This is a genomic window from Oceanobacillus chungangensis (genome assembly GCF_003369565.1).
Classification (GTDB): Bacteria; Bacillota; Bacilli; order Bacillales; family Amphibacillaceae; genus Oceanobacillus; species Oceanobacillus chungangensis.
Window position 1 is genome coordinate 70158 of sequence record NZ_PIOD01000020.1, and the last position, 57474, is coordinate 127631.

54 protein-coding genes, 2 pseudogenes and 1 riboswitch (1 of these 57 cut by a window edge) are annotated in these 57474 nt (G+C 37.6%); of the genes and pseudogenes, 34 read left to right on the top strand and 22 right to left on the bottom strand.

All coding sequences use genetic code 11. From position 1 onward, the window contains the following. Positions 1-230, top strand: partial view of an RluA family pseudouridine synthase gene (locus CWR45_RS15220; protein WP_115750717.1) — the 3' end only. It extends 496 nt beyond the left edge of the window; the window shows 230 of its 726 coding nt (coding positions 497-726); its start codon lies off the left edge, out of view; it ends in the stop codon at positions 228-230. Between the two features lie 79 nt (positions 231-309). Here CWR45_RS15220 and CWR45_RS15225 read toward each other — a convergent pair whose 3' ends face one another. Then, a complete protein-coding gene (locus CWR45_RS15225) occupies positions 310-1158 on the bottom strand; it encodes a glycerophosphodiester phosphodiesterase (RefSeq protein WP_245975431.1) in 849 nt (282 codons plus the stop codon). Between the two features lie 388 nt (positions 1159-1546). Next, entirely contained in the window at positions 1547-2251 is a 705-nt protein-coding gene (locus CWR45_RS15230; RefSeq protein WP_342770188.1) for a MerR family transcriptional regulator, read from the bottom strand. Between the two features lie 359 nt (positions 2252-2610). On the opposite strand from CWR45_RS15230, the gene uvrA reads away from it, so the two are divergent. From uvrA to CWR45_RS15265, 7 genes are all read left to right on the top strand, one after another. Then, positions 2611-5091 (top strand): excinuclease ABC subunit UvrA, encoded by a 2481-nt coding sequence (uvrA, locus tag CWR45_RS15235; RefSeq protein ID WP_115750720.1) that lies wholly within the window; start codon positions 2611-2613, stop codon positions 5089-5091. Between the two features lie 134 nt (positions 5092-5225). Next, positions 5226-6971, top strand: a complete 1746-nt coding sequence (locus CWR45_RS15240; RefSeq protein ID WP_115750721.1) for an ABC transporter ATP-binding protein — start codon at positions 5226-5228, stop codon at positions 6969-6971. 192 nt (positions 6972-7163) lie between these two features. Then, complete coding sequence (gene aroD / locus CWR45_RS15245; RefSeq protein WP_115750722.1) at positions 7164-7952, top strand: type I 3-dehydroquinate dehydratase; 789 nt, start codon at positions 7164-7166, stop codon at positions 7950-7952. Positions 7953-8241: 289 nt separating this feature from the next. Continuing rightward, entirely contained in the window at positions 8242-9198 is a 957-nt protein-coding gene (locus tag CWR45_RS15250; RefSeq protein WP_115750723.1) for a metal ABC transporter solute-binding protein, Zn/Mn family, read from the top strand. A gap of 1 nt (position 9199) precedes the next feature. Continuing rightward, positions 9200-9961: a metal ABC transporter ATP-binding protein gene (locus tag CWR45_RS15255; protein WP_115750724.1), complete on the top strand. Its 762-nt coding sequence runs from the start codon at positions 9200-9202 to the stop codon at positions 9959-9961. Further along, positions 9939-10856, top strand: a complete 918-nt coding sequence (locus CWR45_RS15260) for a metal ABC transporter permease (RefSeq protein WP_115750725.1) — start codon at positions 9939-9941, stop codon at positions 10854-10856. The genes CWR45_RS15255 and CWR45_RS15260 overlap by 23 nt, the downstream gene beginning before the upstream one ends. A 1-nt stretch (position 10857) precedes the next feature. After that, positions 10858-11730, top strand: coding sequence for a metal ABC transporter permease (locus tag CWR45_RS15265; RefSeq protein ID WP_115750726.1), 873 nt, complete (start codon positions 10858-10860; stop codon positions 11728-11730). A 59-nt stretch (positions 11731-11789) separates the two neighbouring features. On the opposite strand, the gene CWR45_RS15270 is transcribed toward CWR45_RS15265, so the two are convergent. After that, positions 11790-13391 (bottom strand): catalase, encoded by a 1602-nt coding sequence (locus CWR45_RS15270; RefSeq protein ID WP_115750727.1) that lies wholly within the window; start codon positions 13389-13391, stop codon positions 11790-11792. Positions 13392-13567: 176 nt separating this feature from the next. On the opposite strand from CWR45_RS15270, the pseudogene CWR45_RS19900 reads away from it, so the two are divergent. Continuing rightward, positions 13568-13708, top strand: a pseudogene (locus CWR45_RS19900) (radical SAM/CxCxxxxC motif protein YfkAB); the annotation flags it as partial. Positions 13709-14035: 327 nt separating this feature from the next. Here the strand turns inward: CWR45_RS19900 and CWR45_RS20515 are convergent. From CWR45_RS20515 to CWR45_RS15280, 3 genes and pseudogenes are all read right to left on the bottom strand, one after another. Then, on the bottom strand, positions 14036-14122 hold the full coding sequence (locus CWR45_RS20515) for a putative holin-like toxin (RefSeq protein ID WP_425453636.1): 87 nt from the start codon (positions 14120-14122) through the stop codon (positions 14036-14038). Positions 14123-14247: 125 nt separating this feature from the next. Further along, positions 14248-14574, bottom strand: coding sequence for a CHY zinc finger protein (locus CWR45_RS15275; RefSeq protein ID WP_115750728.1), 327 nt, complete (start codon positions 14572-14574; stop codon positions 14248-14250). 57 nt (positions 14575-14631) lie between these two features. After that, positions 14632-15692, bottom strand: a pseudogene (locus CWR45_RS15280) (LLM class flavin-dependent oxidoreductase). Between the two features lie 434 nt (positions 15693-16126). Between CWR45_RS15280 and aac(6') the strand changes: the two are divergent. The 3 genes from aac(6') to CWR45_RS15295 all read left to right on the top strand — a co-directional run bounded on the left by aac(6') (position 16127) and on the right by CWR45_RS15295 (position 18891). Further along, a complete protein-coding gene (gene aac(6') / locus CWR45_RS15285; RefSeq protein ID WP_115750729.1) occupies positions 16127-16567 on the top strand; it encodes an aminoglycoside 6'-N-acetyltransferase in 441 nt (146 codons plus the stop codon). Positions 16568-16663: 96 nt separating this feature from the next. Beyond that, positions 16664-17764 carry a mechanosensitive ion channel family protein gene (locus CWR45_RS15290; protein ID WP_115750730.1) on the top strand — a complete coding sequence of 367 codons (1101 nt, stop codon included), beginning with the start codon at positions 16664-16666 and terminating at the stop codon, positions 17762-17764. A gap of 527 nt (positions 17765-18291) precedes the next feature. Next, positions 18292-18891 carry a lysophospholipid acyltransferase family protein gene (locus tag CWR45_RS15295; protein WP_115750731.1) on the top strand — a complete coding sequence of 200 codons (600 nt, stop codon included), beginning with the start codon at positions 18292-18294 and terminating at the stop codon, positions 18889-18891. A 55-nt stretch (positions 18892-18946) separates the two neighbouring features. Here CWR45_RS15295 and CWR45_RS15300 read toward each other — a convergent pair whose 3' ends face one another. After that, positions 18947-19429 (bottom strand): QueT transporter family protein, encoded by a 483-nt coding sequence (locus CWR45_RS15300; protein ID WP_115750732.1) that lies wholly within the window; start codon positions 19427-19429, stop codon positions 18947-18949. Between the two features lie 8 nt (positions 19430-19437). Then, a riboswitch (PreQ1 riboswitch) is annotated at positions 19438-19482 on the bottom strand. 472 nt (positions 19483-19954) lie between these two features. Here CWR45_RS15300 and CWR45_RS15305 point away from each other — a divergent pair. From CWR45_RS15305 to CWR45_RS19905, 4 genes are all read left to right on the top strand, one after another. Further along, positions 19955-20812, top strand: coding sequence for a VOC family protein (locus CWR45_RS15305; protein WP_115750733.1), 858 nt, complete (start codon positions 19955-19957; stop codon positions 20810-20812). Positions 20813-20887: 75 nt separating this feature from the next. After that, positions 20888-21964 (top strand): LLM class flavin-dependent oxidoreductase, encoded by a 1077-nt coding sequence (locus CWR45_RS15310; RefSeq protein WP_115750734.1) that lies wholly within the window; start codon positions 20888-20890, stop codon positions 21962-21964. A 182-nt stretch (positions 21965-22146) separates the two neighbouring features. Continuing rightward, complete coding sequence (locus CWR45_RS15315; RefSeq protein WP_115750735.1) at positions 22147-22416, top strand: hypothetical protein; 270 nt, start codon at positions 22147-22149, stop codon at positions 22414-22416. Between the two features lie 90 nt (positions 22417-22506). After that, on the top strand, positions 22507-22656 hold the full coding sequence (locus CWR45_RS19905) for a hypothetical protein (protein ID WP_170138880.1): 150 nt from the start codon (positions 22507-22509) through the stop codon (positions 22654-22656). 86 nt (positions 22657-22742) lie between these two features. Here the strand turns inward: CWR45_RS19905 and CWR45_RS15320 are convergent, their stop codons facing one another. The 4 genes from CWR45_RS15320 to CWR45_RS15335 form a co-directional block, all read right to left on the bottom strand. Next, a complete protein-coding gene (locus CWR45_RS15320; RefSeq protein ID WP_115750736.1) occupies positions 22743-23360 on the bottom strand; it encodes an alpha/beta hydrolase in 618 nt (205 codons plus the stop codon). Positions 23361-23421: 61 nt separating this feature from the next. After that, positions 23422-24030, bottom strand: a complete 609-nt coding sequence (locus CWR45_RS15325) for a flavin reductase family protein (protein WP_115750737.1) — start codon at positions 24028-24030, stop codon at positions 23422-23424. A gap of 44 nt (positions 24031-24074) precedes the next feature. Beyond that, the gene (locus CWR45_RS15330) at positions 24075-25013 is read right to left on the bottom strand and encodes a ring-cleaving dioxygenase (RefSeq protein ID WP_115750738.1); all 939 of its coding nucleotides are present in this window, start codon (positions 25011-25013) and stop codon (positions 24075-24077) included. Then, positions 25010-25444 carry a MarR family winged helix-turn-helix transcriptional regulator gene (locus CWR45_RS15335; protein WP_115750739.1) on the bottom strand — a complete coding sequence of 145 codons (435 nt, stop codon included), beginning with the start codon at positions 25442-25444 and terminating at the stop codon, positions 25010-25012. The genes CWR45_RS15330 and CWR45_RS15335 overlap by 4 nt, the downstream gene beginning before the upstream one ends. Before the next feature lie 187 nt (positions 25445-25631). Here CWR45_RS15335 and CWR45_RS15340 point away from each other — a divergent pair, with 187 nt between their 5' ends. From CWR45_RS15340 to CWR45_RS15365, 6 genes are all read left to right on the top strand, one after another. After that, positions 25632-26060 carry an Rrf2 family transcriptional regulator gene (locus CWR45_RS15340; protein WP_115750740.1) on the top strand — a complete coding sequence of 143 codons (429 nt, stop codon included), beginning with the start codon at positions 25632-25634 and terminating at the stop codon, positions 26058-26060. 70 nt (positions 26061-26130) lie between these two features. Next, entirely contained in the window at positions 26131-26772 is a 642-nt protein-coding gene (locus tag CWR45_RS15345) for an NAD(P)-dependent oxidoreductase (protein WP_115750741.1), read from the top strand. A gap of 312 nt (positions 26773-27084) precedes the next feature. Beyond that, complete coding sequence (locus CWR45_RS15350; protein WP_115750742.1) at positions 27085-27660, top strand: general stress protein; 576 nt, start codon at positions 27085-27087, stop codon at positions 27658-27660. Positions 27661-28200: 540 nt separating this feature from the next. Then, positions 28201-30534, top strand: a complete 2334-nt coding sequence (locus CWR45_RS15355) for a helix-turn-helix domain-containing protein (RefSeq protein ID WP_115750743.1) — start codon at positions 28201-28203, stop codon at positions 30532-30534. A gap of 580 nt (positions 30535-31114) precedes the next feature. Continuing rightward, the gene (locus CWR45_RS15360; RefSeq protein ID WP_115750744.1) at positions 31115-32494 is read left to right on the top strand and encodes an MFS transporter; all 1380 of its coding nucleotides are present in this window, start codon (positions 31115-31117) and stop codon (positions 32492-32494) included. Positions 32495-32625: 131 nt separating this feature from the next. After that, positions 32626-33819, top strand: coding sequence for an amidohydrolase (locus CWR45_RS15365; protein ID WP_115750745.1), 1194 nt, complete (start codon positions 32626-32628; stop codon positions 33817-33819). Between the two features lie 156 nt (positions 33820-33975). Here the strand turns inward: CWR45_RS15365 and CWR45_RS15370 are convergent, their stop codons facing one another. From CWR45_RS15370 to CWR45_RS15380, 4 genes are all read right to left on the bottom strand, one after another. Further along, positions 33976-34731, bottom strand: coding sequence for an ABC transporter permease (locus CWR45_RS15370; RefSeq protein ID WP_115750746.1), 756 nt, complete (start codon positions 34729-34731; stop codon positions 33976-33978). Then, complete coding sequence (locus CWR45_RS15375; protein ID WP_115750747.1) at positions 34728-35459, bottom strand: ABC transporter ATP-binding protein; 732 nt, start codon at positions 35457-35459, stop codon at positions 34728-34730. Before CWR45_RS15375 ends, CWR45_RS15370 begins: the two co-directional genes overlap by 4 nt. Positions 35460-35573: 114 nt before the next feature. Beyond that, entirely contained in the window at positions 35574-35696 is a 123-nt protein-coding gene (locus CWR45_RS20355) for a hypothetical protein (protein WP_281271866.1), read from the bottom strand. Positions 35697-35712: 16 nt separating this feature from the next. Further along, positions 35713-37281, bottom strand: a complete 1569-nt coding sequence (locus CWR45_RS15380; protein ID WP_115750748.1) for a Vga family ABC-F type ribosomal protection protein — start codon at positions 37279-37281, stop codon at positions 35713-35715. 969 nt (positions 37282-38250) lie between these two features. Here CWR45_RS15380 and CWR45_RS15385 point away from each other — a divergent pair. From CWR45_RS15385 to CWR45_RS15420, 8 genes are all read left to right on the top strand, one after another. Then, the gene (locus tag CWR45_RS15385; RefSeq protein WP_115750749.1) at positions 38251-39294 is read left to right on the top strand and encodes an ArsR/SmtB family transcription factor; all 1044 of its coding nucleotides are present in this window, start codon (positions 38251-38253) and stop codon (positions 39292-39294) included. Continuing rightward, complete coding sequence (locus tag CWR45_RS15390; RefSeq protein ID WP_211315976.1) at positions 39291-40526, top strand: MFS transporter; 1236 nt, start codon at positions 39291-39293, stop codon at positions 40524-40526. Before CWR45_RS15385 ends, CWR45_RS15390 begins: the two co-directional genes overlap by 4 nt. Positions 40527-40775: 249 nt before the next feature. Then, on the top strand, positions 40776-41108 hold the full coding sequence (locus CWR45_RS15395) for a PadR family transcriptional regulator (protein ID WP_115750750.1): 333 nt from the start codon (positions 40776-40778) through the stop codon (positions 41106-41108). After that, a complete protein-coding gene (locus CWR45_RS15400; protein WP_115750751.1) occupies positions 41105-41764 on the top strand; it encodes an HAAS signaling domain-containing protein in 660 nt (219 codons plus the stop codon). The genes CWR45_RS15395 and CWR45_RS15400 overlap by 4 nt, the downstream gene beginning before the upstream one ends. A gap of 194 nt (positions 41765-41958) precedes the next feature. Next, positions 41959-43440: a DUF4153 domain-containing protein gene (locus CWR45_RS15405; protein ID WP_115750752.1), complete on the top strand. Its 1482-nt coding sequence runs from the start codon at positions 41959-41961 to the stop codon at positions 43438-43440. 18 nt (positions 43441-43458) lie between these two features. Further along, positions 43459-44157, top strand: coding sequence for an undecaprenyl pyrophosphate synthase (locus CWR45_RS15410; RefSeq protein WP_115750753.1), 699 nt, complete (start codon positions 43459-43461; stop codon positions 44155-44157). A 376-nt stretch (positions 44158-44533) separates the two neighbouring features. After that, entirely contained in the window at positions 44534-45154 is a 621-nt protein-coding gene (locus tag CWR45_RS15415; protein WP_115750754.1) for a nitroreductase family protein, read from the top strand. Between the two features lie 365 nt (positions 45155-45519). Continuing rightward, positions 45520-46458: a ring-cleaving dioxygenase gene (locus CWR45_RS15420; RefSeq protein ID WP_115750755.1), complete on the top strand. Its 939-nt coding sequence runs from the start codon at positions 45520-45522 to the stop codon at positions 46456-46458. Positions 46459-46608: 150 nt separating this feature from the next. Here the strand turns inward: CWR45_RS15420 and CWR45_RS15425 are convergent, their stop codons facing one another. From CWR45_RS15425 to CWR45_RS15440, 4 genes are all read right to left on the bottom strand, one after another. After that, positions 46609-47172 carry a hypothetical protein gene (locus tag CWR45_RS15425; RefSeq protein ID WP_115750756.1) on the bottom strand — a complete coding sequence of 188 codons (564 nt, stop codon included), beginning with the start codon at positions 47170-47172 and terminating at the stop codon, positions 46609-46611. Positions 47173-47446: 274 nt separating this feature from the next. Further along, the gene (locus CWR45_RS15430; RefSeq protein WP_170138881.1) at positions 47447-48460 is read right to left on the bottom strand and encodes an NAD(P)/FAD-dependent oxidoreductase; all 1014 of its coding nucleotides are present in this window, start codon (positions 48458-48460) and stop codon (positions 47447-47449) included. 12 nt (positions 48461-48472) lie between these two features. After that, complete coding sequence (locus CWR45_RS15435) at positions 48473-49495, bottom strand: FecCD family ABC transporter permease (protein ID WP_115750757.1); 1023 nt, start codon at positions 49493-49495, stop codon at positions 48473-48475. Beyond that, the gene (locus tag CWR45_RS15440; RefSeq protein ID WP_115750758.1) at positions 49492-50508 is read right to left on the bottom strand and encodes a FecCD family ABC transporter permease; all 1017 of its coding nucleotides are present in this window, start codon (positions 50506-50508) and stop codon (positions 49492-49494) included. The genes CWR45_RS15435 and CWR45_RS15440 overlap by 4 nt, the downstream gene beginning before the upstream one ends. Positions 50509-50619: 111 nt before the next feature. Here CWR45_RS15440 and CWR45_RS15445 point away from each other — a divergent pair, with 111 nt between their 5' ends. Both CWR45_RS15445 and CWR45_RS15450 read left to right on the top strand, forming a co-directional pair. Then, positions 50620-51588: an ABC transporter substrate-binding protein gene (locus CWR45_RS15445; RefSeq protein WP_115750759.1), complete on the top strand. Its 969-nt coding sequence runs from the start codon at positions 50620-50622 to the stop codon at positions 51586-51588. A gap of 175 nt (positions 51589-51763) precedes the next feature. Beyond that, the gene (locus tag CWR45_RS15450; protein WP_115750760.1) at positions 51764-52588 is read left to right on the top strand and encodes an ABC transporter ATP-binding protein; all 825 of its coding nucleotides are present in this window, start codon (positions 51764-51766) and stop codon (positions 52586-52588) included. 22 nt (positions 52589-52610) lie between these two features. Here CWR45_RS15450 and CWR45_RS15455 read toward each other — a convergent pair whose 3' ends face one another. From CWR45_RS15455 to CWR45_RS15465, 3 genes are all read right to left on the bottom strand, one after another. Next, a complete protein-coding gene (locus CWR45_RS15455) occupies positions 52611-53147 on the bottom strand; it encodes a hypothetical protein (protein ID WP_115750761.1) in 537 nt (178 codons plus the stop codon). A 110-nt stretch (positions 53148-53257) separates the two neighbouring features. After that, positions 53258-53659: a DUF3021 domain-containing protein gene (locus CWR45_RS15460; RefSeq protein WP_115750762.1), complete on the bottom strand. Its 402-nt coding sequence runs from the start codon at positions 53657-53659 to the stop codon at positions 53258-53260. Then, positions 53656-54114: a LytTR family DNA-binding domain-containing protein gene (locus tag CWR45_RS15465; protein WP_115750763.1), complete on the bottom strand. Its 459-nt coding sequence runs from the start codon at positions 54112-54114 to the stop codon at positions 53656-53658. Before CWR45_RS15465 ends, CWR45_RS15460 begins: the two co-directional genes overlap by 4 nt. Before the next feature lie 618 nt (positions 54115-54732). Here CWR45_RS15465 and hflX point away from each other — a divergent pair. Next, positions 54733-56013, top strand: a complete 1281-nt coding sequence (gene hflX, locus CWR45_RS15470; RefSeq protein ID WP_115750764.1) for a GTPase HflX — start codon at positions 54733-54735, stop codon at positions 56011-56013. Then, entirely contained in the window at positions 56013-56912 is a 900-nt protein-coding gene (locus tag CWR45_RS15475; RefSeq protein WP_115750765.1) for a macrolide 2'-phosphotransferase, read from the top strand. The genes hflX and CWR45_RS15475 overlap by 1 nt, the downstream gene beginning before the upstream one ends. Positions 56913-57474 lie beyond the last annotated feature (562 nt).

Genomic DNA, 57474 nt, shown 5'->3' on the forward strand with positions numbered 1-57474 from the left:
CTACAGAGGGTACACCAATCTATGGTGACCAAAAATATGGACAAGACATAAACCGACCGGGACAGCAAATAGCTTTGTGGGCTTATTCATTATGCTTCGAGCATCCAGTAAAAAAAGAAATGATAGAAGTTAAGTGCCCACCACCGAATAAATATCCATGGGAACTATTCTCGGGAGTACTAGACTTAAACTATCAATCTAGTACAAAGCAAGTACTATTCAGGCAATAATAAGAAAGAAGGCTTCTCGTGATGAAGAAAGCCTTCTTTTCTATCGTATTGAGGAAAGAGTCCACATTTTTATCGTCCCTTAACTATGATGCACTGGATGGGAATATACATGCTCTGGATAGTCTGTGACAATTCCATCAACATTTAAATTAATTAAGTGGTTTGCTTGTTTTTGGGATCTGGAGGTATACGGGAAAATCATCATATCTGCTTCATGAACCCGGCCAACAAGACTAGGCGTGACAATGTTCATATTCGGATTAAAATAATCAGCATATGATGCAAACTCTGCTAGCTGTTCATCTGTAATACCTGCCCAACTAAGTCCAGCTAGAACTCCATGAGGGACTCCTGGTAAAAGTTCTTTTGATTTTTTCATCGATTCATGATTAAAAGACTGGATAATAATCTTTTTATTGTTTGGTTTGTGCATATTTCTGTCTTTCAATGTTTTGGCAACTTCTTCCTCTATTCCCGGATAAAGTTCTGGGGCTTTAAGCTCTATTAATATACCAATTTTTCCATGAAATGCATCTAACACTTCTTCGAATGTAGGAACTATTTCACCGGTATAATCATCATTAAACCAGCTGCCTGCATCCAAGTTTCTTATTTCTTCGAATGTCAATTCACCTACATAACCTGTGCCATTTGTCGTACGATCTACAGTGGTATCGTGAATAATAACAAGTTCTCCATCCATTGTCATTTGCACATCAATTTCAATATAGTCTGCCTTCATTTCAAAGCCTTTTTGAAAGGATGTCATGGTATTCTCCGGTGCATGTCCAGATGCACCACGATGTGCTGTATTAATCATTTTTTGCCGTTCTTGCTTTGAGATGTTTTCCTGTGCAGCAAATGCAGGTAGGGTAAACACACTCATTCCTATGCCCACCACAGCCAATAGAGAAAAAATACGCTTCACAAAACCACTCCTTATTCATTTGTTAACTCTATTATAAGAAACGAATATGAAGTACATATTAATAGATTGTTAATAGATTATAAGGAATAGTACGAAATATTACCTGCTTCTAAAGTAGGGAGAGGACATTTTTACCCTATGAACTAACTGTATATTTGACACATTGCTTTAAGATTGGTTCAACAACATTATCTCCTATTCCTTTTGCTATCTTTAGAAGCATCATAGACTAATTTCCCTTAGATTACTCATCAATGTGGTAGGTACTTGGTTTCCTTTATCTTCTGTGGTGCATTCCAGTCCTTCAAAGCGGTCAGACTAGGTTCCCGGCATACCTCGGTTTATGTCGAAGTCTATTCTTATATAAGAAAACAAAAAAGCTGCCAACTTAACTTGGAAGCTTTTCTACTACGCTAAACAATTTATGAAGATAATACCCTCCTCGAAGCTGCTTTTTGATCAGGTAATCCATATAGATAAGTGAATCCTTTGCTATTTTTTTAGCCTGTCCCAGATTATTATGATCAATTTCATTTACTACTCCCCGGACAACTTCCAGTGAATAAACAGCAGATCGTATTGTTCGAATAATTAATAGTCTGCGGATATCAGCACGACTGTATTTCCGGTATCCATTATCAATATCACGTTCAGGTTCTATCAATCCTTCTTTTTCCCAATGCCTAAGTGTTGATGCTGGGACATTAACCTCTTCAGCAACCTCCTGAATTGAATACCAATCCTTTTTATGACGAGCGGAGAAATTTTCAAGATCATCTAATTCGAGTGCTAGGAGTGCTTGTTCTGATTTATGCTTCTCCTGATGCAGCCTTGCTTGAGCCTCATTCACTAACCAAAGCGCTTCTGTCAATTTATTTTCCTGTATAAGTGGCATAATTTTACGTACAATATCCATGCCAAAGCCATCGTTCATCGCTCGTATACATTCAAAATAAGCAACATGCACCTCTGTATAAAGCCTGTATCCATTTGCAGCACGGTTAACAGGAGGGATAATACCCCATGATTCATAATGTCTTAGTGCACTCGTACTAATTCCGAGCTTCCGAGCAATTTCAATTGGTTTAATCATAATGCAATCCTCCCAAGTTTCATCTTAAACATTAAAGTACTAGAAGGATAATTTCCAATGAAACCTATTAAATGAATGTAAAGTTAAATAACATTCTCATTTTCATCTATATCGTGGAATGAAGATGCACGTAACTATTTTAAAAAGAAGGAGGAATTATAAATAAGGTAAGTGGGACTTTATACATTTAAGGCATATATGAAAGCAATATATTGATTTTCCTTGTAAAAAAGATTAAAGTACCTCGACGGATTTATTTTATTCAATGTTGATAAAATAGGTTGTATTTTAACAAAGCTTACCACTTGCATTAATGTTATATACTATTACTGTGAGTCTAATTAAAGGGAGGAACTAATTTGAAAGATATGATTGTCATTAAAGGTGCGAAGGAAAATAATTTGAAAAATATTTCACTATCGATTCCAAAAAATAAACTCGTCGTAATAACTGGACCTTCAGGATCGGGGAAATCGACACTGGCGCTAGATACCTTACAACGAGAAAGTCAGCGGCAATTTATGGAATCGATGGGTATGCCAACAGACGGATTTAGTAAACCTAAAGTCGATTCTATGATTGGATTATCCCCCTCAATAAGTGTTGGACAGCATGTTACCAATCGAAATCCTAGATCAACGGTTGGAACCTTAACAGATATGTATACGTATTTAAGATTGATCTATGAAAAGCTCGGTGAGCGAATATGTCCAAACTGCCAAACAACTATTTTACCCTCACTAGATAAAGAGGCGAATGAAGAAGAGACCGCTAACTTCAAAGAATATATTCATTGTCATAATTGCCATCATCGTTTAGAAAAACTTACACGTTCCCATTTTTCATACAATACACTAGAAGGTGCTTGTCCAACATGTAGTGGACTTGGTTACGTAACAGATATTCACTTAGCATCCGTTTTTAAAGAGGACTTAAGTTTAAAGGAAGGGGCTGTCGCGATAGGCATGTGGAACGGATCATATGGTGAATATCAAAGACAGATATTAAAAGCAGCTTCTGAACATTATGGTATTGCCTTTGATGAAGATCTTCCACTGAAGGATTTCAGCGATGAACAGCGAGATTTATTATATTATGGAGTGGAAAGCGACATTTTTTCAGCCCACTATCCTGATGTCAAGCCACCTAAAACTGTAGGGAAAGGAAAGTTTGAAGGAATACTTACGGGAATGCAGAGAAGATACGAGGAAAAGGGCGGTAGCGCTAGTTCAGGTGAAGCTGCCTATTTCTATTCGCAAGTATGCTCGGATTGTCTTGGGAAACGGCTGAATAAAGAAAGCAGAGATGTACTCGTTGCAGGAACATCAATTACGGATGTATCAGACTATTCACTTGAAGCGATGCATGATTGGCTATTAGAGCTACAGCAATCACTCCGTTCTGAGGATGCTGTAATAGTTGAATCGTTTTTACATGATCTAATTTCCAAGGTAAACCGAATTATTCATGTTGGGTTAGGTTATTTATCTATGGATAGACAGACGATTACTCTTTCTGGTGGAGAAGCTCAACGTTTAAGGCTTGCGTCAATTCTTGGTTCTGGATTAACTGGTGTTCTCTATATTCTTGATGAACCAACTGCAGGACTACATCCAAAGGATACTAAAGGATTAGTGAAGATTATGAAACAGCTGCGAGATCTTGGTAATACGGTCCTTGTAATCGAACATGATGTTGATGTAATGAAAGAAGCGGACCATATTATCGACATCGGCCCAGGTGCTGGAATTAATGGTGGAACAGTTGTAGGCGTTGGTACATTGCTTGAACTAATGGAACAACCAGAGTCGGTTACTGGTGCATTTTTAAGAGATAAGCCAGTCCTGAATGAAAAACATCGGCAAGGTTCAGGTGAGCAATTGACGATCCATAATGCAACGAAACATAATTTGCAGAATGTCACCGTATCGATACCACTAGGATGTCTTGTATCGGTTACTGGTGTGTCGGGCTCAGGGAAGTCAACGTTAATCTTTGATGTGCTAGCGGCTGGTGAGAATGGCATCCATCAGGATTGTAAGGAAATTACTGGGTTTGAATCGATCGATAAAGTGATCACTGTAAATCAATCTGCTTTAAGTCGAATGCAACGTTCAAACATAGCTACCTATACCGATGCATTTACAAATATAAGAAATCTATTTGCAAGTTTACCTGAAGCGAAAGAGAATAAGCTTAAACCGAAAGATTTCTCCTTTAATACGACTGGTGGAAGATGTGAAAACTGCCAAGGTCTCGGATTCGTAGCAGTGAATATGTACTTTTCAGATGATATTGAAATCCCGTGTCCAGTTTGTCATGGCTCACGATTTAAGGAAAATATTTTACAAGTAACATATAAAGGCAATTCTATTTCAGATATTCTCGATATGTCAATTGAAGAAAGCTTGCCGATTTTTGAAGATCATAAGAAGCTATACCCGATTGTACAATTATTAAATGAAATCGGCCTGGGCTACTTGAAATGGGGACAATCACTAACGACATTATCCGGGGGAGAAGGGCAACGACTGAAACTTGCAAAAGAATTAAATAAGCCAGCGAATAAATCTACGCTTTATTTATTGGACGAGCCCTCAACAGGATTGCACCCAAGAGATGTGAAACAATTGCTTTTATTGTTAAATCGGTTAGTTGATGCAGGAAATACTGTGATTGTTGTAGAACATAACAGCGATGTGATTCGTGCGTCGGATTGGGTAATTGATTTAGGTCCAGAAGGTGGAAGTGCCGGCGGAAGAATCATAGCCGAAGGAAAACCTGAAGAAATCATAAAGCAAAAAGGTTCCCATACTGGTGCTTTTCTAGATATCAAGTAAAATAAAGGGAGACTTTGCTTGTGATGTCATTTTAATAAATTGCTGTGGAGCTCTCCACAGCAATAGTCATTTTTTATTTCACCATCAATTAAAATCGACAAATTTCAGCAATATTCGGGGAGTGACAGGCACTAATGAAAAAACAGGTACCAAAAGAAAAAAAAAGCATAAAACCGTTTATATCTTTAATTTTATCAACAAGGGTTCCAAAATTAGCACTAATATTTGGCTTGATAGGAAGTATTATTACGATGATCGTTGGACTCTCTATCCCATTACTGACAAGAGAGTTAGTTGACGGCTTCTCAGTAGAGGCATTAAGCGTCACGCTTATTGTCGTTATTTTCGTCGTGTTTATTTTACAGGCAGTAGTAGACGGTCTATCCACTTATTTACTAGCTGTTGTTGGACAAAGAATTGTTGCCAGACTGCGTGAAAAAATGTGGTTCAAGCTTATCCGTTTACCAGTAAGTTATTTTGATAAAAATGCGAGCGGCGAGTCTGTGAGCCGAGTAGTAAATGATACTGGAATCGTAAAAGACCTGATAACGCAGCATTTCCCACAGTTTATTACAGGCATAATTACAATTATTGGTGCAATTGTCATCCTAATTATCATGGATTGGAAGATGACGCTATTAATGTTGATTGCAGTTCCAGTTACGTTTGCAATTATGATGCCACTTGGTGGTAAAATGGCGAAGATATCAAAAGGAATGCAGGATGAAACCGCGACGTTTACAGGTGGAATCCAACAAACCTTAAGTGAAGCACGCCTAATGAAATCGTCGACTGCTGAGAAAGTAGAAGAGAAAAAAGGGGTAGAAGGAATTGGTAACCTATATCGTTATGGATTAAAAGAAGCGAAGATCTTCGCACTGATTGGTCCATCCATCTACACGATTATGATGCTTGTTATTGTAGCGATTATTGGTTATGGCGGAATTCGTGTTGCAGAAGGGACGATGTCCACTGGTTCACTTGTTGCATTTTTACTTTATCTTTTCCAAATCATTTATCCGATAACATCCTTTGCAATGTTCTTCACGGAGTTGCAAAAGGCTAAAGGAGCAACAGAACGTATTATTGAAATATTAGAAATACCAGAAGAGCCTGGACAAGAAGGAATCGATAAAGATATTGCAAATGAAACCGTTCATGTTAACAATGTTTCCTTTTCATATGATGAAGAAGATTCGGTGCTTAAGAATATCACATTCGATGCAAGGCCCGGTGAGATGATTGCATTCGCCGGACCGAGTGGTGGTGGTAAAACTACTTTATTCAGTTTACTCGAACGATACCATGAGCCAACTGCCGGAGATATCCTAATTGGCGATACACCGATTAATAGGCTATCGATGGTGTCATGGCGCAGTCAAATTGGTTATGTTTCTCAGGAAAGTGCGATGATGGCTGGGACAATTCGTGATAATTTGACTTACGGTCTAAGTAATGCAGAAAGTGTTACAGATGAGCAGTTATGGAAGGTTACTGAGATGGCTTATGCTGATACATTTATTAAAACTTTTGCCAAAGGCTTGGATACAGAAGTCGGTGAACGTGGTGTGAAGCTATCAGGCGGTCAACGCCAGCGGATTAATATTGCCCGTGCATTCCTGCGAGATCCGAAAATCCTAATGCTTGATGAAGCAACAGCAAGTTTAGATAGTCAATCGGAACATGCCGTTCAAGAAGCTTTAACACGCCTGATGGAAGGACGAACAACATTCGTTATTGCCCACAGGTTATCCACGATTGTTGATGCTGATAAAATTATCTTTATCGAAAAAGGGGAAGTAACAGGTTCTGGGACCCACCTGGAATTAATCGAAACTCACGAATTATACCGTAAGTTTGCGGAACAACAATTAACTTAGTGTATATTTAGTTGAATCTATGAAAAAAATCTGCCTCTCCTGGATGATAAGAATCTTCCAGGGGGGCTTTTTTTACAGATACGTATGTTAGGATTAGAAGTATTCGAAAAAATGCGTTATCTTTACAGGTAGGAACGGATTATATTATTACTGCATAGATGCAAAGAAGGATTGATGAAGGGGGTATACTACATGAACAATACATTAACGGTAAAAGGGATAACGATAGGAGAAGGGGCGCCAAAGATTTGTGTGCCGATGGTAGGAACAACAATCGAGCAGTTGATTAAGGAAGCAGAATTACTTACAACCCTGGATTTAGATATAGTAGAATGGCGTGTCGACTTTTTTGAATCGGTTGAGGATGTAGATAAAGTAAAAGAGGCATTAACTAAAATTAGAGAAAGATTAATCGATATTCCGCTTATCTTCACTTTTCGAAGTGCAAAGGAAGGTGGGGAAATGGAAGTCTCAATGGATTATTATGTCGCACTAAATAAAGCAGCTCTAGAGAGTGGCAATGTAGAATTCATTGATGTCGAATTATTTAGTGGTGAACAAATTGTAATCCAGCTTGTTGAATTAGCACATCAACAGGGGACAAGGGTCATCATTTCCAATCATGATTTTGAAAAAACTCCACCAAAGAAAGAAATTATAAATCGCTTATTAAAAGCACAAGATTTTGGAGCAGATATTCCGAAGATTGCTGTGATGCCTAACAATGTGCAGGATGTGATTACACTTTTGGATGCAACAAATGAAATAAGAACTCATTATGCAGACCGGCCGATTATTACAATGTCGATGGCGGGACAAGGGGTCGTTAGCAGATTAGCAGGAGAAATATTTGGCTCCGCGATTACCTTTGGAGCGGCAACGAAGGCTTCTGCTCCTGGACAAGTGGGAGTGCAAGAATTACGAGAAGTACTTGATTTAATCCATAATAATTTCCAGCCTTCCCAAGGAGAGATAAAGTAAGCATCTCACGGGAATGACATTAGAAAGTGCTGCTATATATGGTAAACACAAGCTAAAATTCGATAAAAGCTAGGTTAGTTGAACATGACGTTGTTCATATTTTATTCTCCACCCTCTTTCACATAGAAAGAGGTTTTTTCTTTTACATCGTGAAAAATGTCGACAAATGTTTCCTGAGGGAAAAAGAGTGAAATAAAGCAAAAATATATTGACAAATAAAAAAATAGGTACTAAATTTAGATGTAGCGAATAAAGTTTACTTAGGGAAACAAAAAGGGAGGAAGGGAAAATGAAGGCGTTAATAAAAAATCTAGTGGGATTTGCATTACTTGGTTTGTTGTTAGTTCTTGCTGCATGTGGTTCCAATAATAACGTGTCGGAGGGAACTTCCAGTAAAGATGAGAATAAAAAAATCAATGTCGTTACGACAATTGCCCAGATTGGCGAACCGTTATCAGTTATTGGTGGGGATCGTGTAAATGTGGAAAGTCTAATGGGACCTTCAGTTGATCCACATTTATATAACCCAACACAAAGTGATATTTCAAAGCTTGACGAGGCAGATGTTATTTTCTACAGTGGTTTGAACTTAGAGGCGAATATGGTGGAGATATTCAACTCAATTGGTGATTCCAATCCAGTACTAGCACTAGGAGATACTGTATCAGAGGAAGATATATTAAGAGATGAGAATGGTGCAGAAGATCCACATATTTGGTTTGATATTGACCTTTGGAGAAATGGGCTCGATGGAGCTGTTGAAGTGTTGAAAGAATACTCACCTGAAGATGCAGATTACTTTGAAGAAAACAAACAGAAATATTTTGCTGAATTAGACAAATTAAAACAAGATGCAGAAGAGCTAGCAGCAATTCCAGAATCCCATCGTGTTCTTGTAACAGCACATGATGCGTTTGGATACTTTGGAAGAATGCATAATTTAGAAGTAGTAGGTCTTCAAGGGTTAAGTACGGAAGATGAGATTGGTGTTTCAGATGTTAACGATACGATTAAACTTATTAAGGAATATCAAGTTCCTGCGATCTTTGTTGAGACCAGTATTAATCAAAAATCAATTCAGGCAGTAATAGAGGGGGCTTCAAGTGATGGAGTAGATGTGAAGTTAGGTGGTGAATTATACTCTGACGCGATGGGAGAACCTGGAACTAAGGAAGGAACGTACATCGGCATGTATAGACATAATATCAACACGATACATGATGCATTGAGTGGAGGAGGAAAGTAAGATGGCGAACCCAATTATTAATGTAGAGAACCTAGCAGCGTCCTATCGAAAAAATACGGTTCTCCATGATGTTGATTTTAAAGTAAATGCTGGTTCTTTAACCGCGATTGTAGGTCCTAATGGGGCTGGAAAATCAACACTTATCAAAACAATGCTAGATCTTCATCCCGCATTAGCTGGTTCTGTAAAGTTCTTTGGCTTACCTTTTACTAAAGCAAAGAAAAGAATCGGTTATGTTCCGCAACGGGGTTCGGTTGATTGGGAATTTCCAACAGATGCACTCGATGTTGTAACAATGGGTTTATATGGACAAATCGGCTGGCTTAAACGACCTTCTGCAATTCACAAAAAGAAAGCGTATGAGGCATTGGAAAAAATGGGGATGGAGGAATACGCAAGTCGACAAATAAGCCAGCTTTCCGGAGGTCAGCAGCAAAGGGTATTTTTAGCACGTGCGTTAGTGCAAAATGCCGACCTATATTTTATGGATGAGCCGTTAGCTGGAGTTGATGCTGCAACGGAACGTGCGATTATGACGATACTGCAGGAATTAAAATCAATCGGAAAGACCGTTATGGTAGTCCACCATGACCTCCAAACTGTGACAGATTACTTCGATCATGTTTTATTTTTAAATCGAACCATTGTAGAACATGGAGAAACAGGGGAAATATTTACAAATAAGAATATTGCTAGAACCTATGGTGGGAGTATACGTCAGATGGGAGATGAACATCGCCATGTGGTCCATACTTTTGAATAGTAATACTGGGTGGGTATTATTAAGTACAATGACGCTCGGCGTAGCTGCTGGGATAGTTGGCTGCCTGACATATTGGAAGCGGCAGAATTTGATGAGCGATGCACTGTCCCATGCAACATTGCCAGGTGTCGTTATTTCTTTTCTCTTCATCGGTGAGAAGAATTCAATCTTGTTGCTTTTGGGTGCTGCAATCAGTGCCTTAATCGGTGCACTTTTAATCCAGTGGATCACGACATCAAGTAGAATCTCTGAGGATTCATCGATGGGGATGATTTTATCCGTTTTTTACGGACTTGGAGTGATGCTTCTTTCGATAGCCAATAAATCGGCTGGGGGAAATCAAAGCGGATTAAATAGTTTTATTTACGGTCAGGCAGCTTCAATGGTCATGTCGGACGTGATAACAATGTTCCTGCTCGCCCTATTGGTTATCTTTATTATGGTAATCGGATTTAAAGAATGGAAAATCTATATTTTCGATCCGCAATTTGCAAAAGGTATCGGATTATCATTAAAAGGAATGAATGTGTTCTATACAGCAGTTCTTGTCACAACAATCGTAATCGGCATTCAGGCTGTTGGGGTCATTTTGATGGCCGCTATGATGATTACACCTGCAGTCAGTGCGCGTTATTGGACGCATTCATTTAAAATCATGGTGCTATTAGCGGCTGCATTTGGCGGTATTTCTGGTGCTGTGGGTACGTTAATAAGTGCAATAGGCAGTGGGCTGCCAACAGGAGCATTTATTGTCCTAGTCGCATCAGGACTATTTTTTATATCGCTTATTTTTGGAAAAGAGAAGGGGATTCTAATCCATTATTTACAATTTAAAATGCAACAAAGGGTTCATCTGGAAAGCACAGAAACACTTGAAACAGAGGGGGGAAGATAAAATGACCTATGCAGCTTGGATTATTTTAACCGCCTCTTTAGTTGGGGTATCCTGTGGGTTAATGGGTGTCTTCCTCATCCTGAGAAAGCAAGCAATGATGTCGGACGCGATTAGTCATTCGGTGCTATTAGGAATTGTAATTGCATATATTATTACAAGTGAAGTGAGCGGTTTTTATATGCTTGTCGGTGGGGTATTTGCAGGATTACTTACCGCCTTCTTAGTCCAAGGACTTGGTTCGTTAAATGTGCAACAAGATGCTTCAATGGGGATTGTGTTTACCACCTTGTTTGCAGTTGGGGTAATCTTAATTTCTACTTCTCTTGGAAATGCCCATTTGGATATACAGCATGCGTTAATGGGGGAGATAACATTTATTCCGTTTCATGCTATTTCGCTTCCGTTCATTGGTGAGGTGCCGGAAGCAACAGCATTATTAGCAATCGTTTTAGTAATCGTTCTGTTTTTTATTACAATTTTTTATAAAGAGTGGAAAATTACTACTTTTGATCCTGCGCTAGCTGCAAGTTTAGGTTTGCCAGTTCTAGTACTACACTATTTATTTATGAGTCTCATATCGGTGACAACGATTGCTTCCTTCGATGCTGTAGGAGCCATTATGGTCGTGGCAATGTTAATAACACCGGCTGCCTCCGCCTATCTATGGACAGAACGACTTACCATCATGCTACTATTAAGCAGCGTATTTGGGGTACTCGCCGCTATAGCTGGATACTATATAGCAGTTTGGATCGACACGTCCATTTCGGGGAGTATGGCATTTGCGACAGGAATAATTTTCTTGATTAGTTTTATCTTCTCACCAAGTCATGGAATACTTGCAAAATACATGCGTAAAGTGAAGACTGCATAAATACACATGAGGTGCACCTTATAATGCACCTCATGTTAATAATTAACAACTAACAATGATTAGTACGGCTCAGCATCATGCCCTTTTTCAATCGCATCTTGTACTGCTTGATCAGCATCTGTTGCACCGAGTGGATGCATTTCTTCTGCCATTTCCATTCCTGTATTATTCTTTCCAGCTAAGCCTTCTCGCAAAAGACGACCATATTCCTCGTCAGCTTCTTCCGCTAATGCAATCATTTTATCTTGAATCACCTTTGCACATGTGGATAGGTCACCAATTAAATTGGATAATAATTCGTCTTTTTCCCATTGCTCAAAACTGCGATATGTTTCTCCAGCTTGTTTTGTATTATCGTCCCTGTCAATTGATTCACGGACTAAATTTCCCTCGACTATTGGTGTGTATTCTTTGCCGGTCTGTTCTGCTTCCTTTAATCCACCCAAGCTAGATGGTTCATAGTTAACATGAGGGTTCTGATTTGGTGCCTTATCATTGTAATATCGTAGTGTTCCGCCCTCTTGATTGGTCGCTACTCGCTTTTTCGCAGCATTGATTGGCAGCTGCAAATAGTTTGCACCAACACGATAACGCTGGGTATCAGAGTAGGAGAACGTTCTCCCTTGCAGCATTTTATCATCGGAGAAATCAAGTCCATCGACAAGGACCCCAGTACCAAAAGAAGCCTGTTCCACTTCATTAAAATAATTCTCTGGATTTTTATTTAATACCATTTTGCCAACTGCTCGCCAAGGGAATTGATCCTCTGGCCAGAGCTTCGTGTCATCAAGTGGATCAAAATCAAGCTCGGGATGAGGACCATCCTCCATGATTTGCACCAAAAGCTCCCACTCAGGATAATCGCCCTTTTCAATTGCTTCATATAAATCCTGTGTAGCATGGTTAAAGTTCTTCCCTTGAATTTCTCCCGCTTCTTTTGCTGTTAAATTTTTTATCCCTTGCTTCGGTTCCCAATGGTATTTAACAAGTACTGCTTTTCCTTCTTCGTTCACCCATTTATACGTGTTCACACCGGATCCTTGCATCATTCGGTAGTTCGCTGGTATGCCCCAAGGCGAATAGATAAATGTCACCATGTGGAAGGATTCTGGTGAATTTGCACAAAAGTCAAAGAAACGTTCACTATCTTGGATGTTCGTTACTGGATCTGGCCTGAATGCATGGATCATGTCGGGGAATTTCATTGCATCACGAATGAAGAATATTTTTAAGTTATTTCCGACTAAATCCCAATTACCATCTTCTGTGTAAAATTTCACTGCAAAACCACGTGGATCACGAACCGTCTCTGGAGAATGCAGTCCATGAACAACCGTGGAAAATCGAACAAAAACAGGGGTTTGCTTTCCTTTTTCTTGGAAAACTTTCGCCCGTGTATACTTGGAAATCGGGTCATCCCCAGCCATTCCGTAAGTTTCAAAGTAACCATGTGCACCAGCACCACGTGCATGGACAATTCTTTCTGGTACTTTTTCCCGATCAAAATGACTAATCTTTTCGATAAAATCATAGTTCTCTAGAGTCGCAGGACCACGATTTCCAACAGTACGGATGTTTTGATTGTTTGTAACAGGATGTCCTTGCCTAGTTGTTAGTGTGTCTTCGTTTTCGATATTCGTCTTATTATTATCTTCCGCCATTTTAATCTCCTCTTTCCTACAATATGTAATAAATTGTGTAAAAACAAATCATCCATAGTGTGTCCCAAAAGAGAATAAATAATCGAATGACATAGAAAATATTAGCCGTGCATATGTCAAAAGAAGTAAAAAATAAATAAGTAAGTAAGGGTTAACAGAGAAAGGAAGATTTGTACATGGCAATAGCTACATCGAAATTTAAGACAATAACACCGGCTTATGATCCTTGGGAAGCATATATGGACGTTGAAGAATACTGGGAAATGAACTTAACAAATATTGAATTTACAACAACATACATGTGTAATATGCGCTGTGCCCAATGAGCTGTTGGTGACATGCTGCAAAATAGTGTAAGCGTAAGGCGAATATTAGTATGTAACGATTAATAATGGTTTCTTGGCAACTAGACAAAGCCAGAATATTTCATTATAATTAACATAGAATATTAGAAAACTGGCCAGTTACTAAGCTATTCGGTGACTGACCTAGTTGCACTTATGAGCAGCTACTAAATAAGTCGCCAAGGTGCGCTAACACCTTGACGACAAGCGTAACTTACGATACCCAAAATAAAGGGATCGGCAGCAATTGAATTATTAAGAAAAAATAATCCATTCGTTTACCTGGTCAAGGCAAGTGGATTATTTTTTTCTGTCAATATCAGTTAAGATACTCACAATTAACGCTGCAAAAGAAATTGCAAGCATTAGAGCCTCGAACACTGACATAGCAACACCCCCTTTCCAAAAAAGAATGGGTGGTGTTACCGATCCACTTTACCTTGAGCTATCGCTAGTTACCTCTAGAGTATAGCTTATTTTTTATAAAAATAAAACATACCTTTTGTTGTAAATTAACAACTGCCTTCGTATTCAAAATAAAGGTGATAATGTTTTTTACATCCTTCATTAAACGTAGCATTGCAGTTCATGCATTTGCCAGTATCTAAATACAAATAAATAGGGTGTTCAGTCTTACAAACGCCGCATATTATCGCCAATTCATTGAATTCTTCTTTTTTCCATACAGAAATAGCATGACTTTCGCATTCATTATGGCATTTATAGCATGGATAATATTTACCGCAGCAATTAAACTTAATAGCAATAATGTCCTTTTCTGTAGCATAATGTTTACATCGCGTTTGATCATCAACAATAGGCCCATAGATCTTCATCAGTGCTCACCTCAATTAATTTAAAGATGGTTATAAAACTGAACTCTATTAAGTACCAGCTTATAAGTCTGCTTGTTCCTCAGATTCCCATTTGTCCACTTCTGCCCGAACAATTGGAGCAACTTCTTTTCCTAGTAATTCAATGGCTTTCATGACATCTTCATGAGGCATCGAACCGACTGGGACATGGAGCATAAATCTAGTAATTCCAACATTTTTACGCAAAAAGATAATTTTTTCAGCGACTGTTTCTGCATCCCCTACATATAATGCTCCTTCTAAGCTTCTTGCTTGGTCAAAGCTTGCTCTCGTATAAGCACCCCAGCCACGCTCTCTTCCTAGAACGTTCATTGCTTGTTGTGTAGGTGGGAAGAATTTCTCAACCGCAATATCAGTACTTTCAGCAACAAATCCATGTGAATGTGATGCAACCGTTAATTTTGCAGGATCATGCCCGTTTTTTTCTGCTGCTCGCTTATATAGCTTCACAAGTGGAGCAAACTGGCCGGGCTGCCGCCAATAATGGCAAGAACGAGTGGCAGTCCAAGCACACCAGCACGTGCAACAGATTGTGGGGTTCCACCACTAGCAATCCACACGGGTATTGGATCTTGGACTGGTCGAGGATAGACTCCAAGATTTTGTATCGATGGTCGATGCTTTCCGCTCCATGTTACCTTTTCAGAATCTCGTATTTTAAGCAGCAAATCCAGCTTCTCATCAAATAATACATTATAGTCATTCAAGTCGTAACCAAATAGCGGAAATGATTCAATAAAGGAACCTCGGCCAGCCATAATTTCCGCACGTCCATTGGAAATGGCATCTACTGTGGCAAAATCCTGAAAAACACGAACAGGATCATCCGAAGATAATACTGAAACCGCACTTGTTAGTCTTATTCTTTTTGTCTGTGAAGCTGCGGCAGCAAGCAGCACTGCTGGTGCTGAAGCAGCGTAATCTTGCCGATGATGCTCTCCCACGCCAAAGATATCTAGTCCTACTTGATCTGCTAATACAATTTCTTCGACAACTTCACGTATTCGTTCTGCATGGCTGATTACTTCCCCTGTATGTACATCTGGAGTGGTTTCAACAAAGGTAGTGATACCAATTTCCATGTTATTGCCTCCCTTTTGGTTATTTTAGTTTGGAAAATAATTCCTGAATATTTATTTCTTTCATCATCATAAATTATTTGGCCAATATTAGGAAGGAATTTGCGTTAGCTACCTTTGGTTTAAATCTCCATAAGCCGAAGAGTGCATTATATGATTAATAAGAACATGCAAGGGACGAACCTTTTAAGTGCGCCTCTATAAAAGATAAAGGATTGGCTCATCGGACGAATAAAACTGTTAACCAATAGAAATGAAACTTTTAACCAATAGAAATGAAACTTTTGAGAATAAAGAGCGTATATGCTTAAGAAGTTAGAAAATAATGCTGTTGCATCTGCAAATGCGATGGCCTTCAAGTAATATCAATTAGAATATCATTTCTAGAGACGTGAGCAATAAGTGAAAATAACCTGAAAATAAGAAAGGTGATAGTTATGGAGAAAATCATTGAAGCTAGTACAGACCATCTGCACGCGTTGACAAAGCTAGGAATAAGTTTATGGCCAGAAAATGAATTTGAAGCTTTGAAGGATGAGTTTGCTACCTTAATTGACAGAGATCAACATAAAATCCTCCTAACTCTAATAGAGGAGCAGACCGTTGCATTTATTCATCTCTCCATTCGAAACGATTATGTGGAAGGATCTAATTCTAGTCCAACAGGATATGTCGAGGGAATTTATGTTTCGCCAGAGTATAGAAAACAAGGGATCTCTAGACGATTATTCAAGGAAGGACGAAAGTGGCTATTACATAAAGGGTGCAAGCAGGTAGGCTCCGATATTGAATGGAGCAATCAAGTTAGCTATGAATTTCACAAGAGTATCGGATTCAAGGAAGCGAACCGCTTGATAACATTCATTCAAGATTTATAAATTGAAAATATCAGCATACCTTTTGCTTAATTGTCCCTATTTACGTTAAAATAGGTGCATACAATCAGCTAGAAAACAGCGGAGGTATGTATAATTATGAATTGGCAGGAATTTTTTACGTATGATAATATGATTGATCTCGCAATTTCGATAGGGATCTTTTTACTTTTCTTAGTGTTTAGAAAGCTATTTGCGAAATATGTCTTCACACTATTACTTAAATTAGGTAATAAATCACCGACTAAATTGTTCGCAGAGATTTTTATCGCATTTAAGAAGCCAGTAGAGTGGACGTTTACTGTTATCGGTATTTATATTGCTGCATCTTATTTCCCTCATTTTAATCAAGGGAATGAATTCTTCAAAAATATGATCGGTTCCATGTACATTTTTCTATTTACATGGGGATTCTTTAATTTGGCTTCGGCGGACTCGATATTTTTCAAAGGGATTAATAAAAAAATGGAATTCGATAAAGATAATATTATTATTCCCTTACTTTCAAAAGCATTGCGATTTATTATTGTCGCGATTGCGCTAACTGTTGTCTTGCAGCAATTCGGTTATAATGTAACTGGTTTTGTTGCAGGTTTAGGGTTAGGTGGACTTGCTATTTCTTTAGCTGCTCAAGATATACTTGCCAATATGATTGGTGGATTTGTAATTATCACAGAAAAACCATTTACAAAAGGAGATTGGATTGTTACTCCAAGTATTGATGGCACGGTAGAGGAGATTGCCTTCCGAAGCACGAAGGTAAGAACAGCAGCCGATGCACTTGTCGTTGTACCGAACGCGACACTAGTGAAGGAGCCGATTACAAATTGGAGTAAAATGGATAAACGTCAAAATTCATTTGATTTAACATTAACATATGAAACGCCACAAGAAAAAGTAGAAACGGTAGTAAGGCAAATTGACTATCTATTAAAAAATAATCCAGAAATTGATCAAGAAACGATTTTAGTCAAATTTAATAAGTATAATGAAAACGGCTATAACATTATGGTTTATTACTTTACAAAAACAACGGCATGGGCAGAATATGTAAGTGTAAATGAGACTGTTAATTTTAATATTATGGAACTTCTTCGAGATGAGAATATCGAATTAGCAGTTCCTGCAAGGGCATTATATGTACAAGATTCAAGAGACAGTCAAGAAAAGAATGCTATGAAAAGAGAATCAGATCACTAGAAAGAAAGGAGATGCTATCCTTTCTTTCTTTTTGGCTACTTTCTAGTTCTCAAAGTAAAGGATTATTACTAGAAGTGGATATAAACTGCTTCCTTGGCCGTCGCTCCAGAAATACACTACGCGCACCTTAGAGGAGCTGGTGAGCCTTCTCATGCTATCGCACTTCGAAGTCTCACCTAGGCTCTTCTTCCCGCAGGAGTCTTCGAGTATTTCTTCCGCTGGGATTGTGGGATTGTTATAATTTAACCCTCTCTTATTAGGATGAAAAAACATTTCCCTCTCTATCGCCGTTGATTGTAACCGAGGACAGGAGACTCCTCGAAAATAAAGTTCAATTTGTCTGATTGCGATGTAACGCTGCCCGCGGAAATCAACGTAGCCCATAGTTCGCAGTTAATATCAAAACAGCAATATCATACAAAATCATTATCTTTTTGCTTAATATTAGTACTAGGTAATAACACTTTGTGATAAAATAAAGTTAACGAGCCTTTAAATGAAAAAGTACACTAGTGGAGGAGAATAGAATGTATTATTTCGCAGCTTATTTATTAAAAATAATCTTGAGCTTATTTGGCAGAATCAAAATTTTTCAAAAAGAAAAGTTACCGACATCTGGTGGTTATGTTCTTGCATGCACACATACGGGTTGGGTAGATATATTGTGGTTGGGTGTTGCCTTACTTCCGACCAAAATTCATTATATGGCGAAAAAGGAATTATTTCAATCAGGTTTCACTAAATGGTTAATGAATGCATTGAATGCTTTTCCAGTTGACCGAGAAAATCCAGGTCCAAGCTCGATAAAAACCCCAAGAAAGTTACTGAAGGAAGATAAAGTAGTTGGTATTTTTCCAAGTGGAACGAGAACAAGTGAAGAAGTTCCATTAAAAAGGGGAGCTGTGACTATAGCAGCCTATGGCAAAGTGCCAATTGTACCTGCCGCATATGTTGGTCCAAATAATTTTAGTGATTTATTTAAACGTCAAAAGCCGAAACTCATTTTCGGTGAGCCGATTTATTTGTCTGAAGATCAACCAAAGAAAGAAGCAATTGAAACAATGATGGTTGAACTCAATGATGCATTTAATCATCTACAAAAGCAGTTGACAACTATTGATAAATAATCGATTAGAATAAACTCCCAACGACAATTGTCGTTGGGAGTTTATTTTTTATATTCTATAAAACATCGTCAAAATGTACTCTTTTATTTAATAGATAAATTAATGGTATTCCAACTGCTAGCACTACAAGTTCACCAGCGGCTGTTGTTAACCATGAGAATAGGAATGGCAGACCCAATGCCAATTTTAATTCAAATGCAATGATGAACATATTAAATGAGAAGATAAGTGCATTCATAAAAAGCAATACTAGCTTATTTTTAATATATTTTGCTAGCATGATAATAATACTTAATGAGATGGCAGAATGTGCTACCCCAAATACAAGATCAAACCAGCCTAATGGTGAAAATAAATTGGTGATAAAAACACCTAAAATAATTCCAAAGAAGAATTTCTTATTAAACACAACGAGATGATTAAACATCTCCGAAATACGAAATTGGACATTTGTAAATCCAAATGGTTGGATAAGCAACGATACTGCAACATAGAGCGCTGCTAACAAACCGTTAAATACCAATGTATTAACTTTCATTTCTAAACCTCTCCTTAGTTTTTTTGCGTGGGGGGGTCTCGAACCACGTTTCTGTTTAATGCCACAGCATAGTATAGTACAAACTGCTGGAAATGAAAAGCTACTATTTTTTGGTAGCGGTATTCTGCTATTTATATGAATTCGCTTTTTTTTTAGACAATCGAAAAACGTGGCGAATTGGTGCCCATAATAATTATCATCTGCATCGGCAGTTATAACTCCGTACATATCGCTAAAGAGCTCGATAATATATTCGTATTCATATTCATTCATCCATTAGAAAAATCAATAAGATGCTTTCCTTCTATTTATAATATACGGAGCTTTGAAAATAGACTGAATAGCCTGCTAGACCCCACAATGAAAATTGCCTTGACAGAATCTCAATGTATTTATATAATACTTACATAAAGTAACTTAGTTTAAAATTATAATTAAGTATTGTAAAAGGGCTCGTTTTTCAGCTTACAATCAAGTTAGATGGAAAATTGAAATAAAATAAGCGATGAAAGAGGAATAAATAATATGGAAAAGAAATTCTTTGAGAAACCATCAATATATGTAGGTCAGGTTAATATCAATGTGGCGAATTTGGAGCGTTCCATTACGTATTACCGTGATTTCATGGGATTTAAAGTAATGGAACAATCGAATGACAAAGCAGTGTTAACTGCTGACGGAAAAACACCGCTACTAACATTAGAGCAACCAGCGAATGTTTTACCGAAAGAAGGAAGAACTACAGGTTTATACCATTTTGCAATTCTATTACCAACTCGCGCAGACTTATCTGCATTCTTAAAGCATATTATTCAGGCAACAGGTGGCCAAATGCGCTTAGGTGCATCCGATCACTATGTGAGTGAGGCATTATATTTTGACGATCCTGATGGAAATGGCATTGAAATTGCTCATGACCGTCCAAATTCTGAATGGAATTGGGCAGATGGTATGGTAGATATGGCAACTGTTGCACTAGACGGGGATAGTCTGCTTGCAGAAACAAATGAAGAATGGAACGGGATGCCAGAGGATACATTAATGGGACACATTCATTTACATGTTTCTGATTTAGACAAGACAGAAGAGTTTTATGGCAAAGGTCTTGGATTTGATGTTGTAACAAGATTCCCGGGTGCATTATTCACTTCAACAAATGGCTATCACCACCATATCGGTTTAAATACGTGGAATGGTGTCGGTGCAAAAGCACCAGCTAAAAATAGTGTTGGTCTTAATTGGTTTACGTTAATGTTCCCTGATGAAGCTACTAGAAGTGAAATCATCGAACATTTGAAGCAAGTTGGGGCAACGGTTGAGCAACAACAAGATTATTATGTAACACAAGACCCTTCTGGGAATGTAATACAATTACTAGTTTAATCAAATACTAGAGCTCCTCATAAAATATTAGGAGGAGCTTTTTTACTACTTAAGGAATTATTTGGAGGAATTTCAATGAATACACATCTAGAGAATCAAGAACCATTTGAAATTGGAATCTATACATTGGGGGATATTGTAACAAATCCCCTTACAGGAAAAACAATCAGTGCTGGCGAACGAACACATGAGATTATTGAAGCGGCAAAGCTAGCTGATCAAGGTGGATTGGATGTATTTGGGGTTGGTGAGCATCATCGTCTTGATTATGCTGTTTCTTCTCCACAAATGGTTTTATCTGCAATCGCCCAAGCTACGAAAAATATTAAACTTACGAGTGCAACGACTGTATTAAATACAGTGGACCCTGTAAGACTTTTTGAAGATTTTGCTACACTCGATTTGATTTCAAACGGAAGAGCTGAAATAACAGCTGGACGTGGTGCATTCGTAGAGTCCTTCCCATTGTTTGGATATCATTTTGATGACTATGATGCTTTGTTTGAGGAGCATCTTCAATTATTAATGCAGTTGAATGAAAGTGAACGGGTAACTTGGAGTGGAAAATATCGCTCAGCCCTGAATAATTCCGAGATTGCTCCTAGACCTGAACAAGCGAAATTACCAATTTGGACAGGGGTTGGCGGAACGATTTCAAGTGCTGCAAGAGCTGGGAAATACGGAACTGGTCTGACGATTGCGATGATTGGCGGAGAGCATGAGCGATTTTTACCGCTTGTTGATGCATATCGTCAAGCTGGAAGTCTAGCTGGAAAAGAAGATTTGAAAGTTGGAGTTACCGGTCATGGCTATATAGCTGATTCGATGGAAGAGGCGAAGGATACTTTTTATCCTTACTACGCCCAGTATATTCAGTATATGAGCAGGCAGCGTGGTCAGAATGGAGAGGTTTCTCGAACAGCATTTGATTACATGACAAGACCAGAGAATGTTATGTTTATCGGAAGCCCGCAGGAAGTCACGGAAAAGATTCTTTACCAGCATGAAATGTTTGGTCATAAACGATTCATGTTGCAGATGGATATTGGTGGAATGCCATTTGAACATATTGCAAAAACAATCGACCTACTGGCTACAAAAGTTGCGCCAGTTGTAAGGCGTGAAGTTGCCAAACAAGCAGCAACAGTATAAAAAATCCCAACCAAGGATTAACCTTGGTTGGTTTTTTTGTTTGAGTGGGGAGGGGAATCAGCAGGAGAAAATCTTTATCAGCAAGAGCGCGAGAAAATCAGCCTGAGAAACGCTATATCAGCAAGAGCGTGAGGAAATCAGCCTGAGAAAATCTTTATCAGCAGGAGCGCGAGAAAATCAGCATGAGAAACGCTATATCAGCAGGAGCGCGAGAAAATCAGCATGAGCAACGCTATATCAGCAGGAGCGCGAGAAAATCAGCAGAAGAAAAAGTATATCAGCAAGAGCGTGAGGAAATCAGCCTGAGAAAATCTTTATCAGCAGGATCGCGAGAAAATCAGCAGGAGAAAATCTTTATCAGCAGGAGCGCGAGAAAATCGGCAGGAGAAAGGCTATATCAGCAGGAGAAAGGCTATATCAGCGGGAGAAAAGCTATATCAGCAAGAGCGTGAGGAAATCATCCTGAGAAAATCTTTATCAGCAGGAGCGCGAGAAAATCAGCATGAGAAACGCTATATCAGCAAGAGCATGAGAAAATCAGCATGAGAAACGCTATATCAGCAGGAGCGCGAGAAAATCAGCATGAGAAAATCTTTATCAGCAGGAGCGCGAGAAAATCGGCAGGAGAAAGGCTATATCAGCAAGAGCGCGAGAAAATCAGCAGAAGAAAAAGTATATCAGCAAGAGCATGAGAAAATCAGCATGAGCGCGTGCTAATTCTATACAAAAATCCCCGGATAACTAGCATTATTACCCGGGGAGCTTCCATGTAAACTCTTTACGCTTCATTAGAAATCAAGCTATTATACCAATTAGCTGCTGCTTTTACTTCATCAATTGTTAATTGATGGCCACGGTTCTCCCAGTGTAATTCTACACTTGCACCTGCATTTTCTAATAATGATTTTAAGTCTTCCGATTCCGTAGCGGGGCAGATTGGATCGTTTGTCCCAGCTGCAATGAAAACGCCATTACTTGAAAGGTCTGGCAATTCAATCCCTCTTCTAGGAACCATTGGATGATGTAAAATAGCTGCTTTTAATGCATCCTGATAATGGAAGAGAAGACTTGCAGCGATATTAGCACCGTTCGAATAGCCGATAGCCACAATGTTACTTCGGTCAAATTCGTATTGTTCTGCAGCATCATCTAGGAATTCATTTAGTTCCTTCGTACGGAAGACGAGATCTTCCTCATCGAATACACCTTCAGCTAGTCTTCTAAAGAAGCGGGGCATGCCATTTTCTAATACATTTCCACGAACACTTAATACGTTCGCCTCTTTATCGACGATCTCTGCTAACTGAAGGAGATCCTGTTCTGTTCCTCCTGTTCCATGTAGCAACAGTAATGTTGGCTTTGCGCTATTTGTTCCTTTTTGAAAAATATGTTTCATTTAATGATTCTCCCTTCTATTATTTTCTGTCGATATGATCTTGAAACAAATCAGTTTATTGCTATTTCGGTCTTTCAATAGTAAACACATCACCGATTTTTGCGTAGTTATGTCCAGCGAGGCGGCTAACGGCACCCAGTGTTTTAGGATTAATTCTTCCTTCTTCATAGACTGCTTCATCAATATGGAATCTAATAATCTTACCAATAATCAGATCGGTTCCAACCGAATTATCCTGGCCTAATTCAATTGCTTGTACCAATGTACATTCAAAGCGAACTTTTGCTTCTTTAATTCCAGGTACAGAAATCTGTTCACTATCAACAAGGGTGAAATTCGCTAATGATAGTTCACTTTCATTAGATGGAAGCGATGCAGCCGTTTTATTTATTTCTTCTATATTATCCTCATCTGCAATGTGGACAACGAATGTATTATTATCTATTATATTTTGAGCAGTATCTTTTATTTTCCCATTTTTACGTTGTATAGAAATGGAAATCATCGGCGGATTAGACGAGACGATATTGAAATAGCTGAACGGTGCGGCATTGACGGTTCCGTCAGTGGCAACACTCGTCACAAATGCTATCGGTCTAGGAATGATACTGCCGATAAGTAATTTGTAGTTTTCCCGTTCTGTATTATCTTTTGGGTCAAAGGATAGCAAAGCATTTCCTCCTTCATTTTTATGGAAAACCATACTCCAACTAATTATTTATTCAAATCTCTAATGGCAATCGGAATTAATGAATGATTAAGCTGTTCGCGATATTCTTCATATTGTGATGGTAATTTTAACTCGGTTCCCATCGTTTCATACGACTCATCGTGTGCGAATCCTGGCGGGTCTGTTGCAATTTCAAATAGTATTTCACCATGCTCTCTGAAATAGATGGCATTGAAATAGTTTCGATCTTGAACAGGGGTTACCCCGTATCCTTGATTGCGGACATAGCTTTGCCATTCCAGTTGATCTGCGTCATCCTTTGCACGCCATGCAATATGGTGAACCGTTCCAACGCCCATTTGCCCACGGCTTATTGGTGTAGCTTTGAGATCGATAATATTACCAATATCCCCGTATGATTTAAAGCGGATTAGGTCACCTTCTTCACCAATTTTTTCTAATCCCATCACATCTTGTAATGTCTTCTCTGTTTGCTCTGGATTAGTGGAAAGTAGGACGGCACCACCGAAACCTTTAATCGCCACATCTGGTGTTACGTCACCAATGGTCCAATTGTTATTGTCGCCAGCTTCTCTTTCAACGAGCTCTAACTGTAGACCGTGTACATCAGCAAATTGCAGGTAGATTTCGCCAAATCGCTCTGTTTTTTCAAATTTAATGTTGAATTTCGTTAATCTTCTTTCCCAGAAATCTAAGGAACCAGTTGGAATACTGTATGTTGTTGCTCCAACCTGGCCACCACCAATTTTCCCTTGATATGCATTTGCCCAAGGGAAGAATGTGATAATTGTTCCCGGTTTACCGCCATCATTCCCAAAGTACAGATGGTAGGTCCCAGGATCATCGAAGTTTATCGTTTTCTTGACTAGTCGCAAACCTAGTACTCCAGCGTAGAAGTCAACATTTTCCTGTGGGTGTCCAACAATTGCTGTAATATGGTGGATTCCTGCTGTTTTTTTCATCGTATAGTCTCGCCTTTCTTTCCGACTTTTTTAAGTACATTGATTACTATTTCTTTCTCTTCTGCTGATATACCCTCAAATAGTGATTCAATTACTTGCTGATGCTTAGGGAATATCTCGTCCATTAGTTCTTTTCCTTTGTCTGTTATTTGTATATAGACGACCCTTCGATCCTCTTTGCAATTAATTCTTTCTACTAGTCCGTTATTTTCTAACTTATCAATCACATACGTAATGGACCCTGTATTAATCAGTACTGCTTCAGAAATCTGCCGAATGGTTTGTTTTCCTTTACTGTATACTGCTTCTATTACTGCAAAATCCGAGGATTTCATACCATGGCTGCTAATATCCTTTTTGATAAGTTCTTCTATTGACTTCGATGCTTTCAATAAAACAACGAAGGCCTTTAAAGATAAATTATCGCTCATATTGAACCCTTCCTTTCATGAAATGTATGAAAAATATCTTTAATTAATTTATATTTAATTAAGTATAATATATCCAAACTTTAGTTAGAAGTCAACTATTAGTTAAAATTCACGGCTTACAATAGACCGGCGAGTTGACAATAAAATTAGATGTAACTATAATGGTTACATCAGGAGGTTGCCGACAATGAAAATCAGCAGCAGATTTACGATAGCCGTACATATATTATTGCTCATTTCAATTGAAAGAAATACGAGATGTACCTCGGAGTACATTGCAGATAGTGTCAATACGAATCCGGTTATTATTCGAAAGGTTATGGGTAAACTAAAAAATGCTGGAATGATCATCATTCATCGTGGTCCTGGTGGAGCAGAGTTGTTAAAGCCCTTAGTACAAATTACGTTGCTCGATATTTATCGTGCGGTGGAAGTTGTGGAAGAAGGCGAACTGTTTCAAATTCATAATGATCCGAATCCGAATTGTGCTGTTGGCGCGAATATTCAAGGTGTACTTGAATTGATTTTGTTGAAAGCCCAAGATGCGATGGAGACGATTCTGGATGAGGTGACGATGGAAGAGTTAGTTACCGTGTTTTCGAAAAAAATTGGCTAATGCAGTCTATTTTTTTCTTGTAGTTGTAACTGTTTTGGTTACAACTAAATATACTTAGGAGGTTTTGTGAATGAAAGTAGGAGTTATTGGAGCAACAGGGAAAGCAGGAACTTTGATTTTGAAGGAAGCAAAAGAAAGAGGTCATGAAGTAACTGCGATTGTTCGAAACGCTGGGAAATTAGAGGGCAAAGATGTAGAGGTTGTACAAAAAGATTTATTTCAATTAACAGCAGAAGATTTGCAACCATTTGACGTGGTTGTCAATGCATTTGGTACAGCTCCAGATGTTGCTGAACAACATGTCGAGTTTGGAAAAGTATTAATCTCAGCGCTTCAAGGTGCTAAAGAAACTAGATTACTCGTTGTTGGTGGAGCAGGAAGCCTTTTTGTAGATGAAGAAAAAACAACCCGCTTAATTGATACACCTGAATTCCCAGATGCTTTTAAATCGATTGCGTCTAATCAAGGAAAAAACCTTGAGGACTTACAAAACGCAACAGGAATCAAATGGACCTTCCTGAGCCCGGCAGCTTTCTTCAATCCTGATGGTAAGCGAACGGGCACGTACAAAGAAGGAAAAGATAATTTGATTGTCAATGCACAAGGTGAAAGCCATGTAAGCTATGCAGATTACGCAATTGCAGTAGTAGATGAAATTGAAAATGCTGCACATGTTAATGAACGATTTACCGTTGTTTCTGATGCAGAATAAGCGAAAATTATCGAAAGGGAATGGTATCCTCAGGGTTATCATTTCCTTTTTTGCGTTTTAGGACGGGAGTAGATTTTAAGATAGTTTCTATCGTTATCCGTTTAATGCAGTAAAAGGAAGCACGTTATTTATAATCGTGTCTCCTTTTACTATTATCAGAAAAATCTTAGGAAAAAGTACTGAAATTGTTAGGTAAGCTCGAGCTGTCCGATGCTGGTCGCATTGAAGGGTGTTAAGATAAAAATGATTGAAATTAAGAAAAATGGGTATGTATTATTATGGACGAAAATACTTGAAGGAGGCTGATTTATAATGCCTAATAAAATCATTGGCGGAGTATTCGCTGTGGCTGAAGATGCAGAGAAAGCAATTAATGAATTAAAAATACTGGGCTATCAAAGCGAGGATATTACAATTTTTGCTAAGAACAAGGATCAAGTCAATTTAATTGAAGATGAAACAGGTACAAATGTGACAGCAGAAAAAGAAGGAAGAGGTAAAAATGCTGGAAAAGGTGCGGGAATTGGTGCTATTTCTGGAGGTGTGCTAGGAGGCATTGTTGGCTTAGTCGCTGAAGTTGGGCTGTTAGCGATACCTGGTATCGGTCCGCTGGTAGCAGCTGGGCCAATTGCAACTACGCTTGCAGGAATGGGTGTAGGTGCTGGCGGCGGCATGCTTGTCGGTACTTTAGTAGGAGCTGGCATATCGGAGGAACAAGCAAAAGAATATGAAAAATATTTGAAAGACAATAAAGTCATTGTTATGGTTGAGGTAAACGAAGAAAACCAAAGTGATGTATATCGTAACTTCATTTCAAACAAAACAGAGAACACAGCCATGTACCCTCAGGAAATTCTTATTACTGAGAATAGAACAAGAGATTTGTAATACCTGTTGATGATTATAGTTTTACAAAGAGGAAAGAATAAATAAAACTATGTTCGTGAAGATCCTAGCAAGATGCCAGTGGTGATTGTTGCCACTGGCATCTTGCATTTTTTATAATTGTCTTTGCTTTAGCTGGATATTATCTTTATGTTTTAGAAGCATTTTGTAAGTAATTTGCTATTCTAAAGCCTTTCAGCAGGATTTTATGTACCGATAATACTGGATACTTCTTCCTCGGTCGATGAGTGATAATGCTGTTTAACGAAATCTCTTGTTCGGCATGGTTTGTTATTATTTTGGCATTAGATATAATAGAGGAAATATAGACGTCGGTGAGGCGATCTCCGAAAAGGCTGAGGTAAGAGTTAGCCGGATACTGCTAACAGATGCAAATTATTGTTAGATTCTCATTGAAATGACTAATAACAAAAATTTTAGATATCCATTATAAGAATGGAAGAGATGAATACTACACTGTAAAAGGAATCAGTATAAACTTAACGATTAAATTAGGTATATTAATGAAAGTTGGGTCAGAGTATGATAACGGACGATTATAGTATCAGTCTACAGCAAATTGAATTATTGGCACCACGAATTAGTACTGGGATACGAATAATACTTGTTATTAGTGGTGAAATAACTGTTGAGACTAATAGCCGGTATTACCCATTGAAGGAAAATGATTTGCTTGTCATCAACCGAAATCAGTTTTTTCAAGTAAAAGGTAGCAAAAAAAACAGTGTTTTGATGTTAAATATTTCTGATATGTATTTGAGCAAAGCTTATTCTTCCTATCGAACAAGCCGATTTGAATGTTATTCAAGAGAAATCGATATGGGAAGAGAATCAATGGTTGGGAAGCTTCGCAAATTATTAGTTGAACTAATGCTTACTTACTATCGCCGTGATGAAAGCTATCAAATTGAAATCCAAGCATTTATAAGTGAACTATTATTAATTTTGATTCGGCGTTTCAAACAAAAGGGAAGCTCAAATGAAAAAATTGATACACAGGATGAGCGACTGACTCAAATTATAGCTTATATGGAAAAAAACTATGATCAATCGATAACTTTAGAAGAAATAGCAAATAGCTTTTATTTATCATCTGGTTATTTATCACGCTACTTTAAACAGAAGGTAGGCACAGGATTCAATCGCTTTCTAATGAATATTAGGCTCGAGCATTCGTTGAAGGATTTAATGTATACATCAAATTCTATTTCACAAATCGCAATGAAAAATGGCTTTCCAAACACTAAATCATTCACAACATTATTTAAGGAAATATATGAAGATACACCAAAAAATTATCGTGAAAAGCACAAGGTGGAAAGTGTGGATTCAGTAAAGCGCTATAATCTGGAGGATGCATCGGAAATAATTCACTCGCCAAGTATTCTCGAAAGATTAGGTGCGATATTAACAAATTCTGATGAGACATATAATAATACCGAAACAAAATCAGAAGAATTAAAGCTCGACTTATCCCATGTCTCCACGAATAAAATAAAGCGGCCGATGCATAATTTGATGATTGGCGAATTGAGAGAGCTGCTGAAGGAAAGTGTTCGATCACAAATATTAATGGTTGCTAAGGATATGCGGCTTGAAAATATCGGTGTCCGTAATTTAATAAAAGGCTCGACATTCATTCCTCCTGTTGAAACAGATGAGATTATTTCGACAACCTCTCCATATTATAACGCAGATTTTGCATTGAATTTCCTTAAAAAACATGAATTATCACTATTTGTTCGTGTGGATTATAAAGAAATTTCAACAGATGAGGAAAGCTACTTTACTGAATTACATAACTTTATGAGACACTGTATTAATGTTTACGGGAAGGCTTATATAGAAACATGGCATTTTATGTTTTATGAATCATTTCCAACTGGTGTTGATGGAAAGGAATTAGAACGTGTATATAAGAAATTATATTATGCGCTAAAGGCATTTGTTCCGCTTATATCTGTAGGCTCCTTTTTCCCCTTTGCATTTAAAAAGGAAGTGACAAGCACTCAGCATAAGTGGCTAATCAAAGATGACATTCCAGTAGACTTCTTTGGCTACGAGGCAAACCAAAATGAAGTAATAAATTTTGAAGAGCTTGGTGATGATCGTTTTTCCTTAGCGGAAGGATATATAAAAGAGAAAACAGATAAATTGCTCTCTTATCTATTGCATCATAAGAAAGAACGACCAATTCATTTAATTAGCTGGAATACACTTTCAGGAAATACAAGACATACGAATGGTACATTTTTCAGAGGGGCTTTAGTTCTTAAGAATGCCTTTGAAGTAGCTGATAAAGTTGAATCGATGGGGTTCTGGATTAATACGGAACAACACGAAAAAGGAAGGAAAGAGCGGAATATACCGATTGAAGGATTAGAGCTTTTTCATTACTTTAATGGAAAGAGACCAGCATATTTTGCAATGCAATTTTTAGAACGGCTTCAGGGTGAAATTATTGTTAGTGGATCTGATTATATTATGACGAAGAACGATCGGGGATATCAATTATTATTAATGAACAGTAACATTATTAATCCTTATTATTCAGTCGAGGATACATTTCTTCAAAAACTAAATAAAGATATTCATGTTGCAATATCAAACATGGAACAGGGCGATTACCAAATTCGCAAACATGTATTTGATAAGAATAATGGCGCATTGTATACGAAATGGTGGGAGCTGAATAGTGCGTATGGCATGGATATGGAAGTGATTGATTACATTATCCAAACAAGTCGCCCTTCCATAGAAATATTTGATGAAGCAATTGAAGGGGAATGGTCATTTTACTCCTATTTATCGATAAATGCGATTCACTTTTTTGATATTCGGAAGGCTTTAGATTAACGATATATGTTGTTTAATAAGAGGACTGATGCTCGACTTGAGCGTCGGTTCTTTTTGCTTGTTTCAAAAAGATTGCATCCTGGCAGGAACTGAATATATTATTCCCACGCTAGAACAGCTGGTGAGCATCCTGCGTTGGCGTACGTCGCAGTCTCATCAAAGCCTTTAATAATGAAGATAAAACGCTGTTGAAGCATTACCTAGGGTTAGTGCTTGTCCGTAACGGAAAAAGGTTTTGCTTATTAAAATTAGGTTAAAAAAGAACCGTCATTTTTTAACCTTTGTATTTCGAAGTAGAAAAAGTAATAGCTTATTTGATTAATGGGGTGGAAAATCAGCTTACTCAAATACAGGTAATCTTTTACAATTATAGGTGAAAAGAGAAGGCTTAATACTTTTCGGTAAAACTTAGCACTTTTATCCAGTTTTTTTTTTTGTAAATATGTAAGGAAAGGATGGCAATAATAAAGCCATCTAGGAATTTATGATGCTGGGGGTCACAAACCAAGCATGATAAGCAATTGCTCGGTAAGGCGTTGCTAAGTAACAGTTTTTTTAATAAAAAGGAGGGTATCATAATATGGAAACAGCATATAAAGGTACAAATAAATTGATTATCGGTATTGTTTTTGGAGTTATCACTTTTTGGTTATTCGCACAAGCAATGGTTAATATCGTTCCAGCTGTACAAGAAGATTTAGGTGTATCACTTGGAACGCTAAACGTAGCAATTAGTTTATCAGCGTTATTCTCAGGAATGTTCATTGTAGTAGCGGGTGGATTAGCAGATAGAATGGGAAGGAAGAAGATTACGTATATCGGATTAATTCTTAGCGTAATTGGTTCTTTACTTCTTGTAATAGCGAATGGCGCTACACTACTAATAATTGGACGAGTACTTCAAGGACTATCTGCTGCATTTATCATGCCAGCAACGATTGCATTGGTGAAGGAATACTTTGATGGCGCGGAAAGACAGCGTGCGCTTAGCTACTGGTCAATTGGTTCTTGGGGTGGATCAGGGCTTTGCTCATTTGCTGGTGGGGCAATTGCAACATATATGGGTTGGAGATGGATTTTTATTTTCTCTATTATCTTTGCGTTACTAGCAATGTGGCTAATTAAAGAGGTTCCTGAAAGCAAGGCACCATCAAAAGGTAAGTTTAAATTTGATTTTGGTGGTTTAGCAATCTTCATTGTGACGATGCTTGCTATAAACATCTTTATTACACAAGGTGCAAATTTTGGTTGGACTAGCGCAACATCAATCATACTTGCCGCTGTATCCATTATCGGTATTATCGTCTTTGTTAAATATGAAGCGAAGCGTACTACTGCGTTGATCGACTTTAAAATGTTTGAAATTAAACCATATACTGGTGCAACAATTTCTAATTTCTTATTAAATGCTGTTGCTGGTACATTAATTGTCGCTAATACTTATGTGCAAGTGGGCCGTGGATATAGTGCATTTCAGTCTGGAATGCTATCCATTGGATATTTAATTGCTGTACTAGCAATGATTCGTGTTGGAGAAAAATTGATGCAGCGTACTGGTGCGAAAAAACCAATGGTATGGGGAACAATCTTAACCCTTATTGGGGTAGGGATTATGGGATTAACTTTCTTACCTGATTTAATGTATACCATAGTTGTGTTCGTTGGATTCATCTTATTCGGTATCGGACTTGGAATGTATGCAACACCTTCAACAGATACAGCAGTCTCTTACGCTCCTGATGATAAAGTTGGAGAAGCTTCTGGAGTTTATAAAATGGCAAGTTCATTAGGGAATGCTTTCGGGGTTGCAATTTCAGCAACAATCTACAGCACAATTGCGGCAGTTAGCAGTGTAGAGGTTGCAGCATCAGCCGGGATTATTACGAACGTTATCTTTGCAGTACTTGCGTTAATCTCGATCATTTCCTTAGTTCCGAACAATGTTGGGAAACCTTCATAATAGGTTGGAGCAGAAAATTAATCTTTAGGATGTAGTAAGAAAGCTAGCTTTCTTACTACATAAATGCATCTAAGACTGGTTACTAAGAGCTAAGGATTAGCCCTTTGAGTAAATTTAGAGGAGGATTTATGATGAGACAAGAATTGATGAAGATGTTAGAAGATCGCAAAGATGAAATGATTGAAATTCGTCGATATTTACATGAACACCCAGAATTGTCCTTTAAAGAAGAGAATACGGCGAACTATATTGCTGATTTTTATCAAGGAAAAGATGTAGAAATTGAGCGCAATGTAGGAAATGGCTATGGCATTATTGTCACTATTAGAGGCGGAAAACCTGGTAAAACGATTGGTTTAAGAGCAGACTTCGATGCATTGCCAATAACAGAAGAAGCCGATGTTCCTTTTAAATCGAAAAATGAAGGGATTATGCATGCTTGTGGTCATGATGCACATACAGCGTACATGTTAGTACTAGCAGATTGCCTAATTCAATTAAAAGATCAAATCCATGGTACGATTAAAATTATTCACCAACATGCGGAAGAACAACCACCAGGTGGAGCAAAAAGTATTCTTGAGTCAGGTGTCTTAGATGATCTTGACCGAATCTTCGGTATTCACATCCTACCACTTGCACCAGCAGGTACTGTTGGCTACCATAGTGGATATACCTTTAATGGCAGGTCATATTTTAAATTGAAGATTAATGGAACAGGTGGACATGGATCTTCTCCACATAAAGCGAATGATTCGATTGTTGCAGGTGCTTATTTTGTTACGGCAGTACAGACGGTTATTAGCAGAAGACTAGACCCCATGAAGACCGGCGTTGTAACAGTTGGTTCCTTTGATGGTAAGGGAAGCTTTAATGTAATAAAAGATAGTATTGAATTAGAAGGAGACATTCGTTATTCTGACGATGATGCGAAAGAGGTCATCGACAAAGAATTCCACCGAATTGTAAAAGGAATTGAAGAATTATTTGGTGTGACGTGTGAATTAACGTATGTTGCCGATTATCCTCCATTGTATAATGACCCAGATGTAACTGCATTTGTTGCTAAAGCATTGAACGATTCTAAGGATCAAGATATGAAAGAAGTAGTAGAATTTCCAAAGCTATCTCCATCTGAAGACTTTGCATATTATTTGAAGAAAATAAAAGGATGCTATTTCTTCATCGGATGTACACCAAAAGGCGTCAAGGAACCTTTCTTCAATCACCATCCTAAATTTGATATTGATGAAGATGCAATCCTTGTATCCGCTAAAGCAGTTGGAAATGTTGTATGTAGTTTTTTTGAAAACGAAAATGCATAAATAAAAAACCGAGCCGATTATGGCCCGGTTTTTTTATAGGTCAACCGATAATTGAAGCTTTGGTTATCTGTTTTAGAATATGCTTTGGACTGATAAAACAAATCTCTGAGTGATATAGCAGCTTTCTTTGTTAAACGGTCCATTTGCTGCACTTTCTCACGCTTCCACTTTCAATAATTGCATTTGTTTATTAAATAAAGTTGGATAAGAAAGGAATCCAAGTAATACACTTGTTACGACCACAGATGTTAAAAGCAGGAAGAGAATGAGTAATTGGAATTGAACTGCTTGAACAGGATCCGCACCTGCGATAATTTGCCCACTCATCATACCCGGGAGCTGGACAAGTCCAATGGTTTTCTGACTTTCAATAGTCGGAATCGTGCTTGCCTTGATCGAAGCAATTAATTGTGAATGAATTGCTTGCTTCGGCGTTCCACCAAGTGACAAGATAAGCTCAATTTCATTTTGATGGGCATCTATCTCTGCAGTAAATCGATTAAGGAATAGAATTGAAAGTACCATCGAATTTCCAATCATCATCCCGCTAATTGGAATAATGTATTGTGGTTCGGCTGGTGTAATATGGAAGCCGAGTAAGATACCTTGTGTTATAATCTCAACAAAAATAAACGTCACAATTAGCTTCCAAGTGATACCTTTAATTGAAGCCCCTTTTTTACGTGCGTTTTGTGTTGCGGCTCCAATCATTAATGCAATCATTAAAATGGTATAGATAATATTCTCGGAATGAAATACGAACTGCAGGATATAACCGACGATAAGCAGCTGAATTATCGATCGAACGGTTGCAATAACTGTATCCTTTTCTAGTTCCAGATTAAATGCCTTTGATAAAACAATTGGAATTAAAACAAAAACTAAAGCTAGAGACAACGTAAGAAATGTCATACTAAATCCCCCTTAATGAATTGTTTAACCCTGTCATTTTTAGGATTATTTAGAAATGAACTTTCTCCAGATTCAATAACTTCACCGTCTATCATTACCCAAGAATATTCGCCAATCGTTACAGCCTGCGTTAAGTTATGGGTTATCCAAATAATAGTTGTTCCATATTTCTCATTGATTCTAACAATTAGCTCCTCAATGTCCTGCTGGGATACGCGGTCAAGTGACGATGTAATTTCATCAAGTAATAAAATTTTCGGCTTATTTACGAGCGTGCGGGCAATCGAGACCTTCTGACGCTGGCCGCCAGATAAGTCCTTCACATTACGAGTTAAAAATGCTTCACTTAGTCCGACATCCTGCATTAATTCCGTCGCATCTTCTTCTGAGAGTTTGCTTCCTTTCAAGGTTAACGGCAGTGCAAGATTTTTCATGACTGTACCGCGAATCATTGTTGCACTTTGGAGTGCAAGTCCGACATTTTGACGTAATTCTATCGGATTATATTGATCGATTTTCTCCCCGACAATCTGAATTTCTCCTGAGCTAGGAGAAATAAGTCGATTGCATAATCGAAATAATGTCGTTTTCCCTGCGCCAGAAGGGCCGACTAATGTCGTAATTTTTCCTTTCGGGAAAAATCCCGTAATATTTTTTAAAATTGATGTGCTGCCATCCGAATAATTGACATGCTCAAACTGGATAGCAGCCTTGTAGGATTCTTTCATCTAATTTCTTCCTCCAGTTCATGTTTGTAATCAATAGTAGCTAAATTGTAACAAAGTTAAGAGATTGCGTGAAAGATTAAGCGGGGTTTTGAGTGAGAATGGAGCTAGTATTTATTAAAATACCGATATATTTGGAAATACGCCGATATATTTCATATTCACGCCGATATAATATGAAAACACGCCGATATCTCCCGGTTCCACGCCGATATTCGACAAACTTTGGGGAGTGAACATAGGCACCCCCCACTCCTTATTTCTTTAATTTCTTCTTCTTTGCTAGTAGCTGTTGGAATTCTTCGTCTAATTCGGCTGATGGTTCGAAGCTGAGCTTGCTTAAAACTTCAGTAATTCTCGTTTCAATTCGTAGTAGCTCTTCTTCAGTGGCATCAGGTTCTTCTTTTGGAACATAGTTTTTATATGCTTCATATGTTCCTTCAAAAATCTTTATTTCTTGATCTTCAATCGACAGAATCCGATTGGCAATCGTCGCAATGAAACGGCGATCATGAGAGACAAGGAGAATGGTTCCTTGATAATTGGCGAGAAGATCCTCTAGTGCTTCGACGGCCTCAATATCCAAAAAATTCGTTGGCTCATCCAAAATCAATGTATTAATATCGCGTACAAATAATTTAGCGAAGGCTACTTTTACTCGTTCTCCACCACTTAGGACCTCTACTTTTTTATAAACATCCTCACGATAAAAGTGAAGTCTAGCTAAAACCGTACGTATTAACGTTTCATCCTGCTTCGATGTCAAACTGACATTCTCTAATATAGACTTATTAAGATCCAGTATGTCTAAGTTTTGGCTGAAATAACCTGCTTTCATTGCAGGGGAAATAGAAATACCAACTTCATTATGAATAATTTTTTTAATAAGTGTTGATTTTCCCACGCCATTTTTACCGATGATTCCAATCTTGTCGCCGCCTTTAATATGGAAACTAGTCGGTTTCCAAAGTATGCTGCCTTCAATTTTGCCGGTAAGATTTTCTGCACGTAAAACAATCCGACCTTTAAAGTTATCCTCGTTCGGCAAGACCATTTTTATAGGCGGGGCTTCTTTTACTTTTTCTATTGCTTCTAACTTATCGATTCGGGTCTCAATAGCCTTCGCCGCCTGATTCAATTTCTTTTGCTTTTTTGCAAAATATGGCCTTGCACCAGTAATACTTGCTTCAGATGCGCTCACATTTTTTGGTTTCTTAGTTGCTCGTTGCGCTTTTTGTTCCTTTAACTGTAGTGCATTCTCCAATTGCCTCTTTATATTTACATATTGCTCATAGGCATTTTCCTGACTTTTGATTGCCAATTCTTTCTGTGCAATATAATCAGAATAATTGCCTTTATATTCTGTCACCGTTTCATTGTCTAACTCCCAAATCGCAGTGCAAAGGGAATCTAAAAATGTACGGTCATGAGAGACGATAATTAACGCACCCTGCCATCTGGCAAGTTGCTTCTCTAATTTCTCTATATGCTCAGTGTCTAAGTTAGTTGTCGGTTCATCTGCAAGTAAAATGTCCGTTCTCCTGGCAATCGAGCGGTTGATATAAACTTGAGTTACTTCTCCACCACTCTGTGTTGTATTTGTATTCTTTAATTGTGGAAGAAGCTCTTTAGTTGCTTGGGAATGGATTGTTCCCTCGCTAATTTCCCTTGTTCCAGCAAGAATTTCCAATAACGTCGTTTTGCCGCTCCCGTTTCTTCCAACTAAACCGATACGATCCTGATCTTCAATTTGGATATGCTCGATATCGAATAACAGCCGATCCTTAACGTAATATTTCAAGTTGTTTATTTCGTATAATGTCATACGCTCATCCCCATTTCCTTCTTTGTTGGAGACAAAAATGCCTCCTATCCATTTTCAGAATAGGAGGCATAAATGGGTACAGATTGATAGGGATATAGAGATACATCCCGTCTGTAAACCAAGGAAATCACCAATCCTATTCTGAAAAAATTCACTTTATGACAACTTTAAAAAGACAGAATTAGCTTCTGTTTTCTTAAAAATGTCTTCCGACTGAATGTTTTCAAAAAAATAGGATTAGTATTTCATGTTCTCTTGGTTCACCCTTCCGTTTTCGATTACTAATATTATATATGATGATCGAGTCCATTGTCTACTGTACCTTAGAAGAGATAGTAAAAAGGCATGCTCCCCACCGGGATCATGCCTTTTACCCCTATTGCAGGGTGCACACGGAAAATTTATTGTTCTTTTCCAATTTCAATATTCTTCATTTCCAAACTATTGTAACCGACGATCACTTACGAAGCTCGTCAATGCAGTCTGGCCAGTCTGACTGTTTACGATACAGTAGAGGGCATATGAAGCCATCCAGCTTCCAATCATCCCTGATTTTCAGTCAGCATCCATTTGCACTTTCACAAAAAACTACTTACCGTCCTTTTACCTTGCTACGTGAACGAAATCTATTGAATCAGATTTCAGACGAGCAAACTACTAAAAGCTTAAAAGTAAATTTTCCGTCAAGGCTGTGCATTTCTCCTCATTGAAAATCATTTGTAATCAAGTTGTACATCATCACTACAAGTTGTTCACATCATTCATTTCAATGGTAGTTCGCCTTGTATTTAGTGTTTACCCTTATGTATTGATAATAAACCTCTTTTACAAAAACAAGCTAGGGAATAAAACATTTATTAATAAAATTATTCAACAATTATCGGATAATTCATTCAACGTTTATTGAATATATTATCCGTTTCATTTATAATGATTTCAACCTGTAAAAATACTCTAAGAGGTGATTTTATGGAAATAATACATGCGACAAGTAGAAAAAGAGAAACGTATGATGTTCAGTTAGATTATTCTCCGCTATGGGAATGCGCTCTTGGAATTGCTGCTGTGACAAATTCCCGAATAATTAATACATTAGAAAGACCAGCAGCTTATTGGGAAGAACTTAAAGGAACCCTATCAACAAACCTCTTAAAGCATTTGGATTATGTTGAGAAGAACAATACTTGGAAAGCACTATTACAATTACTTCACCAAATTGAAAGTAATAATATGAATGCGTTCTATTCAAGTGTCAAATTGTTGCGAGAATCTGATTTTAAGTACATTTGTCTACCTTTTATAGGGGATAAATTTCAACATTTAAGAGAAAGTGCTGCTCTTGGAGAAGAGAAGGCTATTTTAGAGCTGAAAAGTATAACTAGTGAACATTCCTTTTTTCCTCAGTACATCGAATTCATTAGTAAAACGGATGCAAATAAGCTTAAGTCTCATCTTATTGAAGTTATGACAGGATGGTACGAATCAGTAATTACTCCCAATTTAGAACAGACTCAACAAATTTTACAAACCGATTATCAAGCCAAAAATCAAATGAAAGGAAAAATGTCTCCTGAAGAACTTGTTCAATGGGCAACTGGGGGAATCAACTACCTACCTGAACCAAGTGTTCATAAAGTTTTACTTATTCCGCAGTATGTCTATCGTCCGTGGAATATTGAAGCAGATCTTGAAGAGACAAAAGTATTTTACTATCCAGTAGCAAACAATAGTCTTTCACCAAATGACAAGTATATGCCAAACAATTTCTTGATACAAAAGCATAAGGCATTAGGAGATGAAGTTAGGCTTCGAATAGTAAAATTATTATCGGAAAATGAACATTCGTTACAAAATCTTACAGAACAGCTAAATATGGGTAAAACGACAATTCATCATCACTTAAAAATATTACGTGCAGCTAAAATCGTTGAGATGGACGGATCTAAATATTCCCTTAAAACCAATGTATTAGAACTACTTTTCAAGGAATTAGACCAGTATATAAAGCAATGAAAAGAGGAGAGCTGATAAATTCATCCATATTCAAAAATCGTTCGTTAGTTTCAACTTGGTTAGGAAATGGAATATCCGAATTAGGTGGTGCCTTTGGAACATTTTGTAATTCTATTCTAATATACCAACTTACAGGTTCCGCTTTAGCATTAGGAAGTATGTGGCTTTTGTATTTTATTCCATCCCTAATTCTTCAGCTGTTTATCGGTCCATTTATTGACCGTTGGAGCAGAAAGTGGATAATGATCCTCTCACAATGGACAAGAGCAATAATATTTTTAATCCCTCTAGCCGCCTTAATAACAGGCCAGCTTGAGGTTTGGCATATTTATGCTGTTCAAGGGATCATTGGATTAATTACTCCTTTGTATGTACCTGCAAATCATGCAATTATACCGACGATTGTAACAAAAGAACAATTACAGTCAGCGAATGCATATATTGATGGAACTGTCCGTTTAATGACCTTTTTATCACCAATCCTAGCTGGAATTGTAATTGAGTATATTGGTGTTCCGTTTACTCTAATACTTGTAAGTTTGTTTTTTATTATAAGTGGTTTTACTTTACTTTATATTCAGGAACAGAAGCATCAACTGAAAGTTAGAAAAACGTGGTTGTCCGAGTTTAAGGAAGGAATTTCTTTTTTCTTTACGCAACGAATAATTGTATGGTTAGGGATCTTTCTAGCATTTGTTCAATTCGGAGTAGGAGTGACTATGGTAACAACACTACCATATATTACGGAAAACTTAGAAGGTACTTATACTGAATATGGGTATTTTATGGCGGGCTTTCCCATTGGATACATAGCAGGAGCCACACTGGCTTCAAAAATAAAATATAATAGCCGTAGATTTCTCATGCTCGGTTCTCTTTTCATAGGAGGCATGACATTCACGGCACTTTGTTTTACCCAAAGTATTACTTTAGCAATAACAACGGAAATTATTGGTGGAATTGTAATGGCTATTTTTAGTATCCATAATACGACTATTTGCCAACAAACCGTACCAAATCAACTCATGGGAAAAGTATTCTCAGTTCGTTTATTAATTATAAGAGGAACCATGCCGATTGGGGTGCTTATAGGTGGGATATTAAGTGAAGTGTTGGGTATAAGGCCATTATATCTCTTAATTGGCCTAATTATTAGTGGTGTATCATTAATAGGAATGTGTTTACCATATTTCAAATTTATTGATGAGAAAACAGCCAGGGAAGTGTCTTAATAGATAAGATGATATTCCCCCTACAACGATCGATACCTAGAAATATTAAAAGTTATTTTATAGTTTAGATATCTCGCGCATGCACAATCCGAGCGTAGCGCATTCACTGTAGTTTGGTAAAGCATCACGCTTCATCTTTAATTACACCAACCAATGTAAAGTTGCCGCTAAAGAAATTAAAAATTACTTTACATCCCACTATTATTTTTATATAGTGAAGATACCTAATAATTCTAGGTAGGTGAAAAAATGTTTAATCGTGAACTTGTGAAGGGGAGTACATCACTTCTCGTTTTACAATTATTAAATGAACGTGACATGTATGGTTACGAGTTAGTAAAAGAAATGGATCGACGTAGTGGTCATAGTCTGCAAATGAAAGAAGGGACACTATATCCTGCACTTCATAAGATGGAAAAGCAGGAATACATTGAACATTATTGGCAAAATCAAGAAAAGGGTCCTGCACGAAAATATTATCGAATTACCTTGGAAGGCAAAGACATTTTGGCTGAGAGGACAACGGAATGGCATCGCTATGTGCAAATGATGAATAATTTAATCGGGGACAGTGAATCATGAGTTCCTCTGAGGATGATGTATTTAAATCCATTGTTTCCTCCCGTTTTTTTAAGGAATTAAAGCAAGAAATCGGCGACCATTCAGAGAGAGATAGTATCGTGCTGGAATATGAGATGCATGTATATGATCTGCTTCAAGAGGAGCAATTGGATGGAGAGTTTCTTTATGACGAGCTTGTACTTAGATTAGGAACACCGCAAGAGCTTGCGAAAATGTGGAAGCAAGAAACATCAATTACACCGAAAAAGACCCAATGGCTGTTTGTCCTGCTTAATATTGCTATGTTTATTGGTGGAATTTTATTAACAATTAGCTATAATGCCTTTGATTGGAAATGGGTAGAAAAAATATGGGCAGCATTAACGGATGCCAGATTTCTGATTATTCTTGTCTACATGCTATTTTGGGCACTCCTAGGCTATGAAATAGGTAAAGAGTTCGGGCAAGGTGGGTATAAGCTGCTGAGAAAAACCTTTGCACTTTCAATAATACCTAATATTGGCTTCATGTACTTAATTGTATTTAAATTTATTCCATATGAGTGGTTCGAGCCACTTTTAAGTGTTCGTTTTATAATGATATGTATTTTTTGTACTGTCATCCTGTATCCAATAAGCTGGATCGGATATCGCTGGGGCAGGAGAACGTCCGTATAACTTATTCGTTAGGAAGGCATTGAAACTTTCTTAACTAATAAGTTCAACGAAGACTAGCATCTAAAACTATGGTTAGCCCTATTTTCTAATAATTAATGGAAGTAGGCAATTCAGTTTTTTTTTATGCATCACGTTTTGTTTATATACATAGTTTATCTATGTATATAGACTTACTGGGTATTGGAGGGTATACAGTGGATATTCAATTAAAGCAGAAAGATTGGTTATTTTTACTCGTTTGTTTTGGGCTGGGAATACTGGCTGAACTTAGTTTCTTTCACGGAAAAATCGGCCTGGCATATCCTTTGTTCATCACTGGATTTTATCTTGTAATTTTTCTCAGGTATAGACTTTCCTTTAATCATCGGCGAATCGGTTTACTTATTATGGTTGCTGTTTGGATTCTTGCAGGTAGCTTTCTATTTATTGATACTAAATTCTTCTATGGGTTGAATATCTTGATTATCCCCGCACTTGTTTATTACCATCTAGTATTAATTACGAGTCCGAGAAAGTTGAAATGGGAAAGGTTGAGCTTTTTGCGTTTGTTAACTAAGAAGCTTCAGGAAGGAGTGCAGTACAGTACGGTATTTTGTAAAGTTCTATTCCGGCGAATTTTCAAGAATATGAGTGAGACAACAATTCAGCTTGTAAAACGAATTGTTATTGGGTTGGCAATTGGCATTCCTTTACTTCTCGTTGTTATTGTCTTGCTCATGTCAGCAGATGCCGTGTTTGAGCAACTGGTTTTACAGCTGCCTAATTTCGTCTTTCAACTTAGTTTTCAAGAATGGATTTTCCGATTTATTCTCGTTATTTTAATTACGTTATTATTTTTTGGGGTTTTTCAAGTATTACACATTAAGACCAAACCAAAACCAACGAATAATTTTTTGCTTCCAGAGGGGAGAAAGAAAATCCGCTGGGATGCTGTGACTGCAATAACGGTGTTAGTTATGCTAAATGCTGTCTATCTATTGTTTGCGACAATCCAGTTGCCATACTTCTTCAGTGATTATTTACTTGGCGGATTTACGTACGCATCTTATGCGAGAAGGGGATTCTTCGAGCTCTTGTTTGTGACGTTAATTAACTGGACGATCTTAATCAGCTGCTTGAAGCTGGTGAACACAGAGGGAAGGCGAACGAAGCTTACATTAAAGATATTATATACACTGATTATTGCAGTTAGTGGTATTATGCTGGCCTCTGCATATCAGCGACTAAGTATGTACGAAGCGGCATATGGATTTACATTGGAACGTATCTTAGCGCATGCTTTTATGATCTATCTATTGGTTATCTTTGCATATACCTTTATACGGGTTTGGCTAGAGGGCTTGACCTTACTGCATTTCTATACGATTACCGCACTCGTTTTCTATGCAGCACTGAATATGATGAACGTGGAACAAGTCATTGTAAATAATAATCTCGATCGGTTTGAGCAGACGGGAAAAATTGATGTATATTATCTAAATACACTTTCCTCTACAGGGCTCGGTGGATTAATAGCATTATATGAAATTGAACCGGATTACCCCGAGTTAAGAACGATACTTAAAATCCGGCAAGAAGAAATACTCAATAAGTCGGAAAATACGTGGCAATCCTTTAATTTTACTAGACAAGAAGTAACGGGGAAAATAATGAAATTAGATCTTGAGATTAATTAAAAAGGAAGGTGGGATAAGATGTTTTCAACAATTCCGGAACATGTAGCAATTATTATGGATGGTAATGGAAGATGGGGGAAAGCGAAAGGTCTCACTCGAAGCGAGGGGCATTATGCAGGTGTTCAGGCAATGGAAAGAGTGATTGATGCCTGTATCGATATTGATATAAAAATATTGACCCTTTACGCATTTTCCTCTGAAAATTGGTCCCGACCTAAAGCGGAAGTTAATTATCTAATGTATCTTCCGGTTAAGTTTTTCAATCAGAAGCTGCCGGGATTTATGAAAAGGAATATTAAAATCCTTGTATCTGGGGATATCACTACGATTCCCGATTCTACTAGGAAGGCGATAACGAAAGCAATGGATAAGACCAAAAATAATACGGGTTTAATTGTAAATATCGCCTTCAATTATGGCGGTAGAAACGATATACTCCAAGCAGTTCGTCAAATGGCAGAAGATGTACAAAATGATCGCCTTGAATTGGACAATATTAATGAAGGGTTAATCGATCGTTACTTATATACAAAGGCATTGCCAGATCCGGAAATCTTAATTCGTACAGGTGGAGAAAAGCGGATAAGTAATTTTCTTCTATGGCAAGTGAGTAATGCAGAATTATATTTTACAGATGTATACTTCCCAGACTTTAATAAGGAAATGCTTATGGAAGCAATCGGTTCTAGTGAAGCAAGCCATGCGATTGCGGAGTGAAGGATGCATGGGATACTTAAGAATTAAGGGCAAAGTCACATAAGATTAATATAAATAAATTGTACCCAGTATCTTATTACTGGGGGAAGTAATAGTGCCCCCAACACTAGCTATCCGAAAACAATCGGATAACTAGTGTTTTTTTGACCTCATTTTAAAAAAGATAATCGAAGAAATCAAGGCTATCTATTTTACATAAAGATAAAATTATTGACAAAAAATAAACTAAATGGCATAATATATTTAATTAATAATACTTTAATTAAATATAAATTAATTAATTGTAAACTGCATGATATGTTAAAGTGTTAAAAGTGAATTATGAATCAGATACAAAATATAATTTTTCTCATAAGTCAATTTAAGGAGTGATAATATGGCTGAATTTGAAACGATAGTAAAAGAGAGAAGATCGGCTAGTAATTTCCTGCCGGATAATGCGATTACTAGAAAAGAATTGAATGAGATTTTTGAAATGGTAAAACTGGGACCAACAGCCTTCAATCTGCAGCATGCAAATTATATTGTAGTAACGGATCCAGAAATAAAAGAAAAATTAAGAAAGGCTGCAAACGGTCAATACAAAGTACACTCATCCTCTGCGGTCATTATCGTTACAGGTGATAAGTTGGCATATAAAGATGCTTCAAGAATTTATGAAGGACTATTGATGTTAGGGATTATCAATAAACAAGAGTATGACTATCAGGTTGAAGATGTTACTTCCTTATATGAAAATCGAGGTAAAACCTTTCAGCATGAGGAGGCAATTCGGAATGGTTCCCTATCAGCTATGATGTTTATGTTAGCAGCAAAGGATAAGGGTTGGGATACTTGTCCGATGATAGGTTTCGATTCAAAGGAAGTTAAAAAGGTATTAGAAATAAGTGATCAATATGAGCCTGTGATGATGATAACGATTGGCAAGGAAAAAGTAGAGAGCAGAAGGCCGAGAGGATATCGTAAACCGGTCGAGGAATTTATTACGTTTATCTAAAAATTGATACAGAGGGATTAAAATGAAAAAGACAGCAGGTATTCACCATATTACAGCGATAGTGGGCCATCCAAAGGGAAATGTAGATTTCTATGCAGTGTTTAACACCCGTTCAAGAAGTTAGGAAAATATAAAATATTCTTTACTACATAGGCGGTGCCTACAGGATGTAACTCAGTTCGGTATTGCGACAAATGTTTTTGGTAGGACGAGTAATCGGAGACCCAAAGGTTTTCGGTGGGGCGGGTACTCGCGGACCCAGGCGCTCTATTTTTTAACCGAACTTTCCCTAAGGCTGTCATCGAAAGCCTTGGTTAAACTTTAGTTTTCAAAATAGAGGGCCAAAATAGAGTGGAGTGGATTTCATGTTAAGAACATCAGGAATACATCACATTACAGCGATCGTAAATAATCCACAGGTAAATTATGATTTTTATTCTAATGTGTTAGGCTTACGACTCGTGAAAAAAACGATTAATTTCGACCGACCAGAAGTATATCATTTATATTTTGGTAACGAATCTGGTGATCCAGGTACAATCATTACGTTTTTCCCATGGCCAAAGTTAGCAAAAGGACGCATTGGATCTGGGCAAGTGGGAACGACAAGTTATGTCATTCCTAAAAACTCAAGTGGCTTCTGGAAAAATAGACTAGAAAACTATGAGATTGCATATATAGAAACTACTCGATTCAATGAAGAATATATTCAGTTTCAGGATCCAGATGGCTTACAAATCGAGATGGTAGAACGGGATGCTGATACAGGAAATAGCTGGAGTACAGAAGAAATCAAACCCGAACAGGCGATTAGTGGTTTCGGTGGTGCAACTTTATTTTCAGCACAGCCAAATCAAACAGCTGATGTATTAGAGAATATATTTGGTATGGATTTTGTAAATCAAGAGGGAGATTACTTACGTTTCAGAGCCCAGGAATTATTAGGTAATATGATTGACATTAAGTTATCTCCATCTGTACGAGGGCTTGCGGGTGCAGGAACGGTTCATCACATTGCATGGAGAGCAAAAGATGAAGACGAACTCCAAAAATGGCATAAGTTACTGGAAACAAATAAGCTTCAGCCAACGGAAATTAAAGAACGTAATTATTTCAAAGCACTTTACTTCCATGAAATGGGCGGCATTTTATTTGAAATCGCTACAGATCCCCCGGGTTTTTCCGTAGATGAAGCACCAAACGAATTAGGAGCAGAGCTAATGCTACCGAGTTGGTTTGAATCAAAAAGGGAAGAATTCGAAGCAGCACTACCACCGATTGAGGTTAAAAGAGTAAAAGAGTAATTAAATGAAACATATAAGAAAGAGAAGCAAAATGAAGGCTTCCATGTTCAATGCATGGAGGCCTTTATTTTTAATGATGACATAAAGGTGATTTTAAAGGAGCGGTCTTTGATTATTATCAGGAAGTAGTTCAACCCATACGGTAATTCATTATACGATGCCAAATCTAGAAGCTGTACTTCTTAATGGTTCTACGCGTAAATTAGTCAAAGGCCCTTCATATATTAATTCAAATCGATCATCCTGCTGCAAATCGTGAGGAGTGATTAAAGATAAAGGCTTTGAAAAGTGAAGAATACTAGACTCATGAAGCGCAGTCGCAACAAATTCTGAACAAAAGAAGGCATTTCCTCTGGTGATTGGCTTATTTAATAACAATGCAAATAACCCTATGAAGTTGTATTTATAGCAATGCTTTTGTGATTCTATCTGTTGCATGAATTGCTTTAATTTCTCCATTTGCTCCTCTGTAACGTTACAGCTAAAGATGGCGCCTCTTGCATGTTCAAATAATCCAGTGTGAACACTTTCTTTGACAAATCCTCCAATAAACGGATTGCCGGGTTTTTTTCTGCCAAAGCTATATGTTTCTAATAACTTGGAATCGAAAGCGATGGATGCATGATTGTATGGCTTTTTTGTAAAAAGCTTTATTGTTCTAGTAAATAGTGTTCCTGTATCTGTTAGCAGTAAATATATCTTCTTCTTATTCATTACTTATCTTCCTTTAAATTCATTATTTTCTTTACATCTATATTAATGAATATGTTAATAGGAGATAACCAGCTTGAGAAATAGTTGTTTGTAGGTCTCGAGACGTATTTTGGAGGTTCATAGCTTATTGCTTCCTGACATGTTGTAGTGGACGTCAACGTAGAAATTTTATTGCTTCTCCATTTCTTGTAAGGTAAAAGATATTAAGGCTTTCGCATGTTTTTAGCGTAAATAAATGCCTTGTGGACTAAATTCTTCCACAAGGCATTTTATGTTAATTTCTTGAAGTTAATGGTTCATAGTGTGTTGAGAATAGATGGTTCAAAGGTTCTTGAGGCGAAACTAGCTGCTTGGCACTGTTAACTGCGATTGGCCCTTCATTAAATCCACCTGCAATTAAGGCAAGCTTATTCGGATAGTTTGCTACATCGCCTATGGCGAATATTCCAGGAATAGAAGTGGACATTGTTTGATCCACAAGTATGGTGCCATTCTCTATGTTCATCCTCCATTCCGTAATTGGTCCGAGGTTAATTTCAAAGCCGTGATTGACAATAACATTATCAACTTCAATTACTTTTGTATCAGCCCTATCTACTTGCTTCACAACTGCACTGGATAGTTGTCCATTCTCTCCATTAAGCTTAAGCAACTCATATGGATTTAGCACTTCTACCGTTGAATTCATCATTTTACTAACATTACTCTCAATTCCAGTAAATGCTGATTTGCGATAGATTAATGTAACTCTTTTCGCAATTGGTTCGAGTTCATTTGCCCAATCAACAGCTGAATTTCCGCCGCCAGAGATAAGCACGTTTTTATTCCGATAGCTTTCTAGCTTTTTTATTGAATAATGCAGGCTTTTCTCTTCGAAATCAACTGCATTGGCAAGGTCAAGCTTAACGGATTTCAATGATCCAAAGCCAGTTGCAAGCACGATCGTTTTCGTATAATGCTTTGCTCCATTATTACTCGTTAATTGAAAGGTGCCATCCTCCAGTCTTTCCATATACATGACCTGTTCATTCAATACGATGGTAGGATCAAAGGTCATTGCTTGTTCAATCAGATCCACAGTTAATTTTTCTCCAGAAATTGCTGGGATTCCACCGATATCTCTAATAACCTTTTCGGGATAGAAATAGGGAACCTTTCCACCAAGATACGGCAGGAATTCAATAATCTTCGTTTTCATTTCCCTCATGCCACTATAGAATGCAGTGAATAGCCCGACAGGACCTCCGCCTATAATCGTAATGTCGTAAACATCTGGTTGCCGCATCATAAAAAACCCTCCTCATTTTACTTTCATTAATAAATAAATAAAATATGGTGCACTTAATATTGAAACAACAATACCAACTGGGATTTCTGATGGAGCTAAAATATTCTTGCCAATTGTATCAGCAATCATCAGAAGCACTGCGCCAATCAAGGTTGATATTGGGATAATCATCTGATGTAATGGACCTATCAGCTTTCTTGCTATATGTGGAACGACCAATCCTAAGAAAGCAATTGCTCCACCCGCTGCAACGGCAGCCCCTGCTAATGCAACAGCAATTAGTAGTAGTAAACCTCGTTCCTTTTCTACATTAATTCCGAGTCCAGCAGCTACTTCATCGCCAAGATTGAAAACGTCCAATGCCTTTGCTTTATAAATAGCAATCGGAATTAGTAAAAGTGCCCAAGGCAATAGTGCAAGTACGAAATTCCAATTTGCATTCCATATATCCCCTGCAAGCCATACAGTTACTTGACGATAATTTTGGGGATCCATTCTTAATTGTAATATCGTGAGAATAGCACTGAATCCTGCATTGACACCTATCCCTACCAAAACTAGTCGAATTGGATTTACCCCGCTTCTCCAAGCCAATAAATAAATGAGTCCAGCGGCAAAGAGTGCCCCGAGTAATGCAGCAAACGGCATAAGGAAAATCGATTGCGGTCCTGATAAAGTCAGCATATCTTGGAAAAAGTAGATATATAAGACAACAGCTAGTCCCGCACCAGTATTGATACCTAAAATTCCAGGATCAGCAAGATCATTTTGTGTTACCCCTTGCAGAATGGTGCCAGAAACAGCTAACATAGCACCGATGAATAATGCTAACACGATTCCTGGTAAACGAAAGTCAAACAATATGAGTGCCTGCTGTTCTGTTCCGTTATGTAATAGTGTATTGATTACTTCCATTGGCGTAATCTGGATTACACCTGTACTTAAACTAATGAAAAACATTACAATGATAAGAAGGATCAGCGTTACCATCGTCAAAATAAATTGTTTCCGTTTTCTAATCTTTACTGTGCTCATTTACTTCCACCTCCACTATTTCGTGCTAGGTAGAGGAAAAATGGAACACCAATGAGTGAAGTAATCGCTCCAACTGGTGTTTCAAATGGTGCATTAACTAACCTTGATACTAGATCAGCCAATACTAGTAGCAGTGCACCAAAGATTGCAGAGGAAGGAATAATCCATCGATAGTCTTTTCCCATAATAAACCGAGTAATATGCGGGATGATCAAACCGATAAAACCGACTGCACCAGCAATTGAAACAGAGACTCCTGTTAATATAAGGACAGAGACAATCCCAAGAATTTTTATTAAGGTATTGTTTTGTCCTAAGCCAGTTGCCATTTCTTCCCCTAAACTAAGTACTGTAATTGATTTTGAGATGAATAAAGCAATTAGCATTCCAATGATTCCTGAAAAGATGAGTATTTTTATTGCATTCCAATTCGCACCATCAAGTCCACCGGCCATCCAAAATCCCATTTCTTTTTCCAATTGAAAATGTAAGGAAATGACGGATGAGATAGAACGAAGCAATGCACCTATTGCGACGCCGGCTAGAGCCAATTTAACTGGAGTCAAGCCTCCCGAAGACAGTGTTCCGATAATGAATATAATTGAAACGGCAATTCCCGCCCCAATAAAGGAAGCGAATGTCCCACCTAAATTCGATACACTAGGGTAGAAAGCCAAAGTAATGACGAGTGCAAATGCAGCTCCATCAGTAACCCCCATTATTGAAGGGGATGCGAGTGGATTTCGAGTCATTCCTTGCATAATTGCCCCTGAAACCGCAAGAAATGCTCCAATGAGAGCAGCAGTAATTGCTCGTGGCAGCCGCAATTCTTGGATTACTTGATGTGCTGAAATATCAGGCTGAAAGTGAAAAACAGCCTGCCATACCGTTTCAATCGGTACTTTCGTTGAACCGTAAGAAACAGATAAGCCTATCGAACCGATAAGGGTTATAAACGCTATTAAATTAATAATTGTCTTCAATAGTTTGGAGTGATTAATAAGTGCTTGCATAAGTATCTCCTATTTAATAATCTGTCTGAAAAATAATATTGACGTATCTAATGAAAATGATTATCATTATCATATAATTAAAATTAATTATATCATAAAGGGGATATTATAATGAATACAAATCGCAAAAAAGAATTTCTTTTTTTTAGTATAATGATTTTTATTGTCCTGCTTTTAGCTGCCTGTGGTAATAATGACAGCGCAACGGATTCCGAATCAAAGGATGATGGAGGAAGTGAAGAAAAAACGGAAGTAACGCTTGATTCAGAAATGGGAGAAGTTACGATTCCATTAGGTGCTGAACGAATTATTGCGCCGTTTCATGAAGATGCATTATTAGCACTTGGGGTTACTCCTGTTGCTAAATGGGCGATTGGTGAAAGTTTGCAATTTCATCTAGAAGATAAGCTGCAAGATGTACCGAAGCTTGAATGGACTTTGCCATTAGAGCAAGTTCTTAGTCATGAACCAGATTTAATTATTCTAGAGAATAATATGGAAAACTACGAAGGTGCATACGAGGATTATAGTAAAATTGCTCCAACTTATGTTATGACGGAGGAAACAACTGGAGATTGGCGCAAACAGATCGAAGTATTTGGTCAATTACTAGGGATGGAAATAGAGGCAGAACAAGCCTTAAGTGGATATGAAGATTTAGTGGCAGATGCAGGGAAGCAATTAGAAGAAGCGATTGGTGATGAAACAATTGCGGCAATTTGGGTAATTGGCGGTAAATTCTTCGTATTTGAGAAAGATCGTCATAGTGCAGATGCTCTCTATTCAGAAGTTGGTTTGCATTATCCTTCCTTTATTGAGGAATTAGGTGAGGCTACTCCGGAATGGAACCCGATATCACTGGAGAAACTGTCTGAGCTTGATGCAGATCATGTCTTCCTATTAGCAGCTGAAGGCGAAGAAGGAATTGAAACATTAGAGAATAGTACAGTATGGCAAAGTATACCAGCGGCACAAAATGATCAAGTGTATATGCTTGAAGATGCAAGCAGTTGGACAAATAAGGGGTTAACAGCATCAACGAAAACTATTGATGCTGTGTTAGATACATTAAAGAAATAAAATAAAAGAAATGCTGTCTTTCCTTTTTGGTGGACAGCATTTTTTATTCTAAATGAGACTTATTATCATTGACTTATCTTAATAAAGGAAATAGACTAAAGGTAACGTGATGTTAGGATTGAAAGCATATACATGGATATGTGTTTCTGTATGCTATGATGGAGGAGTGGTTCCAATGCAAGCATTAACAGCGAATGATTTAACGTTAAATTTTGGCGATAAAATAATTATAGATGATATCAATATAGAAATACCTAAAGGCGAAATAACGGTTTTAATCGGTCCAAATGGCTGTGGAAAATCAACATTACTTCGTGCATTGGCTCGTTTGCTCCAGCCGAAGAGTGGAACAGTTATATTGAATGGCAAGGAAATTGCGAAGCTGAAAACGAAGGATGTGGCGAAGAATTTAGCCGTCCTGCCGCAAAGTCCAGTTGCTCCGGATGGATTAACCGTTTATGAACTTGTGAAACAAGGGAGACATCCGTACCGTAGTTTCCTGAAGCAATGGTCAAAAGAGGATGAAGATGCTGTCCTTCTGGCTCTAGAATCAACGAACATGATTGATCTAAAGGATCGAACTGTTGATTCATTATCTGGTGGTCAGCGGCAGCGTGCTTGGATAGCATTAACGCTAGCACAGCAAACTGATATCATTTTATTAGATGAGCCAACGACCTATTTGGATTTGACCCATCAAATTGATGTTTTAGATTTATTATTCGACTTGAATGAAAAAGACGGACGGACAATTGTTATGGTACTGCATGATTTGAATCTTGCAAGCCGATATGCAAATTATATGATTGCGATTAAGGATAAGAAGGTATTTGCACAAGGGAAGCCAGAAGAAGTTATTACAAGCGAACTCGTACATAATGTCTTTCAAATGAAATGCAGTGTAGCATGTGACCCAATGTTCGGTACACCAATGTGCATACCGCATGGTAAGGGGCGTTGTGTACTCCGAGAAGTTGGGAAGGAAACAATCATTTCGTGACCTGAAGCCCTAGGCGCTTAGCCTAAGGCTGAATTAATAAGAAGCGGATCAACCCAATAACTGCAAAGCAGAATAGCGCTGTACCAGCAAGGGGCCCCGTAATCGCACTATTAGGGACTTGTAACTTTTTCGATAGCGGTAAAGAAATAAATGAGATCCCAATAAGAAGTGCTGCTAATATATATAAACTAGCGTCTTGGAAAATGCCCTTCAACCAGATGAAATGAATGCCTACAATAAAAGCAATCCATGGGGCAACAAAATTACTGCGTTTAAATTTAATTAAGAACAAGGCGCCAATTCCTGCTAAAGAGAATTCGAGAAACAAGAAAATTAAATAATTTTTGTATGCGGTTGAATCTGCTAAGGCAGAATGACTATGCCAATGGGTCACACTGAAATAAATGCCAATGATACTAACGACGAGGGCAATACCGGAAGCAATCCCAAGATACTTCCGCCAGCTTTTCCTTGGATTTTCCTGAGCCCAGCCAAACCAGCACATACTAAACATTCCAAAGATGGCTGTATACATCGCATAATCTCTAATATATTCCAATAATATTCCTCCTCATTAATTCTTAGTTCAGTACTTCAATAACTAACATTAAAAGCCTGATTTTCTTCAGCTAATATTTATTTAGGAAAAGAGAAAATCCCTTGTGAATGTTAAATTTCAGCGTTCAGCTTTTTGGCTTCATTTTTAAAATAAAGATAGAAGCACAACCAAATAATTGAATACATAATCAGGAACAATCCGAGTATTAATAGAATGGTTGGAAAGCTAAATGGAATCCAGCCAATTCCTAACGATAAAACAAAGTAGCAAATTGTCACTGTAATAAAGTGCAATGCAGTTTGAGTGGGGAGTTTTAGCGAATCTATTTCAAAATAAAGTGGTGATACTGAGAAAAACCAGCCGCAAAAGATGGAACCTAGTGAATTCCTTAGAAACATTTCACTGTCTAACTGCTCAATACTACCAAAGTAAATAATAGAAATCGTAGTAACAACTGCTACAAAAGCGCCAAAAAAGGTACCGAATAAACTTCTAAATAGAAAGGTTTTCATACATTATTCCTCCGTTTCATTTTTAATGCTTCTTTAATAGTTGGTACATAGTGCCTCGAGACATATTCCTTTACTCCAGATTTAAAATATACGCAAAGAGTACCATTAAATGAGGCTTCGAATCGACTAAGTTCATAAAGGTTTGCGATTACTGATTTGGAAAGCCGGATAAACCTTCTGGATAAGAGTGCTTCTTCCAGCTCATAAAGTTTCTCTTTCATTGTAAATTCTCCATTCGATGTGACTGCAATTACGTTTTCCTCTTTGGTATAAAAATAATGAATTTCTGCTGGTTTAAGAATATGCTGCATATCCCCATCTTTACCGACAAAAAATTCTTGTTCCCTCCCTTTGAAAAAATCGAGAATTTCCTGAATCGACTCATCGATTTCCTTGCACTGAATCATTACAGTTGTTTCTTCGTAGTCATTATTAATATCAAGTGATATTTTCATATAAGCACCCCTCCTTCGTTTATTGTTTCTGTAATGCTATTGTATTTGTTTTTTACTATTCTGTCTTTTCATATTAGGGGAGAGGTAGAAAAAGAGTGGTAACTTGCATTTATGCGTATATAAAATAAAGGTTACTGGATGAATTGCTGTTGAAAGCGTATTAAAGTTATGGTAAGCTTAACCTAACTTTAATGAAATGGAGGTTTTCCTAATGGCATCTATCAGACTTCGTTTACAAACTTTGAAGAACGTTAACTGAATACGTTCAAAGGCTCTGTTTGTGTTGCAGAGTAAACGGGATTAGTCTGCCTTTTATTAGGAAACCTTTTAAATACGTGATGTTTAAAAAGAAGGGGAGTAGTCTACCTTCTTTTTTATTGTCTAAAAAATTAGGGAACGAAGGTGAGCCAATCACATGATGTGATGGCATATTTTGATATACATTCATCATTGGGTATATTAGGCTTTCTTGTTTACGTGAACACAGGCAGAGGTCTGTGTTTTTTTATATGGTAGTTAAGAAAGTATAAAAACTTTCTTACTACATAAGTGCAACTAAGGTTGTCACCGAAAGGCTTGGTTAAACCTTAGTTTTCTAATGAAAATGGGGGGAAAGTTATGGAAAACAAAGCAATATTAGTTGGTGTTAATTTAAATAAACAGGAGCATGATTTTCAATACTCAATGGAGGAATTAGAAAATTTAGCCATTGCTTGTAATATTAAATCGGTTGGGAGTGTAACGCAGAACCTAAATCGGATTAACCAAGCGCATTATATTGGTTCAGGAAAAATAGAAGAGCTCCAGGAAATGGTTGAAGAAACTGGAGCAGATACAATCATTTTTGATGACGAGTTATCTCCATCACAAATTCGAAATTTAGAGTCCGTCATACCAGACTGTGAAGTTGTTGACCGCACAACGCTAATACTTGAAATTTTTGCCAAGCGTGCTAAGACAAGAGAATCAAAATTACAAGTTGAGATTGCGCAATTAAGATACCGGCTTCCAAGATTAATTGGTAGTCGTGAATCGTTAGGGCGCCAAGGTGGTGGATCAGGGCTGAATAACCGCGGTGCTGGTGAAACGAAATTAGAGATGGATCGTCGAAAGATTGAAGAACAAATTGCAAAGTTAAGCAGGGAATTAGAGCATTTAGTAGGCCAAAGGAAAATGCAAAGGCGGAAGCGGGAAAAGAATGAAATCTCTGTTGTTTCCCTCGTTGGCTATACGAACGCAGGCAAGTCAACGATGATGAATGCAGTGTTAGAATCCTATAATGGGGAAAAGGATAAACATGTATTTGAAAAGAATATGCTATTTGCGACGCTAGAGACATCTGTTAGAAGTGTAACGCTAGCAACGAATCAAAGCTTTTTACTAACGGACACGGTAGGATTTATTAATAAGCTGCCACATCATCTCGTCAAGGCTTTCCGTTCTACTTTAGAAGAAGTTGCAGAAGCGGATTTACTAATTCATGTGATTGATGTTTCCAATCCGCATCATCAGGAGCAGCGGCAGCTCACGAATGAAATATTAGGAGAGATTGGCATAGAAGGTATCCCAGTAATCCATGTATATAATAAAGTGGACTTACTGGAAGAAGAATATCCTTTGGTGGATGGCGATAAGGTTTATGTCTCCGCGAAGAATAGACAGGGTATGGACGCATTAATGGAACAAATCAAGCAACATATTTTTAATGATTATGCCCGATGCGAATTACTTATTCCATATAATGAGGGCCAAGTCGTATCCTATTTTAATGAACATGCGAATGTTTTGGAGGAGGATTTTGCATCAGAAGGAACAAAATTGATAGTTGAATGTAAAAAAGCAGATGCAGAAAAATTCCGGAAATATATTACACATATATATAGGAAGGAAGAAGAATAATGACATTAAACAAGGCGAGTATTATTGAAATAGCAAAGAGGCATGGAATAGATGTAGTGGAGGGTTCATTGAGATTCAATGAATCCGGATTGGATTTCCAAGTTGTTTTTGCAACGGATCCTGAAGGAGTAAACTGGGTATTAAGATTTCCGAGACGTGTTGATGTTATACCTACAGCTAAAAAAGAGAAATTAATTCTCGATATAGTAGAACCAATCCTAAAAATTGAAGCGCCAAATTGGATTGTTTTTTCAGATGAATTAATCGCCTATAAACTGTTAAGTGGAATCCCAGCTGGTACAATTGATCCAGCAGCCAAGGCATATATATGGGAAATCGATGAAAAAAATGTACCAAAGAACTACTATGAAACATTAGGTCGTGCCATGGCAGAACTGCATGCAATCGATCATAGTGAAGCGAAGCAAGCAGGATTAACGGTCTTAACACCGCAGGAAATAAGAAAAACGATGGTTGATAGAATGGGAAATGTAAGGGCTAGGTTTGGTGTGAGTGACAAGCTCTGGGAACGCTGGCAAAAATGGACTGGAAATGATTCCATTTGGCCGAAACGTACAGCATTCATTCACGGCGATTTGCATCCTGGTCATATTTTAATCGATGAAGAGCAACATGTAACGGGGTTTATTGACTGGACAGAAGCCCGTGTTGACGATGTGGCTCATGATTTTGTATCTCATCTAATGGCCTTTGGCGAGGATTCATTAAAAAAATTAATTACATCTTACGAAAAGTCGGGAGGCTATGTTTGGTCTTCTATGTTTGATCATATTGTAGAGTTGCAAGCAGCATATCCTATTGGCATCGCTGAATTTGCGATAAAGTCTGGATTGCCTGATATGGAAGAAATGGCGAAGGAGGCACTTGGTGTAAAGTAGTAGCTAGTATCTAATGGCAAGGGAATCTGTTTTGTGAGAGAAGTATTTTTTCTCTCACTAAATAGTAATTGGAGGATTGAATATGTATAGAAAGAAGGGATTCACACGTATTAATGGGGGAATATACAATAAAATATCAGGATAGTAGAAAAAGTTATTGACATATTACCACGAAGAGCGTAATATGAATTTTGCTGTTAAAAAAGGGTTGGTTATTCAGACCGATAACAGTATCTTTCTAGAGTATAGTAAGAAAATTAAACAATAAAAAAGTTATTGACTTTTAATTATCTGGATGATATGATATAAAAGTTGTCGCAAAAACAACAAGAAATGTTCAAGAAAAAAGTTGTTGACAACAAGAATTGATTTATGATATATTAATAAAGTTGCTGTTTTGATAAGTAACTTAACATTTGCTCTTTGAAAACTGAACAAAACAACCAGTATGTCAACGAAAAGAAACTTGGTTTCTTTTCAAAAAACAAGAAGGTAACACTTCTTAAAGCTAAGACATTATATGAAGTTGATTGGTGTCAATTTCATTTCAAACACTTTATTG

Coding starts and splice junctions, on each gene's coding strand:
- CWR45_RS15230 (WP_342770188.1), bottom strand. CDS start 2,251: ATGATTAAACCAATTGAAATTGCTCGGAAGCTCGGAATTAGTACGAGT.
- CWR45_RS15240 (WP_115750721.1), top strand. CDS start 5,226: ATGAAAAAACAGGTACCAAAAGAAAAAAAAAGCATAAAACCGTTTATA.
- aroD (WP_115750722.1), top strand. CDS start 7,164: ATGAACAATACATTAACGGTAAAAGGGATAACGATAGGAGAAGGGGCG.
- CWR45_RS15250 (WP_115750723.1), top strand. CDS start 8,242: ATGAAGGCGTTAATAAAAAATCTAGTGGGATTTGCATTACTTGGTTTG.
- CWR45_RS15255 (WP_115750724.1), top strand. CDS start 9,200: ATGGCGAACCCAATTATTAATGTAGAGAACCTAGCAGCGTCCTATCGA.
- CWR45_RS15260 (WP_115750725.1), top strand. CDS start 9,939: ATGTGGTCCATACTTTTGAATAGTAATACTGGGTGGGTATTATTAAGT.
- CWR45_RS15265 (WP_115750726.1), top strand. CDS start 10,858: ATGACCTATGCAGCTTGGATTATTTTAACCGCCTCTTTAGTTGGGGTA.
- CWR45_RS15270 (WP_115750727.1), bottom strand. CDS start 13,391: ATGGCGGAAGATAATAATAAGACGAATATCGAAAACGAAGACACACTA.
- CWR45_RS20515 (WP_425453636.1), bottom strand. CDS start 14,122: ATGTCAGTGTTCGAGGCTCTAATGCTTGCAATTTCTTTTGCAGCGTTA.
- CWR45_RS15290 (WP_115750730.1), top strand. CDS start 16,664: ATGAATTGGCAGGAATTTTTTACGTATGATAATATGATTGATCTCGCA.
- CWR45_RS15295 (WP_115750731.1), top strand. CDS start 18,292: ATGTATTATTTCGCAGCTTATTTATTAAAAATAATCTTGAGCTTATTT.
- CWR45_RS15300 (WP_115750732.1), bottom strand. CDS start 19,429: ATGAAAGTTAATACATTGGTATTTAACGGTTTGTTAGCAGCGCTCTAT.
- CWR45_RS15305 (WP_115750733.1), top strand. CDS start 19,955: ATGGAAAAGAAATTCTTTGAGAAACCATCAATATATGTAGGTCAGGTT.
- CWR45_RS15310 (WP_115750734.1), top strand. CDS start 20,888: ATGAATACACATCTAGAGAATCAAGAACCATTTGAAATTGGAATCTAT.
- CWR45_RS15315 (WP_115750735.1), top strand. CDS start 22,147: ATGAGAAACGCTATATCAGCAGGAGCGCGAGAAAATCAGCATGAGCAA.
- CWR45_RS19905 (WP_170138880.1), top strand. CDS start 22,507: ATGAGAAACGCTATATCAGCAGGAGCGCGAGAAAATCAGCATGAGAAA.
- CWR45_RS15320 (WP_115750736.1), bottom strand. CDS start 23,360: ATGAAACATATTTTTCAAAAAGGAACAAATAGCGCAAAGCCAACATTA.
- CWR45_RS15330 (WP_115750738.1), bottom strand. CDS start 25,013: ATGAAAAAAACAGCAGGAATCCACCATATTACAGCAATTGTTGGACAC.
- CWR45_RS15335 (WP_115750739.1), bottom strand. CDS start 25,444: ATGAGCGATAATTTATCTTTAAAGGCCTTCGTTGTTTTATTGAAAGCA.
- CWR45_RS15340 (WP_115750740.1), top strand. CDS start 25,632: ATGAAAATCAGCAGCAGATTTACGATAGCCGTACATATATTATTGCTC.
- CWR45_RS15345 (WP_115750741.1), top strand. CDS start 26,131: ATGAAAGTAGGAGTTATTGGAGCAACAGGGAAAGCAGGAACTTTGATT.
- CWR45_RS15350 (WP_115750742.1), top strand. CDS start 27,085: ATGCCTAATAAAATCATTGGCGGAGTATTCGCTGTGGCTGAAGATGCA.
- CWR45_RS15355 (WP_115750743.1), top strand. CDS start 28,201: ATGATAACGGACGATTATAGTATCAGTCTACAGCAAATTGAATTATTG.
- CWR45_RS15360 (WP_115750744.1), top strand. CDS start 31,115: ATGGAAACAGCATATAAAGGTACAAATAAATTGATTATCGGTATTGTT.
- CWR45_RS15365 (WP_115750745.1), top strand. CDS start 32,626: ATGAGACAAGAATTGATGAAGATGTTAGAAGATCGCAAAGATGAAATG.
- CWR45_RS15370 (WP_115750746.1), bottom strand. CDS start 34,731: ATGACATTTCTTACGTTGTCTCTAGCTTTAGTTTTTGTTTTAATTCCA.
- CWR45_RS15375 (WP_115750747.1), bottom strand. CDS start 35,459: ATGAAAGAATCCTACAAGGCTGCTATCCAGTTTGAGCATGTCAATTAT.
- CWR45_RS20355 (WP_281271866.1), bottom strand. CDS start 35,696: ATGTTCACTCCCCAAAGTTTGTCGAATATCGGCGTGGAACCGGGAGAT.
- CWR45_RS15380 (WP_115750748.1), bottom strand. CDS start 37,281: ATGACATTATACGAAATAAACAACTTGAAATATTACGTTAAGGATCGG.
- CWR45_RS15385 (WP_115750749.1), top strand. CDS start 38,251: ATGGAAATAATACATGCGACAAGTAGAAAAAGAGAAACGTATGATGTT.
- CWR45_RS15390 (WP_211315976.1), top strand. CDS start 39,291: ATGAAAAGAGGAGAGCTGATAAATTCATCCATATTCAAAAATCGTTCG.
- CWR45_RS15395 (WP_115750750.1), top strand. CDS start 40,776: ATGTTTAATCGTGAACTTGTGAAGGGGAGTACATCACTTCTCGTTTTA.
- CWR45_RS15400 (WP_115750751.1), top strand. CDS start 41,105: ATGAGTTCCTCTGAGGATGATGTATTTAAATCCATTGTTTCCTCCCGT.
- CWR45_RS15410 (WP_115750753.1), top strand. CDS start 43,459: ATGTTTTCAACAATTCCGGAACATGTAGCAATTATTATGGATGGTAAT.
- CWR45_RS15415 (WP_115750754.1), top strand. CDS start 44,534: ATGGCTGAATTTGAAACGATAGTAAAAGAGAGAAGATCGGCTAGTAAT.
- CWR45_RS15420 (WP_115750755.1), top strand. CDS start 45,520: ATGTTAAGAACATCAGGAATACATCACATTACAGCGATCGTAAATAAT.
- CWR45_RS15425 (WP_115750756.1), bottom strand. CDS start 47,172: ATGAATAAGAAGAAGATATATTTACTGCTAACAGATACAGGAACACTA.
- CWR45_RS15430 (WP_170138881.1), bottom strand. CDS start 48,460: ATGATGCGGCAACCAGATGTTTACGACATTACGATTATAGGCGGAGGT.
- CWR45_RS15435 (WP_115750757.1), bottom strand. CDS start 49,495: ATGAGCACAGTAAAGATTAGAAAACGGAAACAATTTATTTTGACGATG.
- CWR45_RS15440 (WP_115750758.1), bottom strand. CDS start 50,508: ATGCAAGCACTTATTAATCACTCCAAACTATTGAAGACAATTATTAAT.
- CWR45_RS15445 (WP_115750759.1), top strand. CDS start 50,620: ATGAATACAAATCGCAAAAAAGAATTTCTTTTTTTTAGTATAATGATT.
- CWR45_RS15450 (WP_115750760.1), top strand. CDS start 51,764: ATGCAAGCATTAACAGCGAATGATTTAACGTTAAATTTTGGCGATAAA.
- CWR45_RS15460 (WP_115750762.1), bottom strand. CDS start 53,659: ATGAAAACCTTTCTATTTAGAAGTTTATTCGGTACCTTTTTTGGCGCT.
- CWR45_RS15465 (WP_115750763.1), bottom strand. CDS start 54,114: ATGAAAATATCACTTGATATTAATAATGACTACGAAGAAACAACTGTA.
- hflX (WP_115750764.1), top strand. CDS start 54,733: ATGGAAAACAAAGCAATATTAGTTGGTGTTAATTTAAATAAACAGGAG.
- CWR45_RS15475 (WP_115750765.1), top strand. CDS start 56,013: ATGACATTAAACAAGGCGAGTATTATTGAAATAGCAAAGAGGCATGGA.